Below are 57,671 nucleotides of genomic sequence, written 5' to 3' on the forward strand. Positions count from 1 at the left end.
CGGCTGTGAGGTATGCTGGCTGATAGCTGCTGATGATCAATTATTCCATTCGTTTGGAAATTGTGAAAGGTGTTTTGTCTGAAGCAAGCAAGCAAGCAAGCAAGCAAGCAAGCAAGCAAGCAAGCAAGCAAGCAAGCAAGCAAGCAAGCAAGCAAGCAAGCAAGCAAGCAAGCAAGCAAGCAAGCAAGCAAGCAAGCAAGCAAAGTTTAGTAGAATATACAGCATTTGAAAAATGACATTTTTGGATTGACTCGATGCAGGGAAGGTCGTTGTATTGAAGAAAAAGGTGTGGATAGAATTTTATCCATACCTTTTTTTAGTTGAAAACCGTAGTTTTTACCGTGTTTTATAGGTCATTTTTTTATTTATATGATTTTTGTAAAGTGTTCTATTTTAAATGATAATATGATTTATTTTTGTGAATTTTGTGTCAAAGGGTGAAAATTGTGTGAGAATACTATTTTGACCAATAATGCGCATAGTCTATGTGGTTTTAACCCATAAGAAATGCGCTTTTGAACCCTGCTATTTTATCATTTTTTCGCAAATAGATCTACTCATCCACGGACTTATTCTTGATTAACGTATCGTTTACAGCTATTTAATACGGACGGTATTGGAAGGTAGGTAATAGTGTGAAGGAATTCTTTATAGCTGTTCTTTTTAGGGAGATACGGCATCAGTACCTGCTGTTATAGCTATAAGATCAAAAAGAGATAGGGTACTGGTTTTTTGGTTTTTTTTATTTTGTTAAGTTGTTGTATTTCAGTTTAATTATGAAGTTTATTTGTTTCTTTTGTTTATAATTAAAAATCTCAATAAAGACAGCGTGTGAAAGACTGCCACAACAAGCGGAATCCTGAGAAGGCATCCATAATGGGGTGAAAAATATGTTATTTTGGACCTATGTCGTCCACTTTTGAGTGGCGTTTTAGTTGTCCTGGTCTGGTGTAATTTTGGATTTTGTCAGCAGGATTTTTCCTTTTATGAGGTCATCATTGAATTGGCCAACAGTCGTTTTTTGAAGCATCTCCGATAGGCTATTGCGGATACTTTTAAACTCATGATGTAGCGGACAGGGATACTGTTCTGAGCAGAACTCCAGGCCCATTCCGCAGCCCACAAAAAGGTTCTCCCCATCAATTGCTTTAACCACATCTGACAAGGGGGTAGACATATCGGATGTATCCAGATAGAACCCGCCACCAGGTCCTTTCATGGAACGAATAATACCAGCACGGCTTAAATTTTGCAAGATTTTCCCGAGAAAGGCCTCAGGAGAATGGATATTTTCGGCGATTTCTTTTATGCCGACACGTTTGTTTTCTTGCGAACTCTGTGCGATAAAAAAAACTGCCCGAAGACCATATTCGCATGTTTTGGAAAAAATACCCATAATCTATTCTTGCTTTTCCACAAAGGTACAAAATCAAGAATAGCCATCCGCAATCCATGGAAAATTTACAGATGGCTATCATTACCCCTAGTTGAGCTGTAGGGAAGCTGGTCCAAACTCTTCAAAATGAATATGCTCGGTTTGGATGCCTTGGTCGGTCAGGTACTGAAAGTGTTTTTCTATAAAACCTGAGGGGCCGCACAAGTAGTAATTGGCTTTTTGTGGCAGATGATCCGAATCGATTTTAGCCAGATCTACCCAGCCCGGGAGATTGCTGCTGTTGCCTTCTTGGAGTTCATCGTAAAACGAGAAGCATCTGATATGCTCATGTTGTGCCTCAAGTGTCCTAAGTCTGTCTTTAAATGCGTGTAAATCGCTATTTCTACAGCCATGAATCCATGTTACTGCATTTTGTCCCTTTGCCTTGATAAGTTGTTCCAGCATGGCCATCAACGGAGTCTGGCCGACTCCGCCACTAATAAACACATGTGGATGCTCATTCTCAATCAGGTTAAAGGAGCCGGTAGGTGCTGTCAATTCCAACTGCTTTCCCTCCTGAAAGTATTGATGTAAGTAGTTGCTGACCATTCCTTCCGGTTTTCCGATGGGAGTTTCTTTTTTTACAGAGATACGAAGGTATTGACCGTTACTGGCGTCAGATAGGCTGTATTGCCGCGGCTGGTAGAGGTGAAGCTCAGGTAGATACACACGTACACTTACATATTGGCCGGCAGTATGTTTTGGAAGTTGACCACCATCAGTCGGTGCTAAATAAATCGACTGGATTTCTTCGGTCTCCGAAACGATTTTAACGATGTTAAAAGGTTTCCAGCCTGTCCAGCCACCTTCGTTTTGGATCATTTGGTCGTACATCTCTTTTTCGATACCGATCATCAGGTCGGCCAATTGAAAGTAGGCAACTTTCCATGCTTCGATGAGCTCATCTGTAGCAGCATCTCCCAATACTTCCTGTATAGAAGCCAATAGGTGCTTGCCAACAACCTGATAATGTTCAGGACGAATATGGAGACTACTGTGTTTTTGTCCGATGTGTTTGACAGCGGATAGTAGTACACTGGGATTATCAATATGCTCCGCATAAGCCAATACAGCGGTAGCCAATGCCGTTTGCTGTTTTGCATTTTGCTGATTCCCCATATTGAATATGTGCTTGAGTTCAGGATTGTGCGTAAACATGCGTTTGTAAAAATGACTGGTTAGCGCAACACCGTGCTCCTTCAAAACGGGTATAGTGCCTTTGACTAGATCTTTTTGTGTTTCGGTAATCATAATAAAATATTTAAATACCTTTTTGTCTTTTATTTTATTAAAAAAAAGGAATGAAATGTGATTTTACCTCTTTTAGAGGTTGTTACTACTCCTTGATAGGGTACATTTGCAAATGACTATCATAAGCAAAAATAGTAAAATTAAATAAAAGACAAAAATATCTTTTATTTAATTTACCCACACACTCATACAACTATGTAGACCGTAATTCGGTTTTATTGTTCAAGAATTGCTGAAAGAATTTTCAGGATGATGACACTATTTCCAGGTTTTCAGGTTAGGGGCATAAAAAGTCCATTCTGGGGTATTGATTACATCCTTGTCAATATCGTACCAAGGGCTTAGCTCAGCATTGTTCCAATTGTTCAATAGCTGTATTTCCTGTGCAGGCATATAGCTCTGGGCAAGTAGTACAATTGTCTTGCCTTCCTTATTTTTTGCAAGATCAACGACAATAATCGCATGGCCAATGGGGGAGCCTTTCTGCACGAAAGTGTCACCGATTTTGACAGTTGTGGACGATTTTACATGAGGAAGCTCATCGTGCAAAGAAGCCGTGTTGGCATAGGCAAAAATATACTCCATATACTTCCAATATTTTGGGTACGAATAATCTCCTTTGGCATAATCTATATAGGTGCGTGGTTTGCCATCGGAGAGAAAATTGAATCTAATATCCTGATATCTCTTTTGCTGGTAGAGGTAATCTGCCCTTAATCGCATGACCGCGTCGGCACATTGGTGCAGGTCGCGTTTGCCGATATCGAGTTTTATAACGCTATTATAGATATTGTTTCGGGGCTTAATTTTTCCATTATAATAACGTACCTCATGATCAATGGGGTATAATGGAAGGTTTTCGAGAAAACTTCCGAAATCTTTTGCTGTATAGCTGAGCCTTTCAAAACCTGCAGGCAATAAAACTCTCGATTTGACAGTCATTCCCTTTGGATCAATAAACTGTCTCCCGTCAGGATTGGCAGTCTCCACAGTTAGGTCTTTGGTTTTCGGTTGGGAAACTGCTGAATTAGACTGTCCGCAGCCGATAAGAGCTTGTAGGGATAGCATGGATAATAGCAGGTATGTTGTTGTCATATCAGCGTTTTTAAGTCGGTGTTACCGATCTTACTAAGATAGTCAAAATTCGGCAGAGTGTTCAGGTTGAAGAGTCTTGTAAAATTAAGGAATTTTTAAGCTGAGGATGAGTGTTTTGGATCATTTTCTGATGTAGCTTAGCCGAAGTTAATCGCAATATTTTATGTCAGAAAAACAGATTTTTCAGACGTCGAGCAAAAAGCGTTGGTACGCTTTTTCATGGATGAGCAGGGTACTGATTATTGGAATGATCGTAGCCATTGTATGCGTTGTCTATACCCTGGGCAAGATCCAGGTACCTCCATTTCCAACAATCAGTACAAATGCACCTTTGACGGCAAAGTCTACCGCAAAGTTGAAAAACTCGAAACAGTTTAAGGAGTTTACGGTCGTCAGATTGGAACTTGAAAAGATTAAACGCGATCGGGAACTGAAACATATGAAGCATCTTGGCAATAAAAATAGGATTAACATGGGCTTTTATGTGAGTTCCTGGTCTAATGAGGTTCGTCAGCAATCTTTGTCAGACCTCAGGCGAAACATAGGACATCTGGATATGGTCGCCATGGAGTCCTTTTTTATGGTGCCCGGTCAGGATACCATTGTGGATAAAGCTGATACCGCCGCCTTGAATATGATCCATCAATATAAACGGAAGGCAATTGCCCAAATTTCCAATTTCAGCGGCAATGACTTTGATGGACAGACTGTACGGACAATATTGTCAGATCCAGCAAAACAGCAACGTTTTATGGATGATATTTTAATCAAAATAAAGCGGAATGGTTTTTCAGGTATCAATATCGACTTTGAAAATCTTCAACTGGAAGACCGTAAACCTTTAAACGATTTTATGGCGCGAATCTATCAGGTTTTTCATAGTGAAGGTTTGCTGGTGTCACAGGATATTTCACCCGAAAATGATGATTATGATCCCATTTCGCTACAAAAATACAATGATTATATCATTTTAATGGCCTATGATCAGCATTCCATCGAGAGCAATGCCGGTGCGATTTCCCACCAGGCTTGGGTCGAAAAGAACCTGGATGAGCTGTGCGGTAAAGTCGATGCAGATAAGGTGATTTTGGCATTGGCCTGTTATGGATATGATTGGCCCGCTGGAAAAGGGGGCAAAACCCTGACCTATGACAATGCCGTTATCCTGGCGCATAATTACAATGCAAACATTCGGTTCGATCGGGAGTCAGCGAATCTCAATTTTAGTTACAAGGATGGCACCGGCATGCGCCATGATGTCTATTTCACGGATGCAGCCACCTACTTCAATCTGATCCGTAAAGCCAACGATTGGGGATTGGCAGGTATAGCACTTTGGCGGTTGGGAAGCGAAGATGCCCGTTTATGGTCCTTTATTTCGAGATCTTTGGACCATGATCATTTAGCCAAGGAGCCTTTTGATTTTGAAAAAATAAGCAAAATCAAGGTCGGGGGAATACAATATATCGGTGATGGTGAGATTCTGGATTTGGTGAATAGTCCCGAGCCCGGATTGGTAAAATTTGCATACAATCCGACGAATGGTTTGATCGAGGATCAACAGTATGTCAAGACGCCGAGTAATTATGTGATTAAGCGTTTTGGCGAAAGGGACAACACCGTAGTATTGACTTTTGATGATGGTCCTGATCCTACATATACACCCGAGGTTTTGGATATTTTAAAAAGAGAGCACGTTCCGGCAGCATTTTTTCTTGTGGGGGTTATGGCTGAAAAAAATATGGATCTAGTACGTAGAGAGTATCAGCAAGGGCATGAGCTTGGGAACCATACTTTTTTCCATCCCGATATGTCAACAATAGGTCCCAATCGGATCAAATTTGAATTAAATGCAACCCGGAAGATCATAGAATGTATTACTGGGCATAGCACGATTCTGTTCCGTGCACCGTTTAATGCTGATGCCGAACCGCAGACTGTCGCTGAAATTCTTCCGGTCGCCCAGAGCCGAAAGGAAAACTACATTAATGTCGGTGAGTATATTGATCCCAATGACTGGCTTCCCGGTCGTACTGCGGATGAAATTTATAATGAAGTTGTAAAGCAACGTGACAATGGTAATATTATCCTACTGCATGATGCTGGCGGTAACCGGGAGGCTACTATTGCGGCGCTACCCCGTATTATTCATTATTTCAAAGCACATGGTTATAAATTTGCGACGATCGGAGACCTTATGGGTAAGAAACGCGATGAGCTAATGCCTCCCGTGCAAAATGCATCGGATTCGGGGTTCAGCGGATCATCTAATCGACTGTTTTTAGGAACACTGTTTTACGGAAATATCTTTCTTAACCTGATTTTCTCGCTAGCGATTGTATTGGCGATCTTTCGTACAGTCATGATTGCCTATCTGGCGATACGACAAAAAAGAAAAAATAGGAAGGAACAATCGGAATTGATATCGGATCCACAGGAAAAGGTCAGTATTATTATCCCTGCCTATAACGAAGAGGTGACCGTCTTGGCAACAATCAAAAGCCTGCTCCATCTCGATTACCCTGTGTACGAACTGATCTTTGTCGATGACGGATCCAAAGATAAAACCTTCGAAATTGTGAGCAAGGTCTATGGCGACCACCCAAAGGTCAGGTTGTTTACAAAACCTAACGGCGGTAAAGCTTCGGCGCTGAATTATGGTATTCAACAGTCCGATGCAGCTTTTGTACTCTGTATAGATGCGGATACGCAGTTGAAGACTGACGCCTTGCGGATGTTGATGAAGTATTTCAATAAAGATCAGGTTGCTGCGGTCGCCGGTAGTGTGAAAGTTGGTAATGTACATAATATGTTGACTCATTGGCAATCTATCGAATACATCACTTCGCAGAATATGGATAGAAGGGCTTTTGATCTGCTCAATATGATTTCGGTTGTTCCCGGCGCAATCGGTGCTTTTCGAAGGTCCGTTATTTTGGAAGTTGGCGGGTTTACAACAGATACTTTGGCCGAAGACTGTGATCTGACCATGCGTATACTGAAGGCCGGTTATACTGTACGCAACTCGGCAGAAGCGGTTGCATTCACCGAAGCACCCGATACTGTAAAAATGCTTTTCAAGCAACGCTTCCGCTGGAGCTTTGGCGTGCTGCAAAGTTTCTGGAAAAATAAGAATACGTTGTTAAACCCCCGATACGGATATTTTGGTATGGTCGGTATGCCCAATATCTTGATTTTTCAGATTATCCTGCCCTTATTTGCGCCGTTGGCAGATCTATTTATGCTGCTTTCCTTGGTCAGTGGCCTATTTTCGCTGAGCGAAGTCAATGGAATCAGCTGGACTGGGCTCGCCGGTTTGTTCTCCCTGCATAATGGTTTTGGTCAGGTCATGTTTTATTACTTTTTATTTGTATTCGTGGATATTTTCTTTGCCGGGATTGCTTTTCGGATGGAAGGTGAGAAAATGAAAAATTTGATCTACCTGTTTCCGCAGCGTTTTTTCTGGCGACAACTGATGTATTTTGTGTTATTCAAATCGGTCAGAAAAGCCATTAAAGGAGAGTTGAATACCTGGGGTACATTGAAGCGAACTGGGGGAGTGCGGGAAGTAACGGTCAGCGAATAGTGGCTAGATCTTGGTGGTACCCCATTTTCTAAGTAATTTAGAACAGGAGAATCTGTAGAACATGATTCGCTAAAAAAGGAAGATAAACATGAAAATACTTTCGGCGGCCCAGATGAGCTGGGTAGATAGACAAACGATGCATGATCAGGGGATCAGTAGCCTTGACTTGATGGAGCGGGCAGCAACCGCTGTTTTTGAAGCAATCAAGCAGCAGCATTCAAACTTGGAACAGCATTCTTTTTGTATTTTTTGTGGTAAAGGCAATAATGGTGGCGATGGACTGGTACTGGCCAGGCTTCTGGATCAACAGCAAGCTGAGGTCAGCGTTTATTTAATTGATACGCCGGATTATTCAGCAGATAACTTAGCGAACCAAAACCGGCTGCCTGCTCATCTTATCCAAAAAATTGGTACCGAAAGTCAGGTTCATATTCCTAGAGGGGCAATTGTGTTAGATTGCCTGTTTGGATACGGACTGAAATACTCACTGAGTGAAAATTGGCAGGATCTCATTGCCGCCATCAATCATTGTGATGGGCCGCTTTATGCAATAGATATGCCTTCAGGTCTGCTAAGTGACGAAACCACACCCAACGATTCACCGGTGGTGGAGGCAGATCTGGTGTATACGTTTCAGTCACCTAAATTGGGGTTGTTAATGCCTGAGAATAGATTGCGGGTCAAAGCATTTCGTATATTGGATATTGGGCTGAGCCCAACAGCCTTTGATCAGGTTGATACTGTTTTTCGTTATGTCGATTCAGCTTTGCTCAGGTCGTTCTATCGGAAACGAAATAAATTTGATCACAAGGGAACCTTCGGGCATAGTCTGATCGTCGGTGGGAGTAGGGGCAAGATGGGCGCTGTGCAATTGGCCTTAAGGGCTGCTTTGCGTGCGGGCTGTGGTTTGGCTTCTGCTTATATACCATCCTGTGGCTATACAAGTATCCAGACTGCCGTCCCCGAAGCGATGGTAATTACTGACCCCAACGACGATCTAGTCACACAGTTCCCTGATGTGCACAGCTTTCAATCCATCGGCATCGGCATTGGTATGGGGACAGCCCAATCTACGATTGATGCTTTTAAGATGTTTATCGCGCAGGGTCTTGATACCCCTTTGGTATTAGACGCTGACGTATTGAATATCTTGGCGCAAGAACCTGAGCTATGGCAATTCATTCCGAAACAAAGTATATTGACTCCACATCCTAAAGAATTAAGTCGATTATTGGGGACTTGGCAGAATGACTTCGAAAAGATGGATAAGGTGAAGGTCTTTGCAGCACAATACCAACTGTACGTTTTGATAAAAGGAGCCAACAGTGCGATGGTTACACCTGAAGGAGCAATTTATTTCAATAGCACCGGCAATGTCGGAATGGCTACGGGAGGAAGCGGAGATATCTTGACAGGGATATTGACGGCTTTGGTCGGGCAGGGCTATTCTTCCCAGGAAGCACTGATTATGGGGGTATACATACATGGAAGGGCAGCTGATATTGCGGTACCCTCGATTGGCGTTTATTCCCTATTGCCTTCGGACATTATTAATTACCTTCCAGCGGCATTTTTAGAACTCGAAATACAATTATGACAGATTGGTATATCGAACAGGTATTTGCGGCCCGCACCTGGAAACTCCGAAAGGAGGTGTTCAGTGCTACAGGGCAATTGTCGGAGGTCATGCTTGATGGGGATTTTGAAGCCGCTCATTTTGCAGCTTACAGTGGTGACGAAGTGGTTGGCGTACTTACCCTGCTGTGCTCGGAAGGTGATTATGAGATTCTTTATTTTGCCGTTCACCCCGATTTTAGAAAACAAGGAGCAGGCGGCGCACTACTTCGTTATACGCTCCAATTTGTCAAAATAGTTGAGGGTCGTAGTCTCTTTGTTCGGGCGACTTCGGAGTATTATCATTTTTGGACACAAAATGGATTTCTACTGATGAAAGAATCAGGTAAGCCAGACCGATTTATATACAATTTAAGGGAGGGCAATATATCCCAGTGATAAATGCATGAATGAGGAATTCCTATTACTATCAAGCTAGTTCTTAAAATTTCCTTCGCGTTGAATAATAGGCTGAACTGGCATTTAACGAGATTTTTTGAATAGCCTTAGGATCGCATTGTCTGCAGCGGTATGTAGACAATAATGTGAATCATGTCCGCTGCGCGTGGCGAAGTAGTTAAAAACAACGATCATCACGTGCATGATGACCTTGTTTTGATAGTAGATGATGTATTTATGCTTTCTAAATGTCTGTATAATCAATACGGTCTGCTGCTGTAATCGGCCGGATGACACGACATGGATTTCCAGCGGCAACGACATCTGCCGGAATATCTTTGGTCACCACCGAACCCGATCCGATCACCGCATTTCTGCCAATACGGACTCCGGGGTTGACAACGACCTGACCGCCGATCCATACATTATCTTCAATGACAATGGGCGCTGAAAATTCCCAGCCTTGATTTCTTGTTTCAAAATAAACCGGATGACCGGCGGTGAAAAGGCTGACATTCGGACCAAACAATACATTTTCACCTATTGTCACTGGAGCCCCATCCAAAATGGTGCAGTTGTAATTGCTGTAAAAGTTTTCACCTATTGAAATATTGTAACCGTAATCGCAACGGAACGGTGGTTCCAAAAAGAAACGGGTACCTGTCGCTTTAAATAGCTTTTGGATAATCTGCTTTCTGAATTTGATCTGTTTCGGTTCGGAGTCATTGAAACGTTTGAGCTCTTCCTTTGCAGATTGTCTTTCCTTAAATAGTTGTCCATCCGTATCAATATAAGGGATGCCTGCAATCATTTTCTCCTTGGGTGATTTCATTCAGTCAATATTTTTGATCTGGCGCAAATATACAGGAAGTTTTGCAGGCTCCACATCGGCGTATCAAATTTAAGGACGCCATTTATCTGCGAAATTTACTCCTTCCGGATTAAATAACATACTCTTTACAAACAATTTGCTGTTGAAAAGCATTTAGATAATGGAATACATGAATGCTATTGTCCTCAAAAAAGGCTTTTATTCAAAACAATCATTTCAATGAAAATCGCTTATATCAGTACTTACCTGCCCAAAGAATGTGGGATTGCCACCTTCACGTCGGATCTATTACATGCTGTGGCCTTACATAACCAGGATTTGATTCAGCACGTCATTGCCGTTGCGGACCGCAACTATGCTTATCCTGGAGAGGTGGTTTTCACCATAGATCAACAGCATCAGCTTTCTTATATCGCGGCTGCCGACTACATCAACAACAACGGTTACGATTGCGTTATCCTGGAACACGAATATGGTATTTTCGGGGGGAATAGTGGTCTATATATTCTTTCGCTTATTAACGCGCTTCATATCCCTTTGCTGGTAAATTTACATACCATCCTGGAAAAGCCAAAGGTAGATGAAAAAGCAATTTTAATTGAAATAGTCAAACGGGCTTCGATTGTTATCGTAATGAGTAATTATGCAATTACTCTATTGAAATCCGTCTATCGGGTAAATACCACAAAAGTTAGACTCATCCATCATGGGGTACCCGAATTTCATCTTAGTCAGGAGGAAGCAAAAGAAAAAAAAGGATTTTCCGGAAAAAAGATTTTACTGACTTTCGGGTTTATAGGGCGCAATAAAGGAATTGAAACCGTTATCGAATCACTTGCTACGGTCGTTAAAAATGAGCCTAATCTTATATATTTGATCGTTGGCAAGACACACCCTAATGTGCTTGCCCATTCTGGAGAAGAATACCGTGAATACCTAAAGAGCATGGTCGATGCATACCATTTAGAAGATCATGTCCAATTTGTCAATTCGTTTGTGAGCCAGTCCGATCTAGTCACTTATTTGTCTGCCTGTGATGTGTATGTCACTCCCTATGTCAATGAAGCCCAGATCACCAGCGGAACATTGTCGTATGCGATCGGGGCAGGGGCCGCGGTGGTTTCTACCCCATATTGGCACGCCAAAGAGCTATTGGCCGATGGTCGGGGGGTACTGGTCGAATTTAAGAATCCAGCATTGATGGCAACCACCTTGGCAGCGTTGTTTAGCAATCAGGAACATCGTATGACCCTGCGGGACAATGCCCGAGCCTTTGGTAAAGAAATGACCTGGAAAAATATCGGACTTCGCTATACCCGACTTTTGGATAAAGTAGTTCCTTCACTTGACGGCTTTAAAGAAAACGCGACATTTTCCAAAGATGAAATGCCCAAATTCAGTTGGAAGCATATTGATCGCTTGACCAACCAGGTCGGAATACTGCAGCATGCGACTTATTCACTGCCCAATTATAAAGAAGGTTATTGCCTAGATGACAATGCCCGGGCTCTATTGGTGACGCTATTAGCCCAGCCTGACTTTGCGGACAAACGGCATGATCGTCGTATCTCAACTTATTTGAGTTATATCTATTATCATCAGCGCGAAGACGGATTGTTTCATAATTTTATGAGTTTTCAGCATAATTTTCTGGATGAAGTAGGGTCAGAAGATTCTTTTGGTCGAACGATCTGGGCTTTGGGTGTGCTGCTCCGGGAAACAAAATTGACGAGTTATTACCAGTTGGGACACGAACTGTTTTTCAGGTCCGTACCACATTTTAAGCAGTTGCGGTCCAACCGTGCTATTGCTTATACCATACTCGGAATTGCGGAGTATTTGCATCATCAGTCGAATGACGAAGTCATGGTCGAATTGATGCGGGAGCTGATCGGAAAGTTGATCAAAGAATATGAGGCAAGCTCGGATGACAGCTGGCAATGGTTTGAGCCAGTGCTGGCATATGACAATGCTATTTTACCTTATGCCTTATTGACGGCCTATCCATTTCTGAATGATGCGGCTGTAAAGCAATTAGGTTTGTTGACCCTGACCTTCCTGGAGGGGATTACCGTTCAGAACGGAGGCCTTTCTTTGGTCGGGAATCAGGAATGGGCAAAACAGGGTAAACATATCAGCAAATTTGGCCAGCAGCCCCTCGATGTCACAGCAATGGTGTTTATGTACCGTGAGGCATTTAGACTCACCAACAAAAAAGTATATTTTGCCCGCATGATTACATCCTTCCGCTGGTTTTTAGGTGAGAATGACTTAAAGCTGGGCCTGTATGATGAAGAGACTAAAGGATGCTGTGATGGCCTTGAATCCTATGGGATCAACAGAAATCAGGGAGCTGAAAGTACACTCTGTTTCTACCTCGCCTATATCGTGGTTTACCGCGCCTTTATTGATAGCGCTCAGGGTTCAAAATAGCGAGTAAAAGTTCTTCCAGATTGATGGTTGCATAAGTAGATGCATAGTCAGACATCGCGTAGGGCAAAATAAGCTGTTCGTTATGAACCAGTGCACCACATGAGTAAATGACATTCGGCACATAGCCTTCCCGTTCCTCATCATTTGGGGTCATCAAAGGGCTGTGTAGACGGCCTATTTCTACATGAGGGTTATCTAGATCCAATAGGGCAGCACCAAGGACGTATTCACGCATCGGCCCGACAGCATGGGTCAAAATCAACCAGCCATATTGTGTCTCTATCGGTGACCCACAATTGCCTATCTGCACAAATTCATACGCATATTCGGGTTGTTGGATACGTATGGCTGTTTCTTGCCAGATATTAATGTTATGCGAATAAGCAATATAGTTGTTTTCACCGTCTATCCGACAGAGCATCGCGTATCGCCCATTGATTTTTCGGGGAAAGAGTGCTGCGCCTTTATTTGCGATCTCACCATAGATCGGTTTCACTTTAAAGTGATAGAAATCCTTTGTGGTCAAAAGCTTGGGGAGGATACTAAAACCGTCGTAGGCCGTATAGGTCGCATAGTAGACACTTTCTCCCTTTTCATCTTTGAACTGCACGAAGCGAGCGTCTTCGATCCCTCTTTTTTCAGTGTCCGCAATAGGGAAGATCACACGTTCGGAAATGGAGGTATCCAGCGAAAAAGTCATTTCATAATGCGATGACGCCAACCACATCGCCTGTTGTAGAAAGGTGATATTTTCTAGATTTTCCTCACTGTCCTGCCTGACCTCGTCAATATAACGTTTGAGTTCTTCATAGGTAAATGTTGCTGTTAATTTCTGTTCAAGTTTCGTTTTGACTTCAGTGGGTTCGGCATGAAGCTCGTTCATCTTTTTTAAGAAAGATTCTTTATGGTAACGGTGATTTTTGACCTGAATTGGTTTATCCAACAAATTACCGATGTAATCTATGTGAATATTATTGTCTAGATCAAGTGTTCCGGCCCGAAATACAATCGAGGATACATGGCCTTCACCAGTGGCCCGAAAGCTGAGTATCACGCGTTTTTCGCCCTTAAAGAGCTCGGTCTGATCCGGGTGTTCTACGATGGAGGGATTAAAAAGGGCCGCCGATTCAATGGAATACTCCATCGTAAAGTAAGAGCCGATCAGCAGCTTGTCCAATTGACTGAGTTTTTCTTTAGGAAAAGGGATTTTTTCCAGTAAGTAACTCACACGCTCAAAATTACGTTCGAAAATATTGATAATACTACGATGTCTTTTTGTGTAGCTCCGAAGAACCTGACCAAAAACCTCTTTACGCTCGGATTCAGTCAGCTCCAGTGTACGTCTGATGACCTTGATGGTACGCTCCTCACCCAGAGAGAAGAACCTTGCCAGTACCCTTTTCTTATCCGGTTTGAAATAAATGTCTTTTCGCTCTACTTTTACGGGTTTGTGCATGTCGTTATTTTCAAGTTTACACTCTTACTAAGAACGATCAGCGAAGGGATTTTGTTTTTATAAGCTTCCGATAAAGGGGGATATATTGTAAAAATGGAGTAACTTTGACGGATACAAATTTTTAGATATGGCTGAAAATAGTTTAGATAAATTAGAACCAAAAGCAATTTGGAAAAATTTCGCTGCTTTAAATGCTGTTCCACGGGCATCGAAAAAAGAAGAGCGTGTCATTGCATTTATGGTAGATTTCGGAAAAAACCTGGGCTTAGCAACCAGTGTAGATGAAATAGGTAATGTGTTGATCAAAAAACCGGCAAGTACGGGAATGGAAGATCGCAAAACTGTGGTGTTGCAATCGCACTTGGATATGGTTCACCAAAAGAATAATGATACAGTTTTTGACTTCGACAATGAGGGTATTAAAATGTATGTCGATGGTGATTGGGTGAAGGCCGAGGGAACCACTTTGGGTGCAGATAATGGGTTGGGTGTGGCTACGATCATGTCTGTTTTAGAGTCTACAACAATTGTTCACCCAACTATTGAAGCTTTGTTTACCATTGATGAAGAGACTGGAATGACCGGGGCTTTGGGATTAAAGGGTGGTGTGTTGTCAGGCGAGATCCTATTGAACCTTGATACTGAAAATGACAATGAGATAGACATTGGTTGTGCGGGTGGTATCGATGTTACGGCAACACAATCCTATGTGGCAGAAGCCTGTCCTTCAGATACCGTATCTTTTGAACTTACAGTAAAAGGGCTGCATGGCGGACATTCAGGTATGGATATCCATAAGGGCTTCGCGAATGCGAATAAGGTGATGAACCGCCTGTTGTTTAAGGCAAATGAACGCTATGGCTTACGTATTGCATCGTTATTGGGTGGAAGCCTTCGTAATGCAATCCCAAGGGAGAGTGTGGCTAAGGTTGTTGTTAGCAAAGAAAAATCGGCCGCTTTTGTTGATGCTTTAACACAATTGGCTCAAGCTATTAAAATCGAGTTCGCGACGACTGAACCGGTTATGGAAATTCTGGTGGAGCCAACGGATGCAGTATGGACAACAGTTGTTCCTGTACCTGTACAGGAGAATTTAATTAATTGTGTTTATGCGGCATTGAATGGTGTATATCGTGTAAGTGCAGATTTCGAGGATCTTGTTGAAACTTCCAATAATATCGCTAAAGTTGAGGTGGGGGCGGAGCAGATTGCGATCAAATGTTTAACCAGATCTTCGGTTGAAACGTCCAAGTTTGATCTGGCCTATTCACTGCAGGCGTCGTTTGAATTGGGCGGTTTTGATGTGGCATTCTCCGGAAATTATCCGGGATGGGCACCCAATCCAAATTCTGAAATTTTAGAGGTGCTTAAATCCATTTATACAAAACAACACGGGGCGGCTCCAGAAGTTGTGGCCTGTCACGCTGGATTGGAATGTGGTATATTGGGAACCAATTATCCCGGTATGGATATGATTTCTTTTGGCCCAACGATATTGGGTGCACACTCACCGGCAGAACGCGCTTCTATATCTTCTGTTCAGAAATATTGGAATTTTGTGCTCGAAATTCTAAAAGAGATCCCGCGTAAGTAAGTCGCTGTTCTCTTTTGCTGCAATAGCTGCTTAGCTAGTATATTTGCCTCCAAAAATTGTCTAAATTTTTGGAGGCATTTTTTATGCTTTTCATCTCCAGAAAAGTTAAGAGGTCCCATTACTCGGTGCCTTTGAAAAAGATCAAATAAAACAGCGGCTGTTGTTATAGTCGTATACGGCGATATTTTCAATTATTTTTCACTTTCCTTGCAGAAAACGAAAAATAATTGTATTTTCAGGATGAAAAAATGATTTACTAGACCAAAATTTTATTAAACCTCTCTATTGAGGGGAGGACCTAATATTGATATAATGACCATAATCCTCATTGTAATCAGCATTTGTTTGCTCATCCTATGCATTACTTATTTTAAGATTAATGCGTTTCTTTCTTTTTTATTAGTTTCTATTCTCAGCGGACTGTGTTTGGGTATTGCGCCGGATCAATTGGTCGGTACTGTTGAAAAAGGCATTGCCGGGGTTATGGGAAGCCTGACCCTGATTATTGTGCTGGGCGCCATGTTGGGCAAGATTGTTGCCGAAAGTGGCGCTGCTGAAATCATTGCTGCGCAGATGGTTCGGCTAATGGGGGAGAAATACCTGCAGTGGGGCCTGATGCTGACCGGTTTTGTCGTGGGCATTCCGTTGTTCTACGGGGTTGGTTTCGTGCTGCTGGTACCGTTGATTTTTTCGATTTCTTATCGATACAAACTTCCGGCCGTATATATCGGGCTGCCCATGCTGGCTGCATTGTCGGTAACCCATGGATTTATTCCTCCCCATCCATCACCGGTTGCGCTGGTCGCACTTTTTCATGCGGATATGGGGCTGACCCTGATATATGGCCTGTTGATTGCTATTCCCGCGATCATATTAGGTGGCCCTATTTTTGGCCGCTCGCTACGGAATATGCTCCCGAGTCAAGAATCAATCTTCCGGCAGGAAAAAACAGCCGATCAACAGGAGTACAAGCAGCCTACGGTTGGTACAAGTTTGGTCGTTGCCTTGTTACCCGTCCTATTGATTATCTTATTTACTCTTATACCTTATATATACCATACCGATGATGCCAACGTACAGCGCTGGTTGAAATTTATCGGCAGCACAACAGTAGTGATGGTCATTGCGATCGTTGTAGCCACCTACTTACTGGGACTGAGACTTGGCCGTTCCATGGTCAAAGTCATGTCGATCTATGAGTCAGCAGTCAGGGATATTGCAATGATCTTATTGATCATCGCCGGATCTGGAGTTTTCAAACAGGTTATGGAGGATAGCGGTGTGAGCCTTTTGTTGGCCAATGCCCTACAGCAACTTCCTATTTCACCCTTGCTGTTAGCATGGTTAATTACTGCGGTCATTAGAGGTTGTGTCGGGTCGGCAACAGTTGCTGCACTGACAGCAGCGGGAGTTTTACTACCCATTGTTACAGCGGGCAAGGTTGACCCCAATCTGATGGTACTGGCAATCGGGGCAGGGAGCCTTATGTTTTCCCATGTCAACGATGCGGGCTTCTGGTTGTTTAAGGAGTATTTTGGCCTGAGCGTCAAGGACACTTTATTCTCCTGGTCGATTATGGAAGCAATTGTTTCCATCGTCGGACTGGTTGCTGTTTTGCTATTGCAAATAATTTTATATTAGCTATTATATTTTTAAACTTTAAAATCATTCACGATGTACAATGCAGATGAACAATTTGAGGAATTAGGTTTGACATTACCACCGGCACCAGCACCTAAAGGTGTCTATAAACCATATGTTATTGATGGAAAGTATCTTTATCTTTCTGGACATGGACCGGTACAGGATGATGCTTCGCTGATTATAGGAAGGATTGGTAGCGATATCAGTCCCGAGGAAGGGAAACTTGCAGCTAGACAGGTAGGCTTGACGATGCTATCGACGATCACAACTAATTTGGGTTCATTAAATAAAATTAAGCGTGTTATTAAGGTATTGGGTATGGTCAACTGTACGTCCGATTTCTTGTACCATCCTGGCGTAATCAATGGTTGCAGTGAGTTGTTTGCTGCGGTTTGGGGCGAGGAAAATGGAATCGGTACACGGAGTGCGGTTGGTTTCGGCTCTTTACCTGATAATATCCCTGTCGAAATCGAGGCGCTATTCGAGTTATATTAACGAACTGATCATGGAAACTTGGTATCGGGTACAAAATGTCGATCAGGTAGATACACCGGCACTGCTGGTGTATCCTGATCGTATCGTTCGAAATATAGACCGTGCGCTGAAGTTTGTGGACGGCCATGTGGGTCGTTTGCGGCCACATATCAAAACCAATAAATGCATGGAGGTCTGTCAGCTGTTGCTGGAGCGCGGGATCAGCAAATTCAAATGTGCAACCATTGCCGAGGCCGAATTGCTTGGTATGGCAGGCGCAAAGGATGTGCTGTTGGCTTATCAGCCTGTGGGACCCAAGATTGATCGTTTGCTGCACCTGATTGAGGCATTCCCCAATACACATTATGCCTGCTTGGTAGATAATGCGGATTCTGCATTACAGCTATCCGCACGAGGGTTGGAAAAAGGACAACCTATCGCAGTTTATATTGATGTAAACGTTGGTATGGGGCGTACAGGAGCTTCTATTGCACAGATAGAGCGCCTTGTGTTAGACATTCAGCTATTGGATGGAATTCAACTGGTTGGTGTACATGGTTACGATGGACATATTCATGATAAAGATTACAAAGTACGGGAGCAACAAACTCAAAAGGCTTACAGTGTGCTCGAAATGGCTTACGTCATGGCGCAGGTTTCCACCACCACCCCATTAACGAAGGTGATCGGCGGATCGCCCAGTTTTCCGTTTCATGCCGAACGTAGTGATGTAGAATGCAGTCCGGGTACATTCGTGTTTTGGGATTTTGGTTACGCCGAAAATTATGCCGAACAGGACTTTTTAGTTGCCGCTGTGTTGCTGACACGTGTGGTTTCCATTGTAGATCACAAGCATCTCTGCTTGGATCTTGGCTACAAATCTGTTGCCAGCGAATCGCCGCAGCCCCGTGTCAAATTTTTTGACCAGCGGATTGGCGGGATCAAAATGCAGAGTGAGGAACATCTGGTAGTTGAAGTCAGGGACATTGCCGACTTTAAGATAGGGGATGAACTGTATTGTGTGCCGCGACATATCTGTCCTACAGTTGCCTGTTACGACGAATTGCAGGTCGTCAACAATGCTGTTGTGGATCAGGTTTGGAAGGTGCTTGCACGAGGTAAAAAGATAAATTATTGATATGTACGAATTTGAAATGCCTTTTGTGGTTGATGCACACTTAGACTTGAGCATGAATGCCATGGAGTGGAATAGAGATCTCCGACTGCCTATCCAGGAATTGAACCGAAGGGAGCAGGGGATGGCAGATAAGCCCGACCGGGCAAAAGCTACGGTTACTTTTGAAGAGCTACGCAAAGGGAATATCGGTATCGTTGTAGCCACGCAGATTGCGCGATTTGTCCATCCGGACAGCACTTTGCCAGGCTGGTACTCAGCAGAACAGGCCTGGGCGCAGACACAGGGGCAATTGGCCTGGTATAAGGCCATGGAGGCTGACGGACACATGAAAATGATCAAAACAAAGACCGATTTAGATCAACATCGTGCTTTGTGGTCCGAGGGAACTAATCATTCAAATAAGCCCATCGGTTACCTACTGAGCCTGGAAGGTGCCGATTCTTTGGTGGATATCAGTCATGTGGAAGTTGCCTACAATTACGGCTTGCGGGCGATCGGCCCAGCACATTATGGGCCGGGAAGATATGCCAATGGCACCGATTCCTCTGGGGAATTGAATGCGCAAGGTGTATACTTATTGCAGGAAATGGAACGATTGGGAATGATCCTGGATGCAACACACCTGAATGACGATGCTTTTTGGGATGCGATGGGACGATACAATGGGGCAATCTGGGCCAGCCACAACAATTGTCGGAAGTTTGTGGATCACAACCGACAGTTTAGCGATGAGATGATCAAGATTCTGGTGGAGAAGGGAGCTGTTATCGGTGTTGCTTTAGATGCCTGGATGATGGTGCCCAACTGGGTACGTGGTCTGTCTGATCCAAAATCCAGCAATTGCTCAATGGAAATCATGGCCGATAACATCGACCATATCTGTCAGTTGGCGGGCAATGTCAATCATGTTGGGGTAGGGAGCGATCTAGATGGAGCCTTTGGTCGGGAACAGTGTCCTTATGATCTGGAGACCATTGCAGATATCCAAAAGGTTTTTGGGATATTGAAACGACGCGGGTACAGCAGCGCTGATCTTGACAAAATCGCCAGCCAGAACTGGTTGAATTTTATGCGGAATGCCTTACCTGAATAGTGGGAGGTCTTCCCGGGGTAATCGCAGTTCGTGATAGCTATCATCCTATCGAGATGCCTGGCATCATATCACCCAGCATCTTTGTCTTTGGCGATTAAGGTCGTGATCATTGACAAAAAATGATCGTTGAAAACACAGATTTAGACCTTTAGGGGGTAGTAGTCTTCTGGGAAGTCACTTCAAGGTTAAGCATTTAGGATAGATAAAATCAGATTATGGTAAGCAGATCGTTACAAGTAAGGCTGCTTTCGCGGTGGGTATGTCCTCTAAATAAATGATATATTCGTAAACAGAAACAATTCTAAACCACTATGACGTTTACTTTACGCCTCCAGTTATCTTTGATGATGTTTTTGGAGTATTTTATCAAGGGAGCTTGGTTTGTCACTTTAGGTACCTACTTGATCAAGTCCCTGAATGCATCAGGAATGGAGGTTGCCAATATATTTTCTACGCAGTCCCTAGGTGCTGTATTTGCTCCTTTCTTTGTTGGCTTCGTCGCAGACCGTTATTTTAATGCCGAGCGGGTGCTCTCGGTTTTGCATCTGCTGGGTGCCGCATTGCTTTATGGGATGTCCCAAGCACCTGATGCCAGCCATTTTTACCCCTACGTCTTTCTTTATTTCATGGCTTATATGTCATCACTTTCCCTTTCCAATGGTATTGCTTTCCGACATATCGCAGATGCCAAAACGTATTTTCCGGGGGTAAGGGTATGGGGAACAATCGGTTGGATCTGTTCGGGGCTTGTGATCAGCTATCTGTTCCGTTGGGATAGCCCCGAGGCAATAAGCCGAGGAGCCCTGTACAATACCTTTATTATGGGCGCCATCTGTTCCGTGTTTTTGGCATTTTTCAGCCTATTTCTTCCCAAAACTCCACCACAGATAGGGGTTAAAGATGAAAAATTTGATTTTGGAAAAGCCATTGGGCTGGATGCTTTGGGGCTGTTAAAACAAAAGAGTTTCTTAATCTTTTTTGTTACGGCCATAGTGATCTGTATTCCCATTTCATTCTATTATCAGAATGCCAATCCATTTTTGGTCAATGTCGGTATGCCCAATCCTACTGCAAAAATGGCGTTGGGCCAGTTTTCGGAAGCGATCTGTCTGCTGTTCATTCCATTTTTCTTTAGACGTTTAGGGTATAAGAAAATGATTTTATTGGGTATTGCCGCATGGGCATTACGATACCTGTTCTTTGCTTTTGGGGATGGACAGGAAAAGGTATTTCTGCTTATCTTTGGTATCGTTTTACATGGAATCTGTTATGATTTTATGTTTGTCGTCGGCCAGATCTATACCGATCGGATTGCAGGAGAGAAATATAAAGCTTCGGCGCAGGGACTGATTACGATTGCAATGTATGGTGTGGGGATGCTGATCAATTCTGGGAGTACCTATGGTTTATACCGGCAGGAATTTCATTTTTCTGTCTGCTGCTGTTTGCTGTTTTTTTCAAAGAAGAAAAAACGGTTGAGACAGTAGAAAATATAAAGTAATTCTAGCAAAGTAGCGAAAAAGGCTGCTCAAACGCTGAACTGGCCTTCAAAAGTACTTATTTTACTTTTGGGGATCATTCCGGTTTTTTTGAACAGCCTTTTTTCTAAAATAGGGGCTAAATAGGCTTGTTTAAATCATATTAAACCATTGCTGATATTTTTCACCAATAAAAGGAAGGGCTTTTTTCTCGCCCGAGAATGCCGCAATTAAACCCAATATAAGAGCGATCAGTAAGATTATACCGACAACACTCATAATTATTCCACCAATACCCGGGATAAAGCGCAACAAGCCCAATGCAATTCCTGTGACGGTAATGCCGATACTCTGTCTGATGTGGAATTGACCTAAGGCAGTCTTTTCCTTCTTGTTCATGATGATGGCAACGATCAGGCCGATTAGGGTTAAATAGGAAATAATAGCAACTGTTTTGCCGTCGTTTGATGATGTGCTCTGCACTGAGTTTCTCTCCATGATACTTATACGATAAAAGTGTGATGTAAATGTATAAGGCAAATGTAAAAGAGAAAATCCCTGTTTTCTTTAGCTGAATTCAGGGATATTTAATTTTGTGCAGTATTTACTGTCGTTATTTAGGGCAGTTTTGATTATCCTTCGACACTTTCCAGCAATTGTTTTTCGTGAAGTTCAAAATATTCACCTCTTTTCTCCATTAACTCAAGATGAGTGCCCTGCTCGACAATCTGACCTTGATCCATGACAAGAATATGGTCCGCATTTTTGATGGTTGAAATCCGGTGGGCAATGAAAATACAGGTCTTGCCCTTCATAATGCGGCTTAATGAGCGTAAAATAGTTTCTTCGGTTTTGGTATCAACAGCAGATAAACAGTCGTCAAAGATCAATATATTTGGTTCTTTGACCAAGGCTCTGGCAATGGATACACGTTGTTTTTGACCACCCGATAGGGTGATACCGCGCTCTCCGACAGCAGTGTCAAAACCATCTTCAAAAGCGATAATATTATCATATACAGCAGCGTCTTTAGCGGCTTGTTCGATCTGTTCCTGTGTGAAATGATCCAGTCCGAAACCAATGTTATTGGCAATTGTATCTGAAAATAAGAATACATCCTGTGGGACAAAACCAATTTGTTGACGTAGATTTTTGAAGTTGAGATCCTTTAATGCAATACCATCGTATTGGATATTACCCTGATCTATATCATACATCCGCAGCAATAGGTTGGCTAAAGTAGATTTACCGGAACCGGTTTTTCCGATGATAGCCAGTGTTTTTCCGATAGGAACCTGGAATGATATATTTTTAATGGCCTGAATGCCTGTTTCGGGATACGTGAATGAGATATTTTCTACCTTGATTTCACCTGCGATTTCTTTCTCTATTTTGCCATTGGCAATCGGCGATTGGGTTTCAAGGAACTCATTGATCCGTTTTTGTGATGCCGCGGCACGTTGTACCAGCGAGGTCACCCATGCTAAAGACATGGCCGGAAAGGTCAATTGATTGACATAGATAATAAATTCGGCGATGTTTCCGGCTGTGACCGTTCCCTTGGCAACTTCAATACCACCGATATAGATGGTGATGACGGTACTGAGACCGATCAGCAATAAGATAAGCGGAAAGAAAACGGCCTGTACCTTAACCAGATCCAATGCTGTGTTGCGGTAGATTGTACTTTCTTTTTCAAAAGCCTGCATTTTGTTCTGCTCCCGGGTATAGGTCTTGATGACGCGGATTCCGGCGAAGGTTTCCTGAACAAAAGAGGAGAGGTTTGCCAGCTGTTTTTGGATTTTTAAGCTGCGCTTATTGATGATTTTATTGACAAAAAGTATAATGACAGAAAGGACAGGGATAGGCGCCAATGCATAGGTCGCCAGTCTTCCATTTACACTATACATGGCATAAATGACCATAATGGACAGTACCACGGTATTGATTGCATACATAATGGCTGGTCCCAGGTAATTACGTACCTGGTTGACATCCTCGGTTGCACGGCTCATCAGATCACCCGTGTTATTTTTGCGGAAAAATCCGAAATTCAGTTCCTGGTAATGGTTGTAAATTTCATTTTTAAGATCATACTCGATATAACGGGAAGTCAGAATAATAGTCTGCCGCATAAAGAATAGGAAAATACCCCGTAGGAGAGAAAGTAATAAGACCACAAAACCGAAGAATAGCAGGCTTGTACCAAATACCTTATAAATAAGCTCCTGTCTATCAAATCCGTCAAACAGGCGGTAGAGATAAATATTTTCCTGTACCAGGTCAAACGCTTCGCGGATTACTTTGGCGGGGAGCACCCCAAAGTAATTGGAAATGATGACAAAAATCACCCCTGGAACCAGCTTCCAGCGGTATTTATAAAAGTACTTATTTAAGTAAGCGAGATCCTTCATATTATGGGTACAAAAATAGGACTAATTCGTCAACTCTGCTTTATATTTCGATGAAATTACTGTCATTGGGAAATCAAATGTTAAGTCTTGGATAAAAAAAGATATTATGCACAACGAATAATTTTCCTACTTTTGCATCAAGTACCTTAAAAAATTAAAACAAATTAGAGTAGTACATTTTATGTCAACATCTCAAAATTCTATTTTTGAATTGATGAGCCAATCTGGCCATCAAAACTTATTTTTCTGTAATGATGAATTAGTGGGCTTAAAAGCTATTGTTGCGATCCATGATACCACATTGGGCCCGGCAATAGGAGGGGTTCGTATGTTGCCATACGAAACTACAGAAGAAGCTATTGAGGATGCTTTACGTTTATCCAAGGCCATCACCTATAAATCGGCAATCACTGGATTGAATTTGGGCGGCGGAAGTGCTGTTATTATTGGTAACAGTCGTTTGGACAAATCTGAGGTTTTATTGCGCCGTTTGGGCCAGTTTATTGAAGGATTGAATGGTAATTTCATTGCTTCTTTGGATGTGGGTACCACCCAGCGTGATTTAGAATATATTTATACCGAGACAGATCATGTTGCTGGTTTGCCAAAAGCAATTCACGGCAGTGGTGTTGGAGATACATCAATTTTTGCAGCCCAAGGTGTTTATTTCGGTATTAAAGCCTGTTTGAAAGAGTTGTATGGCTCGGAGAGTGTAGCAGGCAAAAAAGTTATTGTACACGGAGTAGGTAGCGTTGGTGAGCGATTGATCGCCATGTTGCGTGAAGAAAATGCACGTGTTTATGTGAGTGATATTACCGAGGAGAAAATGCTTAAGGTGGCGGCGAAATACAAAGCTGAGCCAATTCCATACAATGAAGTATTCGATCATGAGTTTGATGTCTATTCACCTTGTGCATTGGGCGGTACAGTAAACCCCGAGTCGGCGCAAAAAATGCAATGTAAAATTATTGCAGGTTCAGCAAACAACCAATTGAAAGATGAAGTAGCGACAAGCACTATTCTTCACGAAAGAGGTATATTGTATGCACCGGACTACTTGATCAATGCAGGTGCATTGATTAGCTGTTATTCAGAAATTCAGAATTATGGTGTGGATCACACGGAGTTTGTTATCAAAAATATATATAATGCGACCAGAGACGTGTTGAAAAAATCAAAAGAGGAGAATATCTCTACTTTTGAAGCGGCCAATCGCATCGCGGAGAAGCGTATCCAAGATATTAAAAAAATCAAAAGATAGTCTTCTTTCCAAAATCGTTCTTATTTATTAGTTTATAAAAAATCGTTCTTTAAAATTACTATGTTAAACAGGAGACACCTGAGGGTAAAAGTAGTGCAAACGCTTTATGCGTACAGTCTTACAGAAGACAAAGACATCAAAACATTTGAAAAAGCACTATTAAAAAATGTGGATGAGGTCTACGAAATGTATATCTGGACACTGAATCTATTGGATGAGGTATCCGATTATGTATTGATAGACGCAGAGGGCAGAGCCAACAAGTTTTTGCCAACTGAAAAAGACTTGTCTCTAACGACCAAGTTAAGTACAAATACTTTTATTGAGTCATTAAGACAAAATCCGCAATACGCCGAGGGAGTCAAAAAATATAAGATTTCATGGAGCTTTGATCCGGAGATCGTGCGCACGGTATTTTTACAATTAAAAGATTCTGAAGCGTATTTGGAATATTTACAGCAGGAAGATCGTTCGATCGGTACAGAAAAAGATATCATCAAACATATCTTTAAAAAGATCATTTTGAAATCACCGGTTATAGAGCAGGTTTTTGAGGAGAAATTTATCAACTGGCCTGTCGATAAAGAAGTGTTGCAAGCATTAATCGCGAAAACTTTTAAGAACTTCAGTTCGGAAGATCCGCGTAAAAATAAGCTTGCTGAAATCACGCAAAACTGGAATGATGATAGCGATTATGTGATTGCCTTGTTGGGTAAGACAATCAGAAATACAAATGAGTATCAGAAACTGATCTCTGATAAGACAAAGAATTGGGAATCAGATCGTATTGCTTTGATGGATACCTTATTGATGCGCATGGCAATATGCGAATTGGTGAATTTTCCATCTATTCCTGTGAAAGTGACAATAAATGAGTATATTGAAATTTCTAAGGTATTCAGTACATTGAAAAGTAATACATTTATTAATGGTATCTTAGATAAAATATTAAGCGACTTGAACCAACAGGGAAGAATCCAGAAGGCAGGTCGTGGTTTAAGGGATTAAAGATCAATCAACAAATGAAGAACTTTAGTAAATATTCAGTTTTAGCTTTGGCATCGGTGCTTTTCTTTTCTTGTGGAAATTCTCAAAAGGGACAAGCGGAAATTGCAAAGACAGGAACTGAGGCGGTAGCAACAGACAGTCTTTCTAAAGCTGCGGCACAATTGGGTAAAATAGAATTTGCAGAGTCGGCTTTCGATTTTGGTCAGGTCAAAGAAGGTGCAGAAGTGAAACACACATTCGTATTGAAGAATACAGGGGATGCGCCGGTTATTTTGTCCAAAGTAACCGCTTCTTGTGGCTGTACACAACCGGAGTTTTCAAAAAGCCCAATTTTACCGGGAGGAACATCGGATATCCGTGTGACTTTCAAGAGTGAGGGACAGGTAGGTAAGCAGCAGAAGATCATCACGATCCAATCAAATGCTTCCAACGGTATGACGACTGTTCAACTAAAGGGCGAAGTATTACCAAAATAACACATTATTAAACGATATAATAACAGATGAATACAGTATTATTACAAGCAGCGGGTGGGAGTAGCATGATGAGTTTTTTACCAATGGTTTTGATCATTGTGGTATTTTATTTCTTCATGATCAGACCGCAGATGAAGAAGCAAAAAGACCATAAGAAATATATTGAAGAATTGGGTGTAAACTCTAAAGTTGTTACCACTGCGGGCATCCACGGACGTATCGTAGAGGTCTCTGACACGACTTTCTTGGTCGATGTAGGTTCAGGCGTAAGAATTCGTTTTGACAAGTCTGCCATTGCTTTAGATGCTTCAAAAGCTGCTAATGCAACGGAGAAAAGCGCTTCATAAGGTTTTTTCTTTAAAAAATTTAAAGCCAGTCTCCAAAAAGGACTGGCTTTGTTTATTTTATATTACCCCACAATAGATGGAATTTGAAAAATCGCCATATAGAGTATCCCATATACCGACATAAATGTGGTAATCGTGATTTTTTCTACTTATTCCATCAAATTGTACGGTACAGGCTCCTTGTCTCACTTCTGCGATTGACGTTCTCAGATGAGATTCACCATATAAACCAACCAATGCCAGGTTGAGTTTGTATGTGCTAGCGTCATATTGATCATTGGGAGTCCATTTGAGATCAATCGTATCACCGTGAAGGCTAACTTCGCAACTGGTCAATGGCGTCAACTGTCCTGCAAATACAATTAGTTTCTCGGGATTGACAAAAGGATTTTTTTCCGAATCCAATTCCAGGGCTTCCTTAAAAATATGGCGCTGAGCCAATTGGAAAGCTCCTATTCGACTTCCTTTTTTCGCTAAAAACTTGTAACCAAAATCAAGTATCCCCCGATTATCGCCGGCAAATCTTCCGGCAACTTTTTGCTTTTTTCTATTCAGTAGTTCTGACTCGCTTGGAGGGGAAGTGCGTTTTCTTTTCGGCCCACGAACAATATTTTGACCATTTAATATATAAGCACTAACAGAGCCAAATTTTCCGGTAATTGGACCATTAGGCCCATTTTGTAAAATTGCCATAGTATTTTCTTTTTATTGTCTATAAATGCTGGTATCTAACTTATTACCAAGTTAATACCAAATTCATAATTAAAAGTGAAGTAACACTATTTTTACAATCTATTAATAGGGGGTTAATAGGGTTTAACCCCTGTTATACCCCTGTTAACCCCATGCTAACCCCTTGTATTTCCCTTGTTAATAGAGAAGTTGGTATTAAGCAATTGTTATCTTGTACCTAACATGGTGAAGAGCATTCCCATAGATACTTTGACCTTCAAAAGTGATTTTGGCTTTAGGAATCATCCACCTTGGTAAAATTGAAAGCGTTACGATTGAAAATAATTTTTTGGAACTTAATGGCTTATGTGGTCAATTATGAAGATAAATATTGACGCTCGAGACGAGAGACTGACCGTATTGACGATCCTTGCTGTCTTGATGATATTTTCTAATCTATAATCACCTGTTGACATAGAGATGTCAGTTTAGACGGTTAATTTTAAGTAAAAGAAAAACTCATGAGCAATCTAAAACCGTTTGACGGACAACATTGTGAAACTACAGCCACCGGAACGTTACTGCGGCAGCTTGGAATTGAGCTTTCCGAACCCTTGCTTTTTGGGCTCGGGGAGGGACTTAGTTTTATCTATTGGAATATGAAAACAATGGATTTTCCTTTTTTGGGTGGACGCATAAAGACTGATTTGTTGACAAAGAATCTCTGTAAAAATCTTAATCTCGAGCTTTCTGTAAGGGAAACTACCTCGAAAACAAAGGCCTGGCAACAGGTCAAACAGCTTTTGGATAAGGGGCAAATCGTCGGGCTCAAACTTGATGCCTACTACCTTGAGTATTTCACCAATCCATTCCATTTCGCTGGGCATTATGTAGCGATTTATGGTTATGACAATCAAAATGCTTTTTTGGTCGATACCAGACAGCAGGGTGGGAAAGTCAAAACCTCGCTCGATAGTCTGGCTTTGGCCAGGGCGGAGAAAGGGCCAATGGCTTCCAATAACTTATACTACACCATACAGCGAAAGAGTGAAGACTATGACTTAAAAAAATCCGTCATTTCCGCTATAGTCAATAATGCAAACGAATATCTCAATCCGCCCATTATAAATATTTCTTACAAGGGGATTGTGAAGACAAGTCAGGAGCTTATAAAATGGTTTAATAGGAGTAAGGATATAGCCACCGAATTTAAAATGGCTGCCAATCTTATGGAAAGAGCGGGTACCGGAGGTGCGCTGTTCAGAAATTTATATCGCGATTTTCTAAAAGAAAGTTATGACCTGCTTCAGATTGAGCAACTTCATGAGGCACATCAAGAATTTGCGGAAATAGCCTTGTTATGGGAATCCGTTTCAGACTTATTTTATAAAATAAGTGAGACTCCTCGGGGCGAGTACATACAGCAAGCTTCAGAAACACTCAAAATCCTGGCGATAAAAGAGAAAAAGGTGATGGAGCGGTTAGGTACGTTAAAGATTGACGACTATATTTTGTGCGTCTAAAAACTTTACGCAATGTAAATATTGCTTAATTTTCTTTCTGTTATCTTTTGTCTCCTGTACTAGCCGTCTTGTTGATGCAGTAATTCAGTTCGCAAAGCCAAATGGTAAGGATAAACTTAATTGGCAGGAATTGTTAACGTCAATTTAAGGACAGTAAACTTTAGCTATTTATCCATTGGCAGTGTTATGTAAAAATAATAACGATTTGGACGAGGGAAAAAAGAGGTATAGAGACTGTATTTGGAAGGTACATAAGTTTGAATAAAATCTATGAAATCGGCAGGATCATTGCCATTATCCCGATGAATAATAGGATTTACTAATCGATCAATTGATAGGTCGAGTACAAATGAAATGGCGACCCGTCCCGAGGGAATTGTCTCAGTATCCGATCGAAATCTTACCTTTTCACCTTTATACATTTCGTTCAAGACAAATACTTTGGATATTTGATCTGTTTCGGGTACTTCAATATCTGTTACTAAAGGATGATTATTAGCCAATCTGAAAGAAAAAATGCTATTTTTAGGTCTGCCATTAAATAAAGCAGCTCTCCAATGTATTAATTTTGCACTGTCTAAATGGGCGATGATTTGCTGAGGACCCAAAAAGCTATGATGACCATTCTTATCAACGAATACTTCAATCGGGTTGGTATGAGATGTGTACTGATAAGGATCGAAATTATTTCGTTTAAAATCCGATACTATCTGATTTGCAAAATTTTTAAATCCCTTTACTGGCCTGGCATCATACTCATCGAAATTAGGAAATCCTTCGTATATTTTTATTTTTTCTATGTGGGTATAGACTTCGCTTGAGTATAAGTCCCAGTAAATTTTCAACGCATACTTACCCGTATTGAAGGAAGTGTCATTTTTTAGAATAGGCGCTATTTTGAGTAGAATATATTTGCTCTGCATATTTATCGTGTCGAAGTCGATATTGTTATTAGTGTCTTTTTCAAATTCCAATTGTAGATATTTCCCTCTGATACGGTCGTTTTTTAATGCGCTGGAGAGCAGTTGATTGACTGATAATTTAGATTGGGCGAATACGCTACTTGAAAGTATAAAGACAATGAATAAAATAATTCTTTTCATACTTATAGGATGACGGATATAATAAGATTCCATAAAATAGATAAAAGCATAATATTGTTTATAGTATTACTTTTTTGTACTTATTATCCATAAATTCTGATCCGTTGAATTGACCCGATTTGGATATGTAGTTGATCCACTGCTGGAGAAGACGTGTAGCGTGTTTATTTTCCGAATAGTAAGATTAGTATTGTTGTTTTGTTCGACCAAGTTTTTATTCCACCAAGAACTGATTTTTACACAAATTGATTAAGTTTGTAACATGGCAAACGCAGTTCGATTAAATAAGACCCAACGACGCAAGATCAACATCTTTGTGCGTTGTGTTGCAATTTCGTTGCTGGCTTGGTTGTTGTTTTCGATTTCCAACCAGTATACGGTGTCTGTCAAGGCTGCGATAGAATATGTCAACCTGCCCGAAAAACGAGCTTTTCACCCACAACAATCGGATACGGTCAAAGTAAAGCTCGAGATGACGGGATGGCAATTCCTCTTTTCGAAAGCTGCATTGGAAACACCCAAAGTACAGGTGGATCTCAGCTCGCTGAAAACAAAAGATTGGATTGTGTTTTCCAATCAGCTGGGATTTATCAACCGCCAGTTTCCGCATGAACAACGTGTGGTATCGGTGAGCCCTGATACCTTGTTTTTTGATTTTTCAAAACAAACACAGCGAAAAGTTCCTGTAAAACCATTGTCCAATATCTTGTTTAAAAGGGGCTATGGTGTTATCGCTGATACGAAGGTTACACCTGCTTATGTAACGATCACTGGTCCATATGAGGACGTTTCTGCTATAGAATATTGGGAAACTGATACCGTTAGGGGAAAAGAGGTGGAGACTGATGTGCGCACTGTGGCAAACCTAACCCGCAACCAAAAGGGAAATATCAATGTCTATCCCACATCTGTAGAGGTGCTGATGCCGGTAGGAGAGTTGACGGAGAAAGTCATCGAACTGCCCGTAAAAGTTGAAAATGGACAGCGCTATAGTTCCGTGAGGCCCAATCCAAGTAAAGTAGTAATCACAGTGCTGATGTCGGTCAAGGATTATAATAATTATACATCCCGTGATTTTGAGGCTGTGGTGGATTTGGCAGATTGGGAGAAAAATGAGGTGCAATATTTACCGATCCTGCTAACCAAGGTGCCGGATTATTGTAAGATTATCAGTGTTGTACCACAGAATGTGGACTTCTTTGTACGAAAATAGGGAATAAAAATGGGGCTGAAAATAGGAATAACAGGCGGAATAGGTTCCGGAAAGACATTTATCTGTAGGCTTTTTGAGGCCCTTGGTATACCAGTCTATAATGCGGATGAGGAAGCCAAAAGGTTGATGAATACCGATATACGGATCAAGGAAAAGCTTATTGCGCAGTTTGGTGAGGCAACTTACAAGGATGGTCTGCTGGATCGGGCATTCCTGGCCAATATGGTCTTTTCGGATAAGGATAAACTTGAACTCCTGAACGTTATTGTACACCCGATCGTCATCCAGGAAGCTAAAGATTGGGCCGAGCGGCAGACGACACGTTATTCACTCAAAGAAGCGGCACTGCTCTTTGAAAGTGGCTCGTACAAAGAACTGGATTATACCATATTGGTTACTGCCCCAATAGATATTCGTATACAACGTGTCATCGAGCGGGATGGCACTACAGAACAACAGGTACGGGAACGTATGAACAAACAATTGTCTGACGAGGAAAAACTGCAGCTTGCAGACTTCGTCATCGTTAACGATGGAATCACTCCAATACTACCGCAAGTGTGGAGATTGCATCAAAAATTTCTAAAGTAATTATATGTCTATCATATTGTCTGACTTTCTGGTCAGAAAACCGGAAGGGTATTATTGCCGTTATGGCGACTTTTTTATCGATGCAGGTAGTCCCGTAGCGCATAATGTGGTATCACATGCTCACGGCGATCATGCCAGTTCAGGACATGATTATGTCTATTGTACAAATGGAACAGCATTGTTTATGAGCTATCGCTATAAGCAGAACCGGAAGGATTCCTATCAGCTCAAATTGTTCAACGGCACTTTTAAAATAGGTCCGGTGGAAATTACCTTTTTAGCGGCTGGCCATATATTGGGATCAGCACAGATCTTAATGGAATATCAGGGGGTACGCTATTTGTATACGGGCGATTACAAATTGCAGGTTGATGAGACTTGTGAACCTATCGAGTTCCAGCAGGCTGATGTATTGATTACCGAAAGTACTTTCGCAAATCCTGAGGTTATCCATCCGGATCCCATTCAGGAGATCAAGAAACTGGAGGGGCACGCGAGTAATATCCTACTGGGGACTTATGTGCTTGGGAAAGCGCAACGGATCACAGATCTGATCAATCGATACTGTCCGGAAAGAAGGGTGCTGGTACATAGTGGAATATTGCCTTACCATCGCCTGTATGATGAACATGGGCTTAAAAAAATGACCTATGAACCTTACAACCGTAGAGAAATGAAACAGGGTGAGCAGAATAAGGTTTATCTGGTACCGCCCATGACTTTCAATAGTTATTTTAGGGCGACTAAAGTATTGCGGGCCTTTGCTTCGGGATGGAAGCGACTACAGGCACAGAATGATATCGAATTGTATATTTCGGATCATGTGGATTGGAACGATATTCTGCATTATATCAAGATGGTTGACCCAAAAGAGGTCTGGACATTGCATGGCGATGGCACAATACTCAAAAGTTATTTTGGCGACAGGTTAATGGTAAGAGATGTGCTTTCAGTATAAAGGAGGTATACCCTCCTTTATTATTTCATATTGATAATCTTGTCAACAACGTAAACCGTATTGCCACGCCAAGGCAATACCCCATGATATTCCTTGTATTGAAGGTCGAAATACTTACCGCTATTGAGTTCAAGCTGGCGAAATATAGAATCATCTTCAATAGAAAATTCAAATTGGTTGCTGGCAATTCCGCCAGTCTTGACACTGCCAAATCCCTCCTGAATTAGCTTCCCCTCATATGTCTTAAATATATTGCCTTTTTTGACGGCAAAATTTAAGTAGCCAGATTTCACACCTTCACCAAATACGTAATAGTATTTCCAGTAAGCATAGGATCCGAAGCCTACTAACAAAAAGAGGAGCAGGATAAATAAAAATTTCTTAAATCCAGACTTCTTCTTTTTTTGTTCCGGTAAATTTTCCATAATTTTTTCGCTAGTTTTTGATGTATTATTTTCTTTTCATTTTATTCAAATATGTTTTGGCGCAAAGGTGTCCATGCCAATCCTATACAAGAACTCGGCCAATTATAACGAGAGGAAAAAGTATCAGCGCTATTGAGAGCAGGGTAAGCACGGAGAGCATGATCTGTCGCTAAGGGGGGAAATAGTATCAGCGCCAATACTAGTTGGGTCTAATGCAGAAATTAAATGCCTGACAATTGGGTTGATGGACTAATTATATTAGTATTTTATCGCGGTTTATAGTGATTCTTGCTAATTTTTGTAAATTTGGGTAATGGATTCGCCCCAAATATATCGTAAAATTATCCACCTGGATATGGATGCTTTCTATGCGTCTGTGGAGCAGCGGGATTTTCCGGAATATCGGGGGAAGGCCATTGCTGTGGGCGGTTCGCCTGATGGGCGGGGGGTAGTCGCTACTGCCAGCTATGAAGCCCGGAAATTTGGTGTTAAGTCAGCCATGAGTTCCCGCAAAGCACTGCAACTCTGTCCGGAGATCATATTTACCCGACCACGGTTTGAGGTATATAAGCAGGTTTCGTATCAGATCAGGGAGATCTTTCAGCGGTATACGGATTTAATTGAACCGTTGTCGCTTGATGAAGCTTTTTTGGACGTAACGATGGATAAACAGGGAATAGGTTCGGCCATTGATATCGCCAGGGCGATCAAATCTGCCATTAAAGAAGAGCTTAATCTGACCGTCTCTGCCGGAGTTTCGGTCAATAAATTTGTCGCTAAGATTGCCTCCGATATGGATAAGCCCAATGGCCTAACTTTTATAGGCCCTTCAAAGATCCTGAAATTTATGGAATCCTTACCGGTAGAGAAATTCTTTGGCGTGGGCAAGGTGACCGCAAAGAAAATGCACGAGCTAGGTTTATTTACGGGGATGGATCTCAAAAAGCAGCGCGAAGACGATCTGGTGCGTTGGTTTGGTAAGACAGGGCATTTTTTTTACCGTATTGTTCGCGGGATAGACGAGCGACCGGTTACGCCTAATCGGAGCAGCAAATCTGTCGGAATAGAGGATACTTTTGAGGCTGATATCGAAACTTTTGAAGAACTGAATGCCATACTGCAACGACTGAGCATACAACTTTGGGGACGTATCGGTAAAAAAGAAATATCTGGAAGAACATTGACATTGAAACTAAAGTATGCTGATTTCGTACAGCTGACGCGAAGCCTGACGCTGGATACAAGTTTCGACTCTGAAGAGAAAATCTATGCGACAGCCCATAGTTTACTAAGTAAGATTACACTAGCAAATAAGGTGCGGCTGCTGGGGATTTCGATCTCTAATTTTGTTGATGAGACCGATTTTCCAAAAGAGGGTGTCCAACTCGCTCTTTTTGAGAATTATCGGTAGGAGGGGATAACAATCAACTGTACATGGAGCTGAATAAGCTTGTTACAGGTAAAATCGTCGTTATTTACCACAATTCTTTATCTTAGCTGAAATAATTAATAAACATATCCAAGAATTAATGAATACAGTATCAAGAGTGCTCTTAGGTGCATCTATTGTGTTTTTTGTGCATGATCTGACTTTTGCACAGAAGAAATTGGATTTTGCGCAATCCTGGGGACAGAAACAGTCTTTGACCGTGCGCACAAATCAATATCCGGGCTGGGCGGATGGAGCCGCTTATCTGGAAAATGACGTCAACGATAGCCAGCTCTATCAGGTCAACGTCAAATCGGGGAAGAGAAGTATCTATACCATTCCTGCCAAAGAGGGGACGGTGGTCTATGTAGAGAAAAATGATATTTTTATCAAAAATGGCTCAGGCACTGCAAAGAAATTGACCAATTCACCCGACGTTGCAGAACAGAACCCAACTTTATCGCCAGACGGTCAATATGTTGCTTTCACACGTAAAAGCAATTTGTATAGTTTAGAGGTAGCTACAGGGAAAGAGGCGCAGTACACAAATGATGGTACCGATGTGATCTACAACGGTTGGTCTTCATGGGTTTATTATGAGGAAATTTTGGGACGTCCTACAAACTATAAGGCTTTTTGGTGGTCTCCAGATAGCAAGAAGATCGCTTTTATGCGTTTTGATGATACCAAAGTGCCTATGTTCCCGATATATTCATCCAAAGGACAACATGGTTATCTAGAGGAAACACGTTATCCGAAAGCAGGCGATCCTAATCCTGAGGTGAAAGTGGGTATCGTTCAATTGAATGGCGGACAGGTGACATGGGCGGATTTCAATGAAAAGGATGATCAGTATTTCGGACAGCCTTATTGGGCTTTCGATAGTAAAAATTTCATGGTGCAATGGATGAACAGGGATCAGAATAACCTGAAATTTTATCAGGTGGATCCAAATACTGGTTCGAAAAAAGAGATTTATGATGAACGCCAAGCTTCTTGGATCAACCTGGATCATGATGAGCGTATTACTTACCTTGCTGACAATAAATATTACATCTTAAAATCGGATAAAACTGGTTGGGCGCACTATTACCTATATAAGTTGGATGGAACATTGGTGAACCCGATTACATCTGGCGATTGGCAGGTGACCGAAATCAAACGGATAGACGAGAAAAATAAGGTGCTTTATTTTACCGCACGTAAGGAAAATTCGGCTCGTTTTGATCTGTACCGCGTGGATTACTCGGGTAAAAATCTAAAACGTTTGACCTTTGGTGAATATTCACATGATGTCAACGTATCACCTGATGCCAAGTACTTTATCACCCGATATTCTAATGTGAGCACACCGGACCGCTTTGCCTTAGTGGATAATCAGGGTAAAGTGGTACGTCAATTGGCGGATAGCAAAGCTGCTGACTTTAGTTCGTACAGCTACGGTAAAACGGAGTATTTACATATTAAATCGGATGATGGTCTATTTGATTTACCACTGACGATCACTTATCCTACGGATTTTGACAAATCGAAAACTTATCCTGTTGTTTTCAGTATCTATGGTGGTCCGGATGCGGGTACTGTGAAGGATACCTGGAAAGGTACCGGCAATCAGTATTGGGCGAATGAAGGCGTTATCCAGGTTTCTGCGGATCACAGGGCTTCTGGTCACTTTGGTAAACAAGGGGTAGCTTATATGCACCGTAATCTGGGACATTGGGAAATTATCGATTATTCTACGATCGTAAAATGGTTGAAATCTCAATCTTGGGTGGCTAAAAACAAAGTATTGATCACAGGCCATAGCTATGGCGGTTATATGACTTGTCTGGCGATGACTAAAGCTGCGGATGTATTTGACTTTGGTATTGCTGGTGCGCCCGTAACGTCTTGGGAGTTGTACGATACCCATTATACCGAACGTTGGATGGATACACCACAAGATAATGCGGAAGGCTATAAAGCGGGGTCGGTATTGACTTATGCAAACAATTACAAGGGCGTACTGCGCATTATGCATGGCGATATGGATGATAATGTTCATCTGCAGAATACAACGCAACTGGTTGATAAATTAACAGATAGAAGTGTACCTTTTGAATTGATGATCTATCCGGGCAGTCGTCATGGATTTGACCGTTCAAAAAGTAAATATGACTTTAATGAGCGTGCACGTTTCTACTATCAATATCTATTGGAGAAACCTCTTCCAAAAGAGTTTAAGTAGATTGCTGGGCTCCAGCATTTGAGTCTGGAAAATCTCAGTATCTCTATGTGATTACAAAAAAAACACGCGGTTCAACTAAACCGCGTGTTTTTTTTACAGGATCGCTTTTGGATCTTAGGTGAAGATAGTTGCTCAAAATTCATATTACCTGTCCGAAATTTGCTTCACTATTTTGACTGATTAAATTCAAAAGAAATGAAAGTTATTTTTACTTGGCTGATGTATATAGCTGCCTTATTATCTGCACTCCTCATCTTATTATTCATTTATTTTACGGTTGATCCTTTTCGTAAACAAAGGCAAAGGAAATTGTATGACCAAAGGGTCGAGGAAATAAAACAGGCTAGGAAATTGCGCCCCAAAAGTTAGTTAGTTGATTTTGTTAAATAATTGATCCGGAATCTCCCATTTAATGGGATTTACTACTTTGACAGGATCATAATTTAAAATCTCAGGGTATTCATTTCGTTCGAGCCTATCAATAATATTTTCCAAAATAGGCCTTATTTCCGGCCAATCTTCAGCATATAACGCCAAGGTCGAATACCTTTCAAGCAGCCAATAGACCATAAGAGCAATTGCTTTATCACAGTATGTATGTTCGATTACAGTTTGATATACGTTGAATTCGCGATGTTTCAATAAGACGGCAATGTTGTATAATTCAATGGTGCTTTCACTCCGCCTGATCTGATTGATCAGATGTTCTCCAAACCAGCTATGAACTTCCGTTTCTTCCAAATAAATATAGGGTTCCTCTCCCTGGCTTGCCTGCAAAACGACCGCTGGTATTTTTGGAGCTTGTGCAATTTTTTCAGTGGGATCGTAACTGATGTCTGTTTTGAGATAAAACCCTTTTTCAGAATTACTTATAACCGTTTTTATAATGTCGAAGTTCTCGTCAGTTCCTTTTCTTGTTTTCCAGCTTCGACGGATCGCTTCAAAAGGATAGTTATTCCAGAATAGCATTAGGGCAGTAGCCTCACTACAAAATGGACTCTCAACGATCCATTGTTGGATGTAGAAAAAACATTGTGTCGCTAATTTATGAAGCTCCTGGGGTGTTTTTAAAAGCTGAAATTCTTCAAATTCCATGTGACGATAGTCATCTTCTGTTTCCATACTTGTTGGTTGTGTCTTCTAGTGATTCTGTTTTAACTTATTTTTGGCTGTTTTGTCGTCCTGCGAAACCGTATTTTTCCGATCAATCACATCTCTCACTGAAACGGTAAATGACTTTGTCCGGATGTACTAAAATAGCAAAAATCTCAGGAAATGAATTGAATGTTTAGACCACCGCACATTTTTTTACCACATTTGAAGTGGATTTTTACCAGCATTGAAATAAAGCTGGGGCTATAGATGCGCTGAAAAAATAGTTGGATCGAATATGATGTTAAAAAACCTAAAAAATGTCAATTTTATGTGGGTGTAAATTGTTGAAAATTAAAAATAATGGCATCTTTGTAAAAGTTTATTCAAAGAAAAAATGATTCAATTCCTAAAGGAAAGTACTTTTGCCGTAAATGAAGTTTTTAATAGATCGTGGGAACTATTGAAAAAGCATTATTTTTCTGTTGCGGGCCTATGTTTTTTGCTGTTTGTAACCTCTGGTTTATCCAATTTCCTGGCAACGACAATCAGTGATTTTAATGTCGTACTTAGTGGTTTTATGGCCTTCTTTTTTATGATCATGTATTTTGGGCTGAATCTTACTTTGTTTAAATACATCCTCAATCTGATCGATGGCAATCAGGATAAGAAATTGATCCATTGTATACCAAGTTCAAAAGAATTAGCTTATTTTTTCGGCGCAATGCTGAGTATCATGGTACTGTCTATTGCCTTATTGATGATACTGGGAGCCGTATCGCTTCCATTTTTGTATTTGTTTGAAAATGGCGAAAATCGCGCAGAAATCATGAGTAAGTTTACTGTCTTTGTCGTTTTTGTGGCGGCAATACTGACATTTATTTTGATTATTCGTGTAGCATTTTACCCTTTCTTTATCATTGATAAACATGCGGCAACCTTTAAATCACTACGCTTTAGCTTTGCGCTGACCAAAGGAAATGTATTCAAATTATTATTAATCTTAGCGGTATTTGCTTTTTTTCAATTACTTCAGATGTATTTTAATTTTTTAGAATATTACATAATTTTTATTATTTTGAACCTTGTGAGCTCATTCTTGGTGGTACCTTTGGCCAGTATTGTTGTTTCGGTTGCTTACCGGGAAATGATGTCGGACTATCACGGTGGAGAGGACCCGAAGATTTTGAATAATATATTTTAATAAAGAGAGAAGGTTTTGAGTAAAAAAGGAATTGCCATTTTAGGGGCAACGGGTAGTGTCGGTACACAAGCCTTGGATGTTATTAGAGCCTTTCCGGATAAGTTTGAAGCAGTTGTTCTGACTTGCGGCAGCAATGCTGAACTTTTGATCAAACAAGCATTGGAGTTTAAACCAAAATCGGTCGTTGTGACCGATCCAACCCAATATAAAGTAGTTAAAGAAGCCTTAGCGTTTCAGGATACGACGGTATTATATGGTGAAGAGGGTTTGATTGAAGTGGTGCAATATGCCGAAATAGGTATTGTCTTAAATGCAATCGTGGGTTCCGCAGGTTTAAAACCTACGGTAATGGCTATTCAATCCAGAAAAGATATTGCTCTAGCAAATAAGGAAACTCTTGTTGTTGCCGGGGAATTGATTATGGCCTTGGTCAAAGAATACGGTGTCAATATGTTGCCTGTAGATTCTGAACATTCGGCAATCTTTCAATGTCTGGTCGGTGAGGAGCAAAACCCCATTGAAAAAATTTATGTGACGGCATCTGGAGGTCCTTTTCGTGGAAGAAAGCGGGACGAGTTGCTGCAGGTAACGAAAGCACAGGCCCTAAAACATCCCAATTGGTCTATGGGGGCTAAAATTACCATAGATTCAGCTTCTTTGATGAACAAGGGACTGGAGGTGATTGAAGCCAGATGGCTCTTTGATCTAACTATCGATCAGGTGGATGTCATCGTACACCCACAGTCGATCGTGCACTCCTTGGTTCAATTTAAAGATGGATCTATGAAAGCACAAATGGGTGTCCCAGATATGAAACTGCCTATTCAATACGCATTGACTTATCCCGCTCGATTTGAAAATAATTTTGAACGCTTCAATTTTATGGACTATCCAACGCTTCAATTTGAAAAAGCGGATATGGAAACTTTTCGAAACTTGGCCCTGGCCTACGAAACACTGCGCGCCGGTGGAAATAAATCCTGTATATTGAATGCAGCAAATGAAGTTGTCGTGGCTGCTTTCCTCGCTGATAAAATTGGCTTCCTGGAAATGAGCGACGTCATCGAAAGTACATTGGAAAAAGTGGAATTTATAGCCAATCCAACACTGGAGGATTATCTGGAGACGGATCGGTTAGCAAGGTTAATAACAAAAGAAATAATCAAAGATTAAATATAGAAAGCATACATGGGTGTTTTAATTATGGTCGGACAAGTGATTTTAGGCTTGTCAATTTTAATTGTTCTACATGAGTTAGGGCATTTTTTAGCAGCACGTGCATTTGGAATTAAAGTGGAGAAATTCTATTTGTTCTTTGATGCATGGGGAGTGAAATTGTTTAAATTCAATTATAAAGGCTGTGAGTATGGTATTGGTTGGTTACCTCTGGGTGGCTATGTGAAGATTGCCGGTATGATTGATGAGTCGATGGATACTGAACAATTGAAGGGCGAGCCACAACCTTGGGAGTTCCGTTCAAAACCGGCATGGCAGCGTCTGATCGTTATGTTGGGGGGTATTATCGTTAATATCGTTGTTGGTATCCTTGTCTTTTGGATGTTGACCTTCAAAATGGGTAATACAGATGTCAAGATGGATCAAATGGTAAACGGTATCGTACCGGGATCCATTGGTGAATCTATTGGCCTTAAAGCCGGTGATAAAGTGATCGAAATAGATGGACACCGTGTTGAAAACTACTCCGAGTTGCTTGGTTCTAAAGTCTTGATGGGCGGTGTATCCCTTACGGTAGAGCGTGATGGCGCGACAACAGAAATCAAGGTTCCAGCAGACTTATTGAATACCTTGTCCGATAAAAAAGGAGAGAAGTTTATTGAACCTCGCTTTAAAACAACAAGTATTGCACAAGTGGCTCCAGGATCAGTGGCAAGCAAGATGGGCTTCACCAAAGGGGATAGCATCGTAGCCCTAAATGATACTCCGGTACCTTTCTTTGATCAATTCAGAACATTAGTTAAAGCAAATATCAATAAACCTGTTGTCATTAAAGTAATCCGTGCGGGAGCGGAGGTTTCCCTAAAAGGAAATGTACCAGCGGATGCAATGTTGGGTATCAGTGTCAACCATGATAATTCGATCAAGTCGTTTACAACGAATTATACACTTATGGAAGCTTTTCCGATCGGTGCTAAAAAAGCATTTACGGTAATTACGGATAATGCGAAAGGGTTCGGTAAAATCTTTAAGGGGGAGGTGCGTGCTGATAAAGCGCTATCTGGACCTATCGGTATTGCTACACTGTTCGGCACTGAAGTAGATTGGATTCGGTTCTGGTCTTTGGTTGGTATGCTTTCAATGGCTCTTGCGTTTATGAATTTGTTACCTATTCCAGCACTGGATGGTGGTCACGTTGTATTCTTACTGATCGAGATGATTCAAGGCAAGCCGCTGAGTGAAAAATTTCTCGAAAAAGCACAAATGGTCGGATTCTTTATCCTTTTGGGCCTGATGGTGTTTATATTCGGAAATGATATTTTTAAGTTGTTCAAATAACTTATCGCCCCAATGTCCCTATGTATTTCTTCTCATAAGATGGATACAGTACAGGTTCGTCGCATTTGGAATAAACAACAATAAAAAGTCACTTATGTATCTCGTTGAAAACAAAAAATATAGATCAAAATCTTGATGTTAATGGTTTCAAGGTCTATATGAGATGATAAAAAAATACATAATTCAACAAAAAATAGGGGAGTTTTCTTTTGGAAAACTCCTTTTTTATTTCTTACATTTGACCATGGACGGAAGAAATAGAGCGGATGTAAAGCCCGGAATGTTGGTTAATATCATTCTGAAAAAAGACCAGCGCACGGGGAATCTTACAGAGGGCATTGTAAAGGATTTACTGACATCCTCATCTTATCATTCAAGAGGGATAAAAGTAAGGCTGACAGATGGTCAAGTAGGACGAGTCGCTGAAATTATAGAGGATGACTTTTAACGATATCGTATTGTTAAATTAAATCTTTCGAGTACTCCAGATGTTTTAGATGTGTTGTCTAAATGAATTTATTGCTACCTAATGATGTTCTTATTATTCGATCTAAATTGAATTTAAAGGTTGTGTTGTGATGCACCTTTTTGAAATAAAATTTGCATAGTAACATAATTCTTATTAACTTCTTTCTAGATTTTTTATTTTTATTACATATTTATAGAATTTTATTGTATTAATTAGTTGAATGATCTCTTTTTCGAATGGATACCAAAAGTAAATGTAAGATTGTCTACGCAGATGATGCGATGATCCATCATGTTATGATGAAGGCCATGGCCCAATCCCATTCGTTGGAATTAGTTTATTGTGCCTCTAATGGAAGAGACCTTATCGACTATTTGATTGAACATAATAAAGCGCTACCTGAGGTGTGCATATTGGATCTGCACATGCCGATTTTGAACGGTATAGAAACCGCAAAGATCGTTAGGGACAAGTTTCCTTCCATTCGTATATTTGGTCTGACCTCGAGTAGTGATGAAAGTGAACGGATTGAAATGTTGGCCGGAGGGGTGGAGCAGATCTTCGCGAAAGAAGATATGTCCGCATTGTTACAACAACTTTAGTTAAAAGCATAAAAAAAGCCTAACAATTTGTTAGGCTTTTTCGTTATTTTCCAGTGCTTCTTTAAATTTTAAAAGTCTGACCCATGCCGGGCATTTGCTCAGATCTTTTTTCCATAATCCAACATGGATAAAGCTTGTGCTGATAAATCTTTCCACATCAAACACTTGCATATCTTGTTGTATTTCCAGTGATTTGGGTAATTCCCTAGACTGAAAATATTGTTGTAATTCTTCTGGTGTCATAAGACAAAAATAGCGTTTTTAATTCATTATCTCCAACCACCACCTAAAGAACGGTAGAGATCCACAAATCCATCCAGGTGCTGCTGGCGTAGCTCGACCAGATCCAGATCGCTATCCAAGGCATTGCTTTGTGCGGTGATAACTTCTAAATATGTCGCATAGCCACTTTTGAAGAGCAGGTTTGCATTTTTTACCGCAAGATGCGCGTTATCCACTCTTTTTCTCGCAAGCTCGAGCTGTTCCCGCTGTTTGTCTACCGTAACTACAGCGTTGGAGACTTCGGCAACTGCTTCGACGACTTTCTGTTGAAGCTGAATTTCGGCCTTATCCCGTTCAAGTTTTGCAACTTCATATTGTGTTTTTAATGTTTTATTTTTGAAAATAGGGGTGGTCAGATTGCCGGTGATGCCACCTAATAGTGCGCCCGGAATGTTGAACCAGTTTCGGGGAAGCATGGAATTTACGCCCAGTACACCGCCTATATTAAGCGAAGGATAACGCATGGCCTGCTGGATATTGGCGTTCGCATTGGCGGCCATTAGCTGAAACTCGGAGGAACGGATATCTGGTCGATTGCGTATGATTTCAATGGGCGAACCAAGCGATATGTCCTTACTTTCTGCAAATAGATGTTCGTATGAAGTGCCTCGCTTGATGCTGTCCGGGAGCCTTCCTGTTAATGTCTGAAGTGCATTCTCTTGAATAACAATCTGTTTTTCCAATTCTGGGACAAGGGAGGCTGCTAATAGACGCTGCGATTCTGTCTGTTGAATGGCCAGTGCGGTAATCTCGCCTGCTTTGTATTGGAGCTTAATCATACGTAATGTGCTATCGTTCAATTGAACATTACGTTTGGCGACTTCAATTTTAGCATCTAACATCAACAGATTGAAATAACCTTTTGCAACAGACGTGATAATATTGGTCTGAATGGCATTTTTGGCTTCCTGTGTGTCTAGGTATTCCGCCAGCAGCTGTTCCTGTTTGCTGCTAATTTTTTTCCAGATATCTATTTCCCAACTGAAACTGATGTCAGATCCAAATTGAGATTGGTAAACAAACATATTTTCTGGAGCTTTCTCACCTTTGTGCTCATAGTATTTTGACAATGGACCACTCCCAAATTCTTTCGATCGCCAGGTACGGTTTCCATTCGCTATGGTGGCACTGACACTTGGAAGATAGTTTGACTTATTTTGAGCCATTACCCTGTTGGAGATCTGTAAATTGAGTAGCGCTGTTTTCATTTCAAAATTATTGGTTAGCGCTGAATCGATCAGTAGCTTGAGGGTAGGATCATGAAAGAACGATTTCCAATGAATCAACCCCATGCTAGAGGTATCACCAAAATAATCTAAGGTGTCACCACGAAAGGTTCCGGGCAATTTTAGTTTGGGTTGAACATAATCTTTGCCAACTTTACAGGCATTCATTAAAATCAGTAAGCCCGTAGCCATAAATAGTGCTGAAAAGTATTTTTTTATGTTCTTCATTCTTCTTCTTTAGCTAGTTTATCCTGTAGTTTTTCATCCAGCCCCTTGAAGACAACAAAGAGTACCGGAATAATAAAGATGCCAAAGGCAACTCCCAATAGCATACCACCTGCTGCACTGAAGCTGATGGAGTGATTGCCGATAGCCGAAGGGCCAACAGTCCACATCAGTGGAACTAGGCCGGCAACGAAGGCAAGACTGGTCATTAGGATTGGCCTTAACCTTAACTTTGAACCGCTGATGGCAGCTTCCACGATAGTTTTTCCATTTTTGCGTTCCTGTACGGCAAATTCGACTATTAGGATCGCATTTTTAGCCAGTAGACCGATCAGCATGATCAATCCAACCTGTACATAGATGTTGTTCTGTAGACCGACAAGGTTGATGACTGAAAAAACGCCGATCAGACCAACAGGTATGGAGAGCAAAACCGCCCAGGGAAGAATATAGCTTTCGTACTGTGCGGAGAGTAAAAAGTACACAAATAGGATACTCAAGACGAAAATCAGGATAGTTTGGGATCCAGATTGGCTTTCTTCATAGCTCATACCAGTCCATTCAAAGCCATAGTTTCCGGGTAGTTTTTCGTCGGCTAGCTTTTGGATAGCCTGCATGGCATCGTCAGTACTATAGCCTTCTGCTGGAGTGATATTGACGGAAATTGCATTGTATAGATTGTAACGGGTAATGGTTTCGGGGCCGACAGTTTTTTCCAGTGTCAGAACGGTATTGATGGGCACCATCTCGCCTTTGTTGTTTCGCACGAAAATCGAATTGAAAGACGCTGGATCTTTGCGGAAATCAAAATCGGACTGTACATACACGCGGTATTGGCGGCCAAAACGATTAAAGTCACTGGCTTGCACCCGTGCAAAATAGGAGCGTATGGTGGACATTAAGTCTTTGATTTCAACACCGAGTGATTTTGCCTTGACAGCATCGATGTTCACCTCGTATTGCGGGAAATTGGATTTAAAACTGGTGTAAGCACTACGGATTTCCGGACGGGTATTCAGCTGGCTGATAAAGGTGTCTGCAATGGTATTAAAGTCTCTTACGTCGCCACCCATGCGATCTTGAAGAACCATCTCTATACCGGCAAAATCACCAAATCCCTGTACTGTAGGTCTGGGAAATACAGTAAATGTGGCCTCATTTATTTGTGCGAGGTCATTCCTGATTGTATCCATAAAGGCATTAATGTTTTTGATGTGCTTGCGTTTGGCATGTGGTTTAAGTGTAATATATCCTGCGGCAAAGGCTGGACTTGAACTACCATCCAGTGCATTGAAACCAGAGACTGTCGTCATGCCCTCGATATCTTTTCTTTTTTTCAATATACTGTCTGCACGATGGAGTACTTCTGTCGTACGGCTTAATGAAGCCCCGGGGGGAAGCGCAATGTTATAGGTGATGAAACCATCGTCTTCGGTTGGTATAAAACTCTTTGGTGTTTTGATCATTAAAATGACTCCGATCGCAGTAATCAATACCAGGCCTATCCAAGCTATTTTTTTATGATTGATCAACAACTGGACAATAGATACGTATCGGGTGGTCAGGCGATCAAAAGAAGTATTGAATGCTTTAAAGAAACGATCCTTAAATTGGTTGATTCTTGATTTAGCTTCTTCTTCCTTTTGTTGCTTGGGGGCTTTGAGCAATAATGCACATAGGGCGGGACTCAATGTCAAGGCATTTAAAGCTGAAATTAGGATCGCTGTCGCCAGCGTGTAAGCAAATTGTCGATAAAAGATACCCGCTGGGCCCTCCATAAAACCAACAGGCAAAAATACCGCTGCCATGACCATGGTAATAGAGAGGATTGCACCGGTAATTTCTGACATGGTCGACAATGTCGCCGCTCTAGCTTTTAACCCCGTACTATGCATCTTTTCATGGATGGCCTCTACAACAACAATGGCATCATCGACAACAATACCGATGGCCAATACAAGGGCAAACATGGTCAATACATTGAGCGAGAAGCCAAAGAGCTGGAGGAAAAAGAAGGTACCTATCAACGAAACAGGTATAGCAATAGCTGGAATTAAGGTCGATCTAAAGTCCTGTAAGAAAATGAAAACAATGATAAAGACCAAAATAAATGCTTCGAAAAGAGTGTGTTCAACCTGGCTGATGGATTCATCAATTTGGTCACGTACGGAATAAGTCACTTCATAATGCAATCCTTTTGGGAATGTCTTGGCCTGTTCTTCGAGTACTTTCCGGACAGCGATATCAATATCATGGGCATTGGAGCCGCTGGTTTGCGTCAGATTGAGTGTCAGTCCGGGATGACCATTGACCTTATTGTCGCTACTGAGATTTGTTGCACCAAATTCTACGCGTGCAACATCTTTGAGGTATAGCACTGAACCATCATTGTTTGTCTTGATGACGATACCCTGAAATTCTTCGGGTGTGGTAAAGCGTCCTTTGTGCCGAATGACCGTTTCAAATGCCTCATCGGAAGTTTCACCAAATTTACCTGGGGCTATCTCAAAGTTTTGGTCTTTGATAGCATTCATGATATCCTGGGGAACCAGATTATAAAGGGCCAACTTTTCTGGATTCAGCCAAAGCCGCATGGCATAATCCCTTGCTCCGAGCCGTGACACTTGTGCTACACCATCTACACGTAATAAAGGACGCATAAGATTGATCTGTGCGTAAGCCTGTAAAAAGGTTTCATCGTAGGCCTTATCTTGATGATCCGAGTAAAGATTAATGGTCATGATAACCCCAGTCTGGCGTGGCATGACGGTAATCCCAGCTTCATTTACTTCAGCTGGAATAGAACTGATCGCTTTGGAGATACGGGTCTGCACATTGACTGAGGCAATGTCCGGATTTGTTCCGGTCTTAAAATAGACGGACACACTACCCGAACCGGAGTTGGAAGCAGACGATTTGATATAGGTCATATCTTCCACACCATTAATGGCCTCCTCAATAGGTAATAAAACACTTTTTGCTACCGTTTCAGCATTTGCGCCAGGGTAACTCAGTGATACAAGTACACTGGGGGGGGCGATTTCTGGAAATCGGGATACAGGGAGCAGCTTTAATCCCACCAAGCCCAATATGACTAAAATGATAGAAATGACCGTGGCTAAAACGGGCCTATTTATAAAGGTTTTTAACATATATTAGAATTTTAGACATAGCTCAGGCAAACCTGAAAATAGGTTACCCCAGCGATGTAAAAATGTGCGATAATTATTTTTGAGGAATAGGGGTAACGGCCGAACCATCGGTCAGTTTGTCAAATCCACTGGTAATGACACGGTCGTTTTCCTTGAGACCTGAGTCTACGATATAATTGCCTTTGCTCTTGCCTGAAAGCTGAATATTACGGCGTTGTGCTTTATTGTTTTGATCCAATATATAGACAAAAGTTTTGTCCTGTAATTCATTGATGGCAATCTGAGGGATCTGTAGGACGTCTTTTTTTACTTCTGCAATTTTTAGTGTACCACTACTTCCCGAACGTAAAATATTGTCTTGGTTTTGGAAGGTTGCACGTAGAGAAATTGCCCCTGTGGTTCTGTTTATCTGTCCATTGACAGCATCAACGATCCCTTTTTTCGCATATTCTTCGCCGTCGGCGAGAACCAGTGTTACTTGAGGAAATACCAGTTTTTGATTCTGGTTGTATTTCTTACCCTCAATACTGTCTTTTTTCGCCTGTGCTTTTGAGAAGTAGAGGAAGTCGGATTCATTCATGGAGAAATAAACATAGACTTCTTGTATATCGGAAAGGTAAGTGAGGGGTTCTTTGTCACCTTTGGAAACTAGATTTCCAATACGCTTAGGAATACGCCCAATATATCCGCTTACAGGTGCTGTAATGATCGTAAAGTCTTTACTGATCTGTGCGGAACGTACAGCGGCACTGGCCTGATCTAGGGTTGCCTTTGCTACTTGATAGTCAGATTTGGCTGATGCCAGTTTTACATCTGAAATGACGTCATTTTGAACCAACGGTTTCAGACGGTCGACTTCTAATTGCGCATTTTTAAGTTTGGCCCGCGCAACCTGTTCCGTGGCTACCATGTTGTTTAAATTTTCCTGATAGGTAGAAGGATCTACTTTGAACAACTTTTGTCCTTTTTGTACAAAAGAACCTTCATCGACATAGATTTCTTGCAGTAATCCCTCAACCTGGGGACGGACCTCTACATTCACTTTTCCCTCAATGGTACCTAGATAATCCTTGATCGTGGTGGCATCAGATTTTACAACCGTATAAAAAGGCAAAGCTACAGGTTTTTCATTGGTATTATTTTCTTTGGAAGAGCTTGAAGAACAACTTACCTGGGTGGCTAAGACTGAACAAATCAATAAGGATACGCTGAAAATAGATAATGTTTTTTTCTTCACAATACTTGATTAAATTTTTGATATATGTGCTTTTGTAATGTTACTAATACAAGATATAACGCCAAATAGTTTAATTATTGTGTAAATTAACATTTGTTAACGTTTCAATTTATAGTTAATAATCGCTCAATTAATAATCAAGTATTCTATGTATTAGTTTTAAATGTCTAGTTTTCAGTAGGTAGTAAGCATTTAGTATCATTGGTTTATTGAGCGAACCATAATCGACCAAAATAGACAAGCTGTAGGCAGTCCGAATGGACTAGAAGGAGGGGGTGGAATAAAAAACTTCGTCAAAAAAATGAGCCCAATAATACATAGATATGCCCCAAAAAGTTAGACACTATTTGGGGCATATCTCATATCGGACTCATCACGCATCTAATTTTTTAACTTTGTCCAACTTTTTAAGTGAACTTCGGTATCGGTTTTCTTATCGTATCAATCCCTTAAAATTTAAGGTGTTTTACAGTCAGTCCGTTATTGATAAGTTGTTTTAGGGCATCAATACCGATACTGATATGTGCTTCCACGTATTTCGCTGTAACCGTGACATCACTTACAGACGTTTTTACTCCTTCAGGGACCATCGGTTGATCGGAAACTAACAGCAAAGCACCTGTCGGGATCTTGTTCGCGAAACCGACACTGAATATTGTTGCTGTTTCCATATCGACACACATGGCCCGAATTGATTTCAGGTACTTTTTGAATGCCTTGTCGTGCTCCCATACGCGTCTATTGGTGGTGTAGACGGTCCCTGTCCAATAGTCCCGTTGATGGTCACGGATTGTCGTAGAGATCGCTTTTTGCATAGCAAATGCAGGTAATGAGGGTACTTCGGGGGGAAAGTAATCATTTGATGTTCCCTCGCCACGGATCGCTGCGATAGGGAGGATCAATTCTCCTACAGGAATCTTTTTCTTAATTCCTCCAGTTTTGCCCAAAAATAGCACGGCCTTAGGGGCAATGGCGGATAATAGGTCCATTATCGTTGCGGCCATCGGACTACCCATTCCAAAATTGATAATGGTAATACCTCCAGCGGTCACGGATTGCATAGGTTTGTCTTCTCCGTAGATAGGGGCATTGTCATGCATTTCCGAAAATAGATGAATATATTTTGAAAAATTTGTTAATAGGATATACTCCCCAAACTCTTCCAAAGGTCTTCCTGTATAACGTGGAAGCCAGTTGTTCACGATTTCTTCTTTGGTTTTTAAACCTGGTGTTATCGGGCTATTTACAGTATTTTTTGTAGTTTTCTTTGTCATAGTCATTAAATTTTAATTTCACTAATCTCTTATCGGTCTGTCAACATTCCGTTATGGCTATGTTATTATTGTAATATAAGATTTTTAATTCTTTTTTTTATTACGCTTTAGCTTGTTTTAAGCACTTTTATCCATTAAATTCTTTCAATAATATGTTGTTGGATAGCATTCATGAGGCGAACCAGCATCAAGAGGAACCTGTTTAAACGCAAGGGGTAAAAAAAAATCCCGTTCAGCGAACGGGATTTTTTTTTAAGCGACTTTAAGCTTTTTCAGATCGGATTTTTCGAATTTTTTCTTCGCATAATCCAAGGTGATTTCCAAACTTTTCTGTCCCGTTTGCTCTTTCATTGACGGCATTTCAAACATGGCGTCCAGCATAATTGCTTCGCATATACTGCGTAAGCCCCTGGCCCCAAGTTTAAATTCGTCAGCTTTGTCTACAATAAACGTGTATACCTCGGGATCAAATTTCAATTCGACGCCTTCATACTCAAATAATTTTTTGTATTGTTTGACCAATGCATTTTTTGGCTCTGTCAAAATACTCAACAAGGTTTCTTTATCCAGCGGATTTAAGTAGGTCAAGACCGGAAGACGTCCAATTAACTCTGGAATCAATCCAAAATTTTTGAGATCCTGAGGTGTAATATACTTGTATAGATTGTTCAAGTCGATTTCCTCTTCGTCTTCATTCATCTTATAACCCACGGTTTGTGTGCGTAGACGGTTTGCAATTTTCTTTTGGATTCCGTCGAATGCACCACCACAGATAAATAGGATGTTGCTAGTATTGACAGCGATCATTTTCTGGTCTGGATGTTTACGGCCACCTTGAGGTGGTACGTTGACAACTGTACCTTCTAAAATCTTTAATAGCGCCTGTTGCACACCTTCACCAGAGACATCTCTCGTGATAGAAGGGTTGTCGCTCTTACGTGCGATTTTGTCAATCTCATCGATATAGATGATACCACGTTCCGCCGAAGCAACATCATAATCTGCAGCTTGAAGCAAGCGTGTCAAAATACTCTCCACATCTTCTCCGACATAACCTGCCTCGGTTAGTACCGTCGCATCAACGATACAGAAAGGGACGTTCAATATTTTGGCAACGGTCTTTGCCAATAATGTCTTTCCCGTACCTGTCTCACCCACGATAATCAAATTGGATTTTTCGATTTCAATTTCATCTTTATCCACTTTTTGATTCAAACGTTTATAGTGATTATAAACAGCGACAGAAATTACTTTCTTTGCATCATCCTGACCGATTACGTACTGATCCAAGTGTGTTTTGATCTCTTGGGGACGTATTAGTTTTAATGCAGTCTGTAATGTCTTGCTTTTCCGTTGTTTTAATTCTTCTGCCAAGATTTCCCCTGCCTGTTGGATACATCTGTCACAGATGTGTGCTCCATTTCCAGCAATGAGCATCTGAGCTTCATTTTTGCTTATCCCACAAAACGAACAATGAATGTCTCTATCGTTATTCTTCGCCATCTTTATTTAATAATCTCCTTCTTAGGAAGTAAAATCTCGTCAATCATACCGAATTCTTTGGCCTCATTGGCTTTCATCCAGTAGTCACGATCAGAAGATTTTTCTACCCACTCATAGGTTTGTCCGGAGTGTTCTGAAATAATGGTATATAATTCTTCTTTTAATTTCATCATTTCACGTAAGTTGATTTCCATATCTGCCGCAACCCCTTGAGCGCCGCCAGATGGTTGATGAATCATCACACGTGAGTGACGTAATGCAGCACGCTTGCCTTTTGCTCCTGCTACAAGAAGAACTGCACCCATAGATGCTGCTATTCCTGTACAGATGGTCGCTACGTCCGGTGTGATATATTGCATCGTATCGTAGATACCCAAACCTGCATAAACGCTTCCTCCTGGGGAATTGATGTAAATCTGGATGTCACGCTGTGCATCTGTGGACTGTAAAAACAACAATTGTGCCTGGATAATATTAGCCACTTGGTCATCAATACCGCTTCCCAAAAATATAATACGATCCATCATCAAACGTGAAAACACGTCCATCTGTGCAACGTTCAATTGACGCTCCTCAACGATGTAAGGTGTAAGATTTGTCGGAATGCTAGTCTCTGTACGGGCAATAAAACTGTCAACATGTTGACTTCCAATACGGTGATGCTTTACTGCATATTTTCTGAATTCGTTTTTATCTATATTCATCTTTTTATTTTTTCTATTCTGTAGGACTAATATAAAACTATATTTTAAAAATCAAATAAATTGCAAAGATGTTTTACATCCACTTTACATTTTTTCGATACCGCCTCTTTCAGCAAAGAAAGGCATTTTTATAATAGGGCTTATCTTTATCCGTTTCAAATAGAAGTCCTTAACCGATTTCGTTATAGTCGGGAAGTTCTTCTAAAAACTGATACGATTCGTTCTCAAAGTCAACTTTACAATAATAATGATTTATGCCATTGCTCACCAGTAAGTATGGAATCCGATGCACAGAATTGTAATTGGCGATCTGTTCGAATACTTTTTGTGTGATTTTGATATACGGTGCTTTGAATTCGGCCAAAACTACCTTCTGTCCCGCACTATTATAAATCAGTAAATCACTCCGTCGCTGTAGGCTGTTTAGTTTCAATCCACCCTCAATATTCATCAGCGACTTTGGATAATTCTTGATCAATGCCAAATAGTTTATCCAATGTTGCCTGACCCATTCCTCCGGTGTCAATACCAGTTCCTTTTTTCGCAACTCATCAAAAATATAAACCGCATTATTCTTTTTGGATATTTTGGCTTTGAATGGTGGCAAATTGAGTGGTGTCGGTGAAAACATACACAAATATACTAAAATTTTAGCAAAAAAAGTAGATCATACGATTCTCTCAATTGGTTTTTTTCGCTTTTAGAATTATTTCTTTTAATCAGTCGGTTAGATCTTTTTGTCGAAATAGATTGGATAATAAGTCGAATTCTAATCGCAGGGCTGCTACGGATTTGATAGTAAAATCGTAATTTCGCCTATATGAATATAAATCCGATCTTATCCGATATAAAGCACAGATCCTTTAAGCCTGTCTATCTACTGCAGGGGGAGGAAAGCTATTTTATTGATACCATCGCGGACGCACTGGAATCTACTGTGCTGAATGATGCTCAAAAAGGCTTTGATCAATCTGTTTTTTACGGGAAGGATATTGATATCTCCACAGTGGTCAATGCGGCAAAACGATACCCTATGATGAGCGACCATCAGGTGATTATTATAAAGGAAGCGCAGGAACTGAAGTGGAAATCGGACACGGAGGAAATGTTAACGAAATACCTTGAACATCTGACACCAACAACTATCTTGGTTTTTTGCTATAAACACGGGAAATTCGATAAACGGAAGAAGATTTATAAGGTATTTGAAAAAGCCGGATTGGTTATCGATGCCGCTAAATTATATGATGATAAAGTTGCCCCCTGGATCGGTGGCTATCTAAAGGATGCAGGCTGGCGCATTCATCCACAGGCAGCAGCGCTAATCGCGGATTATTTGGGGAATGATCTGGCGAAAGTATCCAATGAACTGGATAAACTGATGCTCAATGTGCCTAAGAGTCACGAAATAAGTATGGACGATGTAGAACGTAACATTGGTATTTCAAAAGATTTCAATGTATTTGAGCTCAATACGGCTTTAGCAAAACGCAATGCCTTGAAGGCCTATCAGATCGTAGATTATTTTGTGGCAAATCCAAAGAATAACCCGCTAGTGATGGTAATTGGACAGGTCGCGACCTACTTTACTAAAATACTAAAATACCATTACCTGATTGATAAATCTGTTGCCGCCAAAGAATTGGGCGTGCATCCGTTTTTCCTAAAAGAATATGAACTGGCTGCGCGAAATTATAATCGTCGGAAAACTTTTGATGTACTAAACGTCCTCAAAGAGACTGACCTAAAATCAAAAGGCGTCAACGTGCCCAGCAATTTCAATAGCGAGGAGATTCTCAAAGAAATGGTCTATCGGATCTTAAATTAGGTAATTGCAGGCTGTCAAAGACTATTGTGTGCTTAGAAATTTTAAGACTCGCTGTGGAATTTTTGCCTGCAACCCGCGTTTATTCATTAGTGCGACGTAAGTACGGTAATCTTTTTCGGCTTTTTTGTAAGAAGATTGCCCTTTTTTGAAAAATACATCAGCACGGTTTAAATAGGCAACCTCACGCTCAGGAAAACGCTCAATTACTTTATCTAAAAAAACTTGTGCCGCATCCAGCTGATTCGTCTGCTCCAGAAAATAAGCTATCTCATTGGCCGAAAGGACATTTTTACCATGAATTGGATTTGTATTGTCAGGCTGGTCCTCGTCCAGACCGTTTTCCATAAAATACTCTGCTGTATGCTCGTTAAAAACTCTAGGTAGCAAAAAAAGACTGTTTTTAGGTATTTCTTTTAACGAACGAAGGAGAGCAGCGTAGTCTCCGGGCTTGTAGCTCAGACCAATCCGCTGATTACTTATTACTGTGGAATCATAGGATAAGGACTCAGCATCGTAGTCGTCTAGATACACCTTGACGTTTTGAGGATAGGTCATATATTCGCTGCTGCTTGTACCTTCGTCATCCGATCCAGCATTATCTCGTTCAGCCAATTGCCAGCGTTTTGCCGTCGGTCTATAAACAAAATAATAGCCCTCACTTCGACCAAAATCGTTCGGCCCCCACGAAATCGAGATGCTTACGGTATCGCGGCTGGCATTTACGTTGTAATAACGCATATTATTGCACGACACACAAAAGAAATCGTTATCATTCTTGAAGGACAGCTGATAATCATTTCCTTTTCTAGCATAAAATGCCAATCCGACTTTGGTGTAACCTGGGCCGTCAAAGCTCTTATAAAATTCATGCTTGAAATTAAGCGTATCTGCTTTTTCGTAAGCAATAAAAACTCCTGCAGGTGTTTTGCTCGTGTTTAGCTGGCTTAACTGTACTGTATCTGTGTTAAAATGTTTTGCGAAATTATCGGCTGAAAGAGCATCTACTAATCGTATGTGTCTGGGTTGAGCTACCGAAAGCAGCGATAGGCCCATGAACAGGATAAAAAAATAAGCTTTTAATGGCATGCTTGTAAAGTTTAATATTGACTCAACTGCATACAATTGTTGTTCCAATCTTTTTTCAGAGCTGAATTGATACATCGAATAAAAATTATTCGAATCTGCATCAATCGGAAAAAAACAAAAAATGTTTTGTAGTTAAATAACTACATGTATATTTGTAGTCAAGTAGCTACGTATTTAATGATTTGTAATTTATAGCGGAGAAATTCAATGCGACTGAAGTCCTAATAGGCAATACAACAGATAAATAGTGGAGCAGCAACCACAAAAAACGGGAGTCACTGAAAATCCAAAAGAGTAGGCAAAAATATAATAACAATGAATCAAGGAATCAAAACGGTGCTTTATCCCGTGAAGGACATGGCACAATCGAAAGCATTATTCACAAAATTATTGGCTGTGGAGCCGTATGTGGATAGCCCGTATTACATCGGCTTTAAGGTCAATAATCAGGATATCGGTCTGGTGCCGAATAACCCGGAAGATGGGTTAACTGCCTTTTTTCATGTTGATAATATCAAAAGCAGTTTGGAGATTCTTGTCGATGGGGGTGCCGAAATGATACGGAATATAACTGATGTCGGTGGGGGGAAACTGGTTGCAAGCGCTAAAGATAGTAACAACAATATTATTGGACTTATTCAGATCTGAGTATCATAACAAATAGTCAATTGTAAACTAAAACAATATAATAATGAAAAAGAGGGATAAAATAATTTATTGGATTGCAACGGTATGGTTGTCCTTGGGGCTGGTATCTACAGCCATTATACAAATCTTTCGGATAAAAACTGAGGGAGCAGGTGGAGTACAAAATGTAGACCATCTGGGGTATCCGGACTATATCCTCCCACTACTAGGTGTCTGGAAAATATTAGCAGTCGTAGCACTGCTTTCACCAAGGAGACCGCTATTGAAAGAATGGGCTTATGCTGGTATTTTCTTCACGGTGACTGGTGCCTTGTATTCGCACATTGTTGTAGGAGATTCTGTTGGTCTCATAGCTCCGGCACTACTTTATCTGGTCCTTATTGCTGTGTCCTGGTATTTTAGACCTAGCGAGAAGAAGTTTTTATATAACCATTAGTTTATCCTTATCAGTCGCCTATAATGTTTGCCTGAACGTTATGGGCGGCTAGGTATCGAACCCGTACTTTTTATAGTAATTTTTTCTGTCGTTTCACCCAATAGCGATATACAAACAAATCTTTAACTCGGCAATGGTCTTTCCAGCAGTTTATTGTCAGAGCATGTTTTCCGACAATTCGGATAACCGACTTTCATTTATAAAAGGGGGAGATTTTAGAGAGTGGGGCAGGCCCTTTCATACAGTCCTAAGAATCTTTTTCTAACCTCTTTTTAAGCTATAATTAGCTCTATTCTATTTTTTGTGTATTCGTTTTTCTTTCATACTATTTGAAATAGCAATAAATGGATTTTGTTTTTTAAAAATGTTAACACATTGTAATGTAGCTTTTTAAATGTTATTTCTGGTGTTTGTGTCCAGATTTTGGTGTATTTTTTTACATAAATTTAATAATTAAACATTTGTTTAAATTAAACGTTTGTTTAACTTTGCTCCGCATTTAACAAATGATGATTTTATCCTTAAAGACAGTAGGTGCAATTATCTATAAAAAGATTGGGTTTTAAATGGAATTTAACGAGAAGCAAATAGATATCCTTCTTGCCGCGGAGCGACTTTTTGCAACAAAAGGGTTTGACGGGACTTCGGTGCGTGATATTGCACAGGAGGCGAATGTCAATGTAGCCATGATCAACTATTATTTTGGATCGAAAGATAAGTTGCTGGATACCTTTTTTGAATGGCGTGTTCCAGATTTTATGATCAATGTGGATGAGCTCGCTTTGGTAGGTAATGCCCTCGATAAAGTAGATGTGATGGTTGATAGGTATGTCAAATCGATGAACTCTCATCGGAAGCTCTACCGGGTTATTGCAATAGAAAGTACCCTAAAACAGCGGATGTTGATATCGGAAGCTTTTAAAAAATTGAAGATTCATAATCTTGACGTAATCACTTCTATCATCAACAGTGGTATCGCAGAGGGGGTATTTAAAACAGGGAATGATCCCATATTAATTC

50 protein-coding genes (1 of these 50 running past the window's edge) are annotated in these 57,671 nt (G+C 41.0%); 30 read left to right on the plus strand and 20 right to left on the minus strand.

The window, feature by feature from the left end; all coding sequences use genetic code 11:
* Positions 1 to 32 precede the first annotated feature (32 nt).
* Positions 33 to 236, plus strand: a complete 204-nt coding sequence (locus tag AC07UV_RS19585; RefSeq protein ID WP_495184968.1) for a hypothetical protein — start codon at positions 33 to 35, stop codon at positions 234 to 236.
* A gap of 695 nt (positions 237 to 931) precedes the next feature.
* On the opposite strand, the gene AC07UV_RS19590 is transcribed toward AC07UV_RS19585, so the two are convergent.
* The 3 genes from AC07UV_RS19590 to AC07UV_RS19600 form a co-directional block, all read right to left on the minus strand.
* Positions 932 to 1,396 (minus strand): RrF2 family transcriptional regulator, encoded by a 465-nt coding sequence (locus AC07UV_RS19590; protein ID WP_495184969.1) that lies wholly within the window; start codon positions 1,394 to 1,396, stop codon positions 932 to 934.
* 87 nt (positions 1,397 to 1,483) lie between these two features.
* The gene (gene hmpA, locus AC07UV_RS19595; protein ID WP_495184970.1) at positions 1,484 to 2,686 is read right to left on the minus strand and encodes an NO-inducible flavohemoprotein; all 1,203 of its coding nucleotides are present in this window, start codon (positions 2,684 to 2,686) and stop codon (positions 1,484 to 1,486) included.
* A gap of 258 nt (positions 2,687 to 2,944) precedes the next feature.
* A complete protein-coding gene (locus tag AC07UV_RS19600; RefSeq protein ID WP_495184971.1) occupies positions 2,945 to 3,781 on the minus strand; it encodes a DUF4846 domain-containing protein in 837 nt (278 codons plus the stop codon).
* 163 nt (positions 3,782 to 3,944) lie between these two features.
* On the opposite strand from AC07UV_RS19600, the gene AC07UV_RS19605 reads away from it, so the two are divergent.
* The 3 genes from AC07UV_RS19605 (at position 3,945) to AC07UV_RS19615 (ending at position 9,380) form a co-directional block, all read left to right on the plus strand.
* Positions 3,945 to 7,367: a trifunctional glycoside hydrolase family 18/polysaccharide deacetylase/glycosyltransferase family 2 protein gene (locus AC07UV_RS19605; protein ID WP_495184972.1), complete on the plus strand. Its 3,423-nt coding sequence runs from the start codon at positions 3,945 to 3,947 to the stop codon at positions 7,365 to 7,367.
* Between the two features lie 88 nt (positions 7,368 to 7,455).
* The gene (locus AC07UV_RS19610) at positions 7,456 to 8,964 is read left to right on the plus strand and encodes an NAD(P)H-hydrate dehydratase (protein WP_495184973.1); all 1,509 of its coding nucleotides are present in this window, start codon (positions 7,456 to 7,458) and stop codon (positions 8,962 to 8,964) included.
* The gene (locus AC07UV_RS19615) at positions 8,961 to 9,380 is read left to right on the plus strand and encodes a GNAT family N-acetyltransferase (RefSeq protein WP_495184974.1); all 420 of its coding nucleotides are present in this window, start codon (positions 8,961 to 8,963) and stop codon (positions 9,378 to 9,380) included. Before AC07UV_RS19610 ends, AC07UV_RS19615 begins: the two co-directional genes overlap by 4 nt.
* Before the next feature lie 244 nt (positions 9,381 to 9,624).
* Here the strand turns inward: AC07UV_RS19615 and AC07UV_RS19620 are convergent, their stop codons facing one another.
* On the minus strand, positions 9,625 to 10,212 hold the full coding sequence (locus AC07UV_RS19620) for a sugar O-acetyltransferase (RefSeq protein WP_495184975.1): 588 nt from the start codon (positions 10,210 to 10,212) through the stop codon (positions 9,625 to 9,627).
* A gap of 219 nt (positions 10,213 to 10,431) precedes the next feature.
* Between AC07UV_RS19620 and AC07UV_RS19625 the strand changes: the two genes are divergently transcribed.
* On the plus strand, positions 10,432 to 12,645 hold the full coding sequence (locus tag AC07UV_RS19625; protein ID WP_495184976.1) for a glycosyltransferase family 4 protein: 2,214 nt from the start codon (positions 10,432 to 10,434) through the stop codon (positions 12,643 to 12,645).
* On the opposite strand, the gene AC07UV_RS19630 is transcribed toward AC07UV_RS19625, so the two are convergent.
* Entirely contained in the window at positions 12,617 to 14,101 is a 1,485-nt protein-coding gene (locus tag AC07UV_RS19630) for a glycoside hydrolase family 130 protein (protein ID WP_495184977.1), read from the minus strand. The two genes, AC07UV_RS19625 and AC07UV_RS19630, sit on opposite strands and share 29 nt — an antisense overlap.
* 127 nt (positions 14,102 to 14,228) lie before the next feature.
* On the opposite strand from AC07UV_RS19630, the gene AC07UV_RS19635 reads away from it, so the two are divergent.
* From AC07UV_RS19635 to AC07UV_RS19660, 6 genes are all read left to right on the plus strand, one after another.
* Entirely contained in the window at positions 14,229 to 15,695 is a 1,467-nt protein-coding gene (locus AC07UV_RS19635; RefSeq protein ID WP_495184978.1) for an aminoacyl-histidine dipeptidase, read from the plus strand.
* A 312-nt stretch (positions 15,696 to 16,007) separates the two neighbouring features.
* A complete protein-coding gene (locus tag AC07UV_RS19640; protein WP_495184979.1) occupies positions 16,008 to 17,336 on the plus strand; it encodes a GntT/GntP/DsdX family permease in 1,329 nt (442 codons plus the stop codon).
* Positions 17,337 to 17,369: 33 nt separating this feature from the next.
* A complete protein-coding gene (locus AC07UV_RS19645) occupies positions 17,370 to 17,834 on the plus strand; it encodes a RidA family protein (RefSeq protein ID WP_495184980.1) in 465 nt (154 codons plus the stop codon).
* A 10-nt stretch (positions 17,835 to 17,844) separates the two neighbouring features.
* A complete protein-coding gene (locus tag AC07UV_RS19650; protein WP_495184981.1) occupies positions 17,845 to 18,951 on the plus strand; it encodes a D-TA family PLP-dependent enzyme in 1,107 nt (368 codons plus the stop codon).
* A gap of 1 nt (position 18,952) precedes the next feature.
* The gene (locus AC07UV_RS19655; RefSeq protein WP_495184982.1) at positions 18,953 to 20,044 is read left to right on the plus strand and encodes a dipeptidase; all 1,092 of its coding nucleotides are present in this window, start codon (positions 18,953 to 18,955) and stop codon (positions 20,042 to 20,044) included.
* 311 nt (positions 20,045 to 20,355) lie between these two features.
* Positions 20,356 to 21,531 carry an MFS transporter gene (locus tag AC07UV_RS19660; RefSeq protein WP_495184983.1) on the plus strand — a complete coding sequence of 392 codons (1,176 nt, stop codon included), beginning with the start codon at positions 20,356 to 20,358 and terminating at the stop codon, positions 21,529 to 21,531.
* 144 nt (positions 21,532 to 21,675) lie between these two features.
* Here AC07UV_RS19660 and AC07UV_RS19665 read toward each other — a convergent pair whose 3' ends face one another.
* Complete coding sequence (locus tag AC07UV_RS19665; RefSeq protein ID WP_495184984.1) at positions 21,676 to 22,020, minus strand: magnetosome magnetite crystal formation protein family; 345 nt, start codon at positions 22,018 to 22,020, stop codon at positions 21,676 to 21,678.
* Positions 22,021 to 22,154: 134 nt separating this feature from the next.
* Complete coding sequence (locus tag AC07UV_RS19670; RefSeq protein ID WP_495184985.1) at positions 22,155 to 23,936, minus strand: ABC transporter ATP-binding protein; 1,782 nt, start codon at positions 23,934 to 23,936, stop codon at positions 22,155 to 22,157.
* 181 nt (positions 23,937 to 24,117) lie between these two features.
* On the opposite strand from AC07UV_RS19670, the gene AC07UV_RS19675 reads away from it, so the two are divergent.
* The 4 genes from AC07UV_RS19675 to yajC are packed head-to-tail and all read left to right on the plus strand — an operon-like array spanning position 24,118 to position 27,028.
* Complete coding sequence (locus AC07UV_RS19675; RefSeq protein ID WP_120258321.1) at positions 24,118 to 25,197, plus strand: Glu/Leu/Phe/Val family dehydrogenase; 1,080 nt, start codon at positions 24,118 to 24,120, stop codon at positions 25,195 to 25,197.
* A 60-nt stretch (positions 25,198 to 25,257) separates the two neighbouring features.
* Entirely contained in the window at positions 25,258 to 26,205 is a 948-nt protein-coding gene (gene nusB / locus AC07UV_RS19680; protein ID WP_108632211.1) for a transcription antitermination factor NusB, read from the plus strand.
* Between the two features lie 14 nt (positions 26,206 to 26,219).
* The gene (locus tag AC07UV_RS19685; RefSeq protein ID WP_282255364.1) at positions 26,220 to 26,681 is read left to right on the plus strand and encodes a DUF1573 domain-containing protein; all 462 of its coding nucleotides are present in this window, start codon (positions 26,220 to 26,222) and stop codon (positions 26,679 to 26,681) included.
* 26 nt (positions 26,682 to 26,707) lie between these two features.
* Positions 26,708 to 27,028, plus strand: a complete 321-nt coding sequence (yajC, locus tag AC07UV_RS19690) for a preprotein translocase subunit YajC (RefSeq protein ID WP_120258318.1) — start codon at positions 26,708 to 26,710, stop codon at positions 27,026 to 27,028.
* Positions 27,029 to 27,085: 57 nt separating this feature from the next.
* Here yajC and AC07UV_RS19695 read toward each other — a convergent pair whose 3' ends face one another.
* Positions 27,086 to 27,721 carry a hypothetical protein gene (locus AC07UV_RS19695; protein ID WP_495184986.1) on the minus strand — a complete coding sequence of 212 codons (636 nt, stop codon included), beginning with the start codon at positions 27,719 to 27,721 and terminating at the stop codon, positions 27,086 to 27,088.
* Positions 27,722 to 28,221: 500 nt separating this feature from the next.
* Here AC07UV_RS19695 and AC07UV_RS19700 point away from each other — a divergent pair, with 500 nt between their 5' ends.
* Complete coding sequence (locus AC07UV_RS19700; protein ID WP_495184987.1) at positions 28,222 to 29,223, plus strand: BtrH N-terminal domain-containing protein; 1,002 nt, start codon at positions 28,222 to 28,224, stop codon at positions 29,221 to 29,223.
* Between the two features lie 164 nt (positions 29,224 to 29,387).
* On the opposite strand, the gene AC07UV_RS19705 is transcribed toward AC07UV_RS19700, so the two are convergent.
* A complete protein-coding gene (locus tag AC07UV_RS19705; RefSeq protein WP_495184988.1) occupies positions 29,388 to 30,326 on the minus strand; it encodes a hypothetical protein in 939 nt (312 codons plus the stop codon).
* Between the two features lie 262 nt (positions 30,327 to 30,588).
* Between AC07UV_RS19705 and AC07UV_RS19710 the strand changes: the two genes are divergently transcribed.
* Genes AC07UV_RS19710 through AC07UV_RS19720 form a run of 3 tightly spaced genes read left to right on the plus strand, consistent with a single transcriptional unit; the run spans position 30,589 to position 33,088 of the window.
* The gene (locus AC07UV_RS19710; RefSeq protein WP_495184989.1) at positions 30,589 to 31,539 is read left to right on the plus strand and encodes a CdaR family protein; all 951 of its coding nucleotides are present in this window, start codon (positions 30,589 to 30,591) and stop codon (positions 31,537 to 31,539) included.
* Positions 31,540 to 31,548: 9 nt separating this feature from the next.
* Positions 31,549 to 32,130, plus strand: a complete 582-nt coding sequence (gene coaE, locus AC07UV_RS19715) for a dephospho-CoA kinase (protein ID WP_495184990.1) — start codon at positions 31,549 to 31,551, stop codon at positions 32,128 to 32,130.
* 4 nt (positions 32,131 to 32,134) lie between these two features.
* Positions 32,135 to 33,088 (plus strand): exonuclease, encoded by a 954-nt coding sequence (locus tag AC07UV_RS19720; protein ID WP_495184991.1) that lies wholly within the window; start codon positions 32,135 to 32,137, stop codon positions 33,086 to 33,088.
* 20 nt (positions 33,089 to 33,108) lie between these two features.
* Here AC07UV_RS19720 and AC07UV_RS19725 read toward each other — a convergent pair whose 3' ends face one another.
* Complete coding sequence (locus AC07UV_RS19725; RefSeq protein WP_495184992.1) at positions 33,109 to 33,513, minus strand: hypothetical protein; 405 nt, start codon at positions 33,511 to 33,513, stop codon at positions 33,109 to 33,111.
* A gap of 313 nt (positions 33,514 to 33,826) precedes the next feature.
* On the opposite strand from AC07UV_RS19725, the gene dinB reads away from it, so the two are divergent.
* The gene (gene dinB, locus AC07UV_RS19730; RefSeq protein WP_495184993.1) at positions 33,827 to 34,924 is read left to right on the plus strand and encodes a DNA polymerase IV; all 1,098 of its coding nucleotides are present in this window, start codon (positions 33,827 to 33,829) and stop codon (positions 34,922 to 34,924) included.
* A 118-nt stretch (positions 34,925 to 35,042) separates the two neighbouring features.
* Entirely contained in the window at positions 35,043 to 37,169 is a 2,127-nt protein-coding gene (locus tag AC07UV_RS19735; RefSeq protein ID WP_495184994.1) for a S9 family peptidase, read from the plus strand.
* Between the two features lie 369 nt (positions 37,170 to 37,538).
* Here the strand turns inward: AC07UV_RS19735 and AC07UV_RS19740 are convergent, their stop codons facing one another.
* Positions 37,539 to 38,291, minus strand: coding sequence for a hypothetical protein (locus AC07UV_RS19740; protein ID WP_495184995.1), 753 nt, complete (start codon positions 38,289 to 38,291; stop codon positions 37,539 to 37,541).
* Between the two features lie 367 nt (positions 38,292 to 38,658).
* On the opposite strand from AC07UV_RS19740, the gene AC07UV_RS19745 reads away from it, so the two are divergent.
* The 5 genes from AC07UV_RS19745 (at position 38,659) to AC07UV_RS19765 (ending at position 43,050) form a co-directional block, all read left to right on the plus strand.
* Complete coding sequence (locus tag AC07UV_RS19745) at positions 38,659 to 39,465, plus strand: beta-carotene 15,15'-monooxygenase (RefSeq protein WP_495184996.1); 807 nt, start codon at positions 38,659 to 38,661, stop codon at positions 39,463 to 39,465.
* 15 nt (positions 39,466 to 39,480) lie between these two features.
* Positions 39,481 to 40,638: a 1-deoxy-D-xylulose-5-phosphate reductoisomerase gene (locus AC07UV_RS19750; protein ID WP_495184997.1), complete on the plus strand. Its 1,158-nt coding sequence runs from the start codon at positions 39,481 to 39,483 to the stop codon at positions 40,636 to 40,638.
* 15 nt (positions 40,639 to 40,653) lie between these two features.
* Complete coding sequence (rseP, locus tag AC07UV_RS19755; protein WP_495184998.1) at positions 40,654 to 41,979, plus strand: RIP metalloprotease RseP; 1,326 nt, start codon at positions 40,654 to 40,656, stop codon at positions 41,977 to 41,979.
* Positions 41,980 to 42,223: 244 nt separating this feature from the next.
* Entirely contained in the window at positions 42,224 to 42,427 is a 204-nt protein-coding gene (locus tag AC07UV_RS19760) for a YwbE family protein (RefSeq protein ID WP_046674525.1), read from the plus strand.
* 257 nt (positions 42,428 to 42,684) lie between these two features.
* Positions 42,685 to 43,050: a response regulator transcription factor gene (locus AC07UV_RS19765; protein ID WP_282255347.1), complete on the plus strand. Its 366-nt coding sequence runs from the start codon at positions 42,685 to 42,687 to the stop codon at positions 43,048 to 43,050.
* A 30-nt stretch (positions 43,051 to 43,080) separates the two neighbouring features.
* Here AC07UV_RS19765 and AC07UV_RS19770 read toward each other — a convergent pair whose 3' ends face one another.
* From AC07UV_RS19770 to AC07UV_RS19805, 8 genes are all read right to left on the minus strand, one after another.
* Entirely contained in the window at positions 43,081 to 43,293 is a 213-nt protein-coding gene (locus AC07UV_RS19770) for a DUF6965 family protein (protein WP_120258298.1), read from the minus strand.
* Between the two features lie 26 nt (positions 43,294 to 43,319).
* Positions 43,320 to 44,786 carry an efflux transporter outer membrane subunit gene (locus AC07UV_RS19775; protein WP_495184999.1) on the minus strand — a complete coding sequence of 489 codons (1,467 nt, stop codon included), beginning with the start codon at positions 44,784 to 44,786 and terminating at the stop codon, positions 43,320 to 43,322.
* The gene (locus AC07UV_RS19780) at positions 44,783 to 47,935 is read right to left on the minus strand and encodes an efflux RND transporter permease subunit (protein WP_495185000.1); all 3,153 of its coding nucleotides are present in this window, start codon (positions 47,933 to 47,935) and stop codon (positions 44,783 to 44,785) included. Before AC07UV_RS19780 ends, AC07UV_RS19775 begins: the two co-directional genes overlap by 4 nt.
* A gap of 73 nt (positions 47,936 to 48,008) precedes the next feature.
* Entirely contained in the window at positions 48,009 to 49,172 is a 1,164-nt protein-coding gene (locus tag AC07UV_RS19785) for an efflux RND transporter periplasmic adaptor subunit (RefSeq protein ID WP_495185001.1), read from the minus strand.
* 449 nt (positions 49,173 to 49,621) lie between these two features.
* Positions 49,622 to 50,446 (minus strand): AMP nucleosidase, encoded by an 825-nt coding sequence (locus tag AC07UV_RS19790; RefSeq protein WP_495185002.1) that lies wholly within the window; start codon positions 50,444 to 50,446, stop codon positions 49,622 to 49,624.
* A 252-nt stretch (positions 50,447 to 50,698) separates the two neighbouring features.
* Entirely contained in the window at positions 50,699 to 51,949 is a 1,251-nt protein-coding gene (gene clpX / locus AC07UV_RS19795; RefSeq protein WP_495185003.1) for an ATP-dependent Clp protease ATP-binding subunit ClpX, read from the minus strand.
* A gap of 2 nt (positions 51,950 to 51,951) precedes the next feature.
* Positions 51,952 to 52,653: an ATP-dependent Clp endopeptidase proteolytic subunit ClpP gene (clpP, locus tag AC07UV_RS19800; protein ID WP_259178204.1), complete on the minus strand. Its 702-nt coding sequence runs from the start codon at positions 52,651 to 52,653 to the stop codon at positions 51,952 to 51,954.
* 169 nt (positions 52,654 to 52,822) lie between these two features.
* A complete protein-coding gene (locus AC07UV_RS19805; protein WP_282255340.1) occupies positions 52,823 to 53,284 on the minus strand; it encodes a type I restriction enzyme HsdR N-terminal domain-containing protein in 462 nt (153 codons plus the stop codon).
* Between the two features lie 189 nt (positions 53,285 to 53,473).
* On the opposite strand from AC07UV_RS19805, the gene holA reads away from it, so the two are divergent.
* Positions 53,474 to 54,481, plus strand: a complete 1,008-nt coding sequence (gene holA / locus AC07UV_RS19810; RefSeq protein WP_495185004.1) for a DNA polymerase III subunit delta — start codon at positions 53,474 to 53,476, stop codon at positions 54,479 to 54,481.
* Between the two features lie 21 nt (positions 54,482 to 54,502).
* Here the strand turns inward: holA and AC07UV_RS19815 are convergent, their stop codons facing one another.
* On the minus strand, positions 54,503 to 55,567 hold the full coding sequence (locus tag AC07UV_RS19815) for a tetratricopeptide repeat protein (protein WP_495185005.1): 1,065 nt from the start codon (positions 55,565 to 55,567) through the stop codon (positions 54,503 to 54,505).
* Between the two features lie 315 nt (positions 55,568 to 55,882).
* On the opposite strand from AC07UV_RS19815, the gene AC07UV_RS19820 reads away from it, so the two are divergent.
* From AC07UV_RS19820 to AC07UV_RS19830, 3 genes are all read left to right on the plus strand, one after another.
* The gene (locus tag AC07UV_RS19820) at positions 55,883 to 56,215 is read left to right on the plus strand and encodes a VOC family protein (RefSeq protein WP_282255336.1); all 333 of its coding nucleotides are present in this window, start codon (positions 55,883 to 55,885) and stop codon (positions 56,213 to 56,215) included.
* Between the two features lie 43 nt (positions 56,216 to 56,258).
* Positions 56,259 to 56,651: a DoxX family protein gene (locus tag AC07UV_RS19825; RefSeq protein ID WP_495185006.1), complete on the plus strand. Its 393-nt coding sequence runs from the start codon at positions 56,259 to 56,261 to the stop codon at positions 56,649 to 56,651.
* Between the two features lie 566 nt (positions 56,652 to 57,217).
* On the plus strand, positions 57,218 to 57,671 hold the 5' portion of the coding sequence (locus AC07UV_RS19830) for a TetR/AcrR family transcriptional regulator (protein ID WP_282255334.1). It continues 164 nt past the right edge of the window; only the first 454 of its 618 coding nucleotides appear in the window; the start codon lies at positions 57,218 to 57,220; the stop codon falls past the right edge of the window.

The organism is Sphingobacterium sp. GW821-FHT03E03, from assembly GCF_059420745.1.

Excerpts from the sequence above, each read along its gene's own strand:
- AC07UV_RS19585 (WP_495184968.1), top strand. The coding sequence starts at position 33 with ATGATCAATTATTCCATTCGTTTGGAAATTGTGAAAGGTGTTTTGTCT.
- AC07UV_RS19590 (WP_495184969.1), bottom strand. The coding sequence starts at position 1,396 with ATGGGTATTTTTTCCAAAACATGCGAATATGGTCTTCGGGCAGTTTTT.
- hmpA (WP_495184970.1), bottom strand. The coding sequence starts at position 2,686 with ATGATTACCGAAACACAAAAAGATCTAGTCAAAGGCACTATACCCGTT.
- AC07UV_RS19600 (WP_495184971.1), bottom strand. The coding sequence starts at position 3,781 with ATGACAACAACATACCTGCTATTATCCATGCTATCCCTACAAGCTCTT.
- AC07UV_RS19605 (WP_495184972.1), top strand. The coding sequence starts at position 3,945 with ATGTCAGAAAAACAGATTTTTCAGACGTCGAGCAAAAAGCGTTGGTAC.
- AC07UV_RS19610 (WP_495184973.1), top strand. The coding sequence starts at position 7,456 with ATGAAAATACTTTCGGCGGCCCAGATGAGCTGGGTAGATAGACAAACG.
- AC07UV_RS19615 (WP_495184974.1), top strand. The coding sequence starts at position 8,961 with ATGACAGATTGGTATATCGAACAGGTATTTGCGGCCCGCACCTGGAAA.
- AC07UV_RS19620 (WP_495184975.1), bottom strand. The coding sequence starts at position 10,212 with ATGAAATCACCCAAGGAGAAAATGATTGCAGGCATCCCTTATATTGAT.
- AC07UV_RS19625 (WP_495184976.1), top strand. The coding sequence starts at position 10,432 with ATGAAAATCGCTTATATCAGTACTTACCTGCCCAAAGAATGTGGGATT.
- AC07UV_RS19630 (WP_495184977.1), bottom strand. The coding sequence starts at position 14,101 with ATGCACAAACCCGTAAAAGTAGAGCGAAAAGACATTTATTTCAAACCG.
- AC07UV_RS19635 (WP_495184978.1), top strand. The coding sequence starts at position 14,229 with ATGGCTGAAAATAGTTTAGATAAATTAGAACCAAAAGCAATTTGGAAA.
- AC07UV_RS19640 (WP_495184979.1), top strand. The coding sequence starts at position 16,008 with ATGACCATAATCCTCATTGTAATCAGCATTTGTTTGCTCATCCTATGC.
- AC07UV_RS19645 (WP_495184980.1), top strand. The coding sequence starts at position 17,370 with ATGTACAATGCAGATGAACAATTTGAGGAATTAGGTTTGACATTACCA.
- AC07UV_RS19650 (WP_495184981.1), top strand. The coding sequence starts at position 17,845 with ATGGAAACTTGGTATCGGGTACAAAATGTCGATCAGGTAGATACACCG.
- AC07UV_RS19655 (WP_495184982.1), top strand. The coding sequence starts at position 18,953 with ATGTACGAATTTGAAATGCCTTTTGTGGTTGATGCACACTTAGACTTG.
- AC07UV_RS19660 (WP_495184983.1), top strand. The coding sequence starts at position 20,356 with ATGACGTTTACTTTACGCCTCCAGTTATCTTTGATGATGTTTTTGGAG.
- AC07UV_RS19665 (WP_495184984.1), bottom strand. The coding sequence starts at position 22,020 with ATGGAGAGAAACTCAGTGCAGAGCACATCATCAAACGACGGCAAAACA.
- AC07UV_RS19670 (WP_495184985.1), bottom strand. The coding sequence starts at position 23,936 with ATGAAGGATCTCGCTTACTTAAATAAGTACTTTTATAAATACCGCTGG.
- AC07UV_RS19675 (WP_120258321.1), top strand. The coding sequence starts at position 24,118 with ATGTCAACATCTCAAAATTCTATTTTTGAATTGATGAGCCAATCTGGC.
- nusB (WP_108632211.1), top strand. The coding sequence starts at position 25,258 with ATGTTAAACAGGAGACACCTGAGGGTAAAAGTAGTGCAAACGCTTTAT.
- AC07UV_RS19685 (WP_282255364.1), top strand. The coding sequence starts at position 26,220 with ATGAAGAACTTTAGTAAATATTCAGTTTTAGCTTTGGCATCGGTGCTT.
- yajC (WP_120258318.1), top strand. The coding sequence starts at position 26,708 with ATGAATACAGTATTATTACAAGCAGCGGGTGGGAGTAGCATGATGAGT.
- AC07UV_RS19695 (WP_495184986.1), bottom strand. The coding sequence starts at position 27,721 with ATGGCAATTTTACAAAATGGGCCTAATGGTCCAATTACCGGAAAATTT.
- AC07UV_RS19700 (WP_495184987.1), top strand. The coding sequence starts at position 28,222 with ATGAGCAATCTAAAACCGTTTGACGGACAACATTGTGAAACTACAGCC.
- AC07UV_RS19705 (WP_495184988.1), bottom strand. The coding sequence starts at position 30,326 with ATGAAAAGAATTATTTTATTCATTGTCTTTATACTTTCAAGTAGCGTA.
- AC07UV_RS19710 (WP_495184989.1), top strand. The coding sequence starts at position 30,589 with ATGGCAAACGCAGTTCGATTAAATAAGACCCAACGACGCAAGATCAAC.
- coaE (WP_495184990.1), top strand. The coding sequence starts at position 31,549 with ATGGGGCTGAAAATAGGAATAACAGGCGGAATAGGTTCCGGAAAGACA.
- AC07UV_RS19720 (WP_495184991.1), top strand. The coding sequence starts at position 32,135 with ATGTCTATCATATTGTCTGACTTTCTGGTCAGAAAACCGGAAGGGTAT.
- AC07UV_RS19725 (WP_495184992.1), bottom strand. The coding sequence starts at position 33,513 with ATGGAAAATTTACCGGAACAAAAAAAGAAGAAGTCTGGATTTAAGAAA.
- dinB (WP_495184993.1), top strand. The coding sequence starts at position 33,827 with ATGGATTCGCCCCAAATATATCGTAAAATTATCCACCTGGATATGGAT.
- AC07UV_RS19735 (WP_495184994.1), top strand. The coding sequence starts at position 35,043 with ATGAATACAGTATCAAGAGTGCTCTTAGGTGCATCTATTGTGTTTTTT.
- AC07UV_RS19740 (WP_495184995.1), bottom strand. The coding sequence starts at position 38,291 with ATGGAAACAGAAGATGACTATCGTCACATGGAATTTGAAGAATTTCAG.
- AC07UV_RS19745 (WP_495184996.1), top strand. The coding sequence starts at position 38,659 with ATGATTCAATTCCTAAAGGAAAGTACTTTTGCCGTAAATGAAGTTTTT.
- rseP (WP_495184998.1), top strand. The coding sequence starts at position 40,654 with ATGGGTGTTTTAATTATGGTCGGACAAGTGATTTTAGGCTTGTCAATT.
- AC07UV_RS19760 (WP_046674525.1), top strand. The coding sequence starts at position 42,224 with ATGGACGGAAGAAATAGAGCGGATGTAAAGCCCGGAATGTTGGTTAAT.
- AC07UV_RS19765 (WP_282255347.1), top strand. The coding sequence starts at position 42,685 with ATGGATACCAAAAGTAAATGTAAGATTGTCTACGCAGATGATGCGATG.
- AC07UV_RS19770 (WP_120258298.1), bottom strand. The coding sequence starts at position 43,293 with ATGACACCAGAAGAATTACAACAATATTTTCAGTCTAGGGAATTACCC.
- AC07UV_RS19775 (WP_495184999.1), bottom strand. The coding sequence starts at position 44,786 with ATGAAGAACATAAAAAAATACTTTTCAGCACTATTTATGGCTACGGGC.
- AC07UV_RS19780 (WP_495185000.1), bottom strand. The coding sequence starts at position 47,935 with ATGTTAAAAACCTTTATAAATAGGCCCGTTTTAGCCACGGTCATTTCT.
- AC07UV_RS19790 (WP_495185002.1), bottom strand. The coding sequence starts at position 50,446 with ATGACAAAGAAAACTACAAAAAATACTGTAAATAGCCCGATAACACCA.
- clpX (WP_495185003.1), bottom strand. The coding sequence starts at position 51,949 with ATGGCGAAGAATAACGATAGAGACATTCATTGTTCGTTTTGTGGGATA.
- clpP (WP_259178204.1), bottom strand. The coding sequence starts at position 52,653 with ATGAATATAGATAAAAACGAATTCAGAAAATATGCAGTAAAGCATCAC.
- AC07UV_RS19805 (WP_282255340.1), bottom strand. The coding sequence starts at position 53,284 with ATGTTTTCACCGACACCACTCAATTTGCCACCATTCAAAGCCAAAATA.
- holA (WP_495185004.1), top strand. The coding sequence starts at position 53,474 with ATGAATATAAATCCGATCTTATCCGATATAAAGCACAGATCCTTTAAG.
- AC07UV_RS19815 (WP_495185005.1), bottom strand. The coding sequence starts at position 55,567 with ATGCCATTAAAAGCTTATTTTTTTATCCTGTTCATGGGCCTATCGCTG.
- AC07UV_RS19820 (WP_282255336.1), top strand. The coding sequence starts at position 55,883 with ATGAATCAAGGAATCAAAACGGTGCTTTATCCCGTGAAGGACATGGCA.
- AC07UV_RS19825 (WP_495185006.1), top strand. The coding sequence starts at position 56,259 with ATGAAAAAGAGGGATAAAATAATTTATTGGATTGCAACGGTATGGTTG.